Source organism: Streptomyces sp. NBC_00440 (genome assembly GCF_036014215.1).
GTDB lineage: Bacteria > Actinomycetota > Actinomycetes > Streptomycetales > Streptomycetaceae > Streptomyces.
Genome location: NZ_CP107921.1, coordinates 6,197,501 through 6,255,171, shown reverse-complemented (window position 1 = coordinate 6,255,171; position 57,671 = coordinate 6,197,501). Strand labels below are relative to the sequence as shown.

Sequence of the window (57,671 nt, the reverse complement as noted above, 5' to 3'; positions counted from 1 at the left end):
GGCGAGGGCCGCCAGCTCGGCGAGGGAGTTCTCCGCGTCCTGCGCGGTGCCCGAGGTCCAGACCCCGACCAGCACCACACGCTCCAGACGCAGCTGCCGGTACTCGACCTCTGTGACGTCTTCGAGTTCGGTGGAGAGACCGGCCACCCGCCGGAGCGCCGCGCGCTCCGAGCGGTCGTACTGGTCACCGTCCCGCTCACCGTCGATCGAGTGGCTCCAGGCGACGTCCTCTTCCATCAGGGCATCGGCCCGAAGGCTCTCGTTGAAGCTCTGCGCTTCCGGCTCGTGCGCTTCCTGCTGGTGCGCGTCCTGGGAAGGGGAAGAAGAGGAGGGCATTGGATCCTTACGTCGAGCGGATAGAAAGATTCGTTCGTCAGTCACAACGCGTGACGGTCGCCGATGATTCCCGGAGGATCCCCGGATGATTCCGAGAGGCCGCCCTGGTCCGGCAGCGCCGCCGACGCGTCGATAGTGACACGGTGCGCTCAGGCTCGTCACCCGGGTTTCAGCCCTTGTGCGCCTGCGGGGGCTTGGCGCTCCGCCAGTCGGGGTGGCCGGGCATGGGCGGGGTCTTCTTCCCGTACAGCCAGCCCTGGAAGAATCCGGAGAGATCGCGCCCGGCGATCTGCGAAGCCAGCGCGGCGAAGTCGGCGCTGGTGGCCGACCTGTCGCGGTAACGGCTCACCCAGCTGTGTTCGAGCACCGAGAAGGCCACCGCCCCGATCTCCTGGCGCAGCGCGTAGAGCACGAGCGCACTGCCGTCGTAGACCACCGGCCGGAAGATGCTGATCTTCTGCCCGTGCACCGGGGGTTTGGGTGCCGCCGGGGGGCCGCCCGCCGCCCGCCAGCCGTCGGACTGGCGGTAGGCGTCGCGCATCCGGGTGGCCAGCGGATTCCCGTGGTGCTCGTCCGCGTAGAGCGCCTCGTACCAGGTGGCGTGGCCCTCGTTGAGCCAGAGGTCGGACCAGCTGTGCGGTGAGACGCTGTCGCCGAACCACTGGTGGGCGAGCTCGTGGACCATGACCGAGTCGACGTACCACTCGGGAAAGGAGCCCCCGGTGAACAGCCGCCGCTCGAAGAGGGACAGGGTCTGGGTCTCCAGCTCGAAGCCGGTGTCCGTGTCGGCGATGAGGACCCCGTACGTCTCGAAGGGGTAGCGCCCGGCCTTCGACTCCATCCAGGCCAGCTGGGCGGGTGTCTTCCGCAGCCAGGGCTCCAGCTCCTTCCGCTCGGCCGCCGGTACGACGTCGCGGACCGGCAGTCCGTGCGGTCCGGTCCGGTGGATCACGGCCGAGTCCCCGATCGACACCTGGGCCAGTTCGGTGGCCATGGGGTGGCGGGTCCGATAGGTCCAGGTGGTGCGGCCGGCGCGGGTCGTCCGGGGGCCGGGCAGGCCGTTGGCGACGACGGTCAGCTTCTGCGGGGCGGTGATCCGGAAGGTGAAGAAGGCCTTGTCGGAGGGGTGGTCGTTGCAGGGGAAGACCCGGTGGGCGGCGTCCGCCTGGTTGGCCATGGCCAGGCCGTCGGGGGTCCTGATCCAGCCGCCGTCGGCGGCGCCCCGCGGGTCGCTGGTGTGCCGCACAGTGATCCGGAGCGGGCTTCCGGCGCGTACGGCGCGGTGCGGGGTCACGACCAGGTCCTCGTCGGCGGTGGCGAACCGGGCGGGCTCGCCGTTCACCTCCACCGAGTGCACGGTGCCGCGCGCGAAGTCGAGGTTGATGCGCCGCAGTGACGCGGTGGCCCTGGCGTCGATGCTGGTCACGGCCTCCAGCGGGGTGGTGTTGCTGCCGGGATAGGTGAGGCCGATGTTGTACGAGAGGACGTCGTACCCAGGGTTGCCCAGGTGTGGGAAGAGCGGATCGCCGATGCCGAGAGGGACGGGGGCGGGCAGCGTGGCGGCGACGAGGGCCGCCGATGCGGTCGCGAGCAGGACGCCTCGCGAGCGCCGGGAGATGAACAGCATGGACTACGGCTACCAGCCCGTGCCGCGCGCGCCCCGGCGCAGCGCGCCGGGCCACCCGAACGTGTGGTCAGCCGGTCGTGCGGTCAGGCAGTGGCCGGATGCTGGGCGCGGCTCACGTCGTAGACACCCGGCACGTCCCGCATGGTGCGCATCAGGGCGGGAAGCCCGGCGGCGTCCGGGAGTTGCAGGGTGTAGGTGTGGCGTACGCGTTGCTCGGACGGCGGTTCCACAGTGGCCGAGACGACCGCGACACCTGCCGTGGCGATGGCCTCGGTGAGGTCGGCGAAGAGCTGCGGCCGTCCGAACGCCTCGGCGACCAGTGTGACCCTGCAGTCGCCTGTGGCACCCCAGTTGACCTCGACGGGGGGCCGTCCCAGGGACAGCATCCGGGTCACCGAAGGGCATCCCTCGCGGTGGACGGTGACGGCGCCGCCGCGCACGGCGAATCCGGTGACGGCGTCGGGCGGCACCGGTGTGCAGCAGCCCGCCAGCCGTACCGTCGCGTTCGGCACGCCCACGACGGCTCCGGCGGCCGCCCTGCGCATCGCCCCGCCGGTCACCGAGGCGCTGGGCCGGGGGGCCGCCGCCGGTACCGCCGCCCCCTCCGGATGGGCGTCGAGCCAGCCGGTGATCGCGATCCGCGCGCCGGCGGTGCGCACATGGCCGAGCCAGTCGGGCGAGGGTCCGGACGCGGTGTCCCCGGCGAGCAGCAGCTGGACGGTGTCGCCGTCGCTGAGCACCGTACTGAGGGTCGTCAGACGTCCATTGACGCGTGCGCCGATGCAGGAGTGCGCCTTCTCGCCGTGCTGCGCGTAGGCCGCGTCCACACAGCTCGCTCCCGCGGGCAGGCCGAGGGTGCCGCCGTCGGCCCGGAAGACGGTGATCTCCCGGTCCTGGGCGAGGTCGGCGCGGAGTGTGGACCAGAACGTGTCCGGGTCGGGCGCCGATTCCTGCCATTCGAGGAGCCTGGAGAGCCAGCCGGGGCGACTGGGGTCGGCGCGTCCGCCGTCCGCGGTGCCGGCGGCGGCGTTCGCGATGGTGGCGGCGGAGTGCGGGCCGTCGAGCGGTACGTACGGATTGCCGAGCGCGACCACGCCCGCCTCGGCGACCTTGTGCATCAGGTGGGTGCGGATGAGGACTTCGGCGACGTCCCCGCCCGCACTGGCGACGGCCGTGTGCAGCGACTGGTAGAGGTTGAACTTGGGCGAGGCGATGAAGTCCTTGAACTCGGAGATCACCGGCGTGAAACAGGTGTGCAGCTCGCCCAGTACGCCGTAGCAGTCCGCGTCTTCACCGACGAGCACCAGGAGCCGGCCGAAGTCGGTGGGACACAGCTCGCCGCGTTTCATCCTGACCCGGTGGACGGAGACGAAGTGGCGTGGCCTGATGAGGACTTCGGCGGCGATCCCCGCCTCCCTCAGCACCCTTCTGACGTCCTCGGCGATGGTGACGAGCGGGTCGGCGGTGGCGTCCTGCGCGGCGATGAGGGCACGCGTGATCTCGTACTCCTCCGGGTTCAGGATCGCGAAGACCAGGTCCTCCAGCTCGGTCTTGAGCGCCTGCACACCGAGTCGTTCGGCCAGCGGGATCAGCACATCGCGGGTGACCTTGGCGATCCTCGCCTGCTTCTCGGGGCGCATCACGCCGAGCGTGCGCATGTTGTGCAGCCGGTCGGCGAGTTTGATCGACATGACCCGGACGTCGTCGCCGGTGGCCACGAGCATCTTGCGGAAGGTCTCCGGCTCGGCGGCCGCCCCGTAGTCGACCTTCTCCAGTTTGGTCACGCCATCGACCAGATAGCAGACCTCGTCGCCGAACCCCTCCCGTACCTGATCGAGCGTCACCTCGGTGTCCTCGACCGTGTCGTGGAGGAGCGAAGCGGTCAACGTCGTGGTCTCGGCGCCCAGTTCGGCGAGGATCAGGGTCACCGCGAGCGGGTGTGTGATGTAGGGCTCGCCGCTCTTGCGCATCTGGCCGCGGTGGGACGTTTCAGCAAGGACGTACGCCCGCCGCAGCACGGCGAGATCGGCATCCGGGAAGTGCGCCCGGTGGGCCTCGGCGACATGGCCGATGGCATCGGGCAGACCACCGCGCGACGCGGGCCCGAACAGTGCGGCACGGCCCAGTCTGCGCAGATCGATTCTGGCGCGACCGCGTCTGCGGCCCGGGTTGTCCACCGGACGGATCTCCGGGGACGCACCGTTGGGGCTGGCGGCCTCTGCACTCATGGCACCTCCGGCAGTGTCGACCGGCGGTGGACTGGCTGCGACTGGGCGCTCCGGGCCGGTGCTTGATGCTACCGAGCCCACCACGCGGTACCCGCCCGCTCCCGCCCAGCGTGAAACGGATCACCCATTCGAGCGAAGTCTAGGAGAGGGCCGTTTCCCGGAACGAGGCGTCGATCGTGCCCTCGGCGACGATCACCGCGGCGCCCGTCATCTCGATCTCGCCGTCCGGCAGCTCGGTGATCACCAGCCGTCCGCCGGGGAGGTCCACGGTGTATGTCACGGGCTCGCCGGTGAGCGCCGGGTCGGTGCCGTCCCTGCGGGCCGCCGCGACGGCCACGGCGCAAGCGCCGGTACCGCAGGACCGGGTCTCGCCGGAGCCGCGCTCGTGCACCCGCATGGCTACGTGGCGTTCACCGCGGTCCACGACGAACTCGACGTTGACACCGTCCGGATAGACGGACGCGGGGGCGAACTGCGGTACGGAGAGCAGGGCTCCGGCTTCCGCCAGATCGTCGACGAAGGCGACCGCGTGCGGATTGCCCATGTTCACGTTCAGCGCGGGCCAGGCCCGGTCGCCGACCGTGACGGTCACCCCGTCCGCGGGAAGCACGGCCCGGCCCATCGAGACGGTGATGTCGCCGTTCTTGGCCAGGTGGGCCCGCTTCACTCCGCCACGCGTCGCGATGGCCAGGTCTCCGGCGCCCACCAGGCCGGCGCGCTGGAGGTGGCGGGCGAAGACGCGAACGCCGTTCCCGCACATCTCGGCGGTGGAGCCGTCGCCGTTGCGGTAGTCCATGAACCACTCGGCCTCGCCGGCCATCGCCCGCGCCTCCGGGTGCGCCGCGGACCGCACGACGTGCAGCAGACCGTCGCCGCCGATGCCCGCCCGGCGGTCGCACAGCACGGCGACCGCGGATGCGGGCAGGTCGATGACGTTGTCCGGGTCGGGGATGATCACGAAGTCGTTCTCGGTCCCGTGGCCCTTGAGGAAGGCGATCTGCGAGGTGGTCACCCTGCCATCGTACGAGGCGGCCGCCGGTTCGGGCGGATGGGTGCGGCTCAGCGCAGCCGGGCCACGCGCCCCACGGCGAGCGCCACGATCACGCAGAACGCCAGGACGTACAGGCCGGCGATCCGCCAGTCCGGGCGCGCCCCCGAGCCTCTGGCGGGCAGCCCCGGCCAGGTGTAGCCGACGCGGCGGGCGGCCATCATGCCCCAGCCGGCGGCGCAGCAGCTGATCAGCAGACCGAGCATGGCGACCACCGGGCCGCCGTCACCGAACTCGAAGGCGAGCGGGAAGGCGAACATCAGCGATCCGACAGCGGCCAGCACCACGATCGGGGCGAGCTGCCAGATGCGGAGCCTGCGCTGCGGCCGCAGTTCGACCTCGACCTCGGGGGCCACCTCGGGGATGTCCAGCGCATCGGGTCCGTCGGGGCTGAGCCGCGGGGCGTCGGGGTGTTCCGGGGCGCCGCCGCGATCTCCGTCGCGTTCGCTGTCGCGAGGGCCGGCCTCCATCGCCACACGCCCTCCCCACTCGGACTCCACTGTCGATCGCAGATTGATGATGGCACGGCCCCCGGCCGCGAACTGACGGGCTGAGCGTCCCGATGCCATCACGTGATCAGGCTGTGACCGCCCGTTCGACCAAGGCCAGCGCCTGCCCTGGAAGTTCCTTCCGGTCGGCGGCCGCACCGCTGAGCCAGTGCACCCGCGGGTCACGTCGGAACCATGAATCCTGGCGGCGCGCGAAGCGTTTCGTGGCGCGTACGGTCTCGGTGCGCGCCTCGTCGTCGGTGCACTCCCCCGCGAGCGCCGCGAGCACCTGCTGGTACCCGAGGGCGCGCGATGCGGTGCGCCCCTCACGGAGCCCCCGGGCCTCAAGAGTGCGGACCTCGTCCACCAGGCCGGCGTCCCACATCCGGTCGACGCGCACGGCGATGCGCTCGTCCAGCTCCGGGCGGGCGACGTCGACGCCGATCTGCACGGTGTCGTAGACCGGGTCGGGGCCCGGCAGATTGGCGGTGAAGGGCTTTCCGGTGATCTCGATGACCTCCAGGGCCCGGACGATCCTGCGGCCGTTGCTGGGCAGGATCGCCACGGCGGCCTCCGGGTCGGCGGCGGCCAGCCGTTCGTGGAGTGCTCCGGGGCCGTACTGCTCCAGCTCGTCCTCGAACCGCGCCCGTACGCCGGGGTCGGTGCCGGGGAACTCCAGCGCGTCGATGGCTCCGCGGACGTAGAGCCCGGAGCCCCCCACCAGGACCGGTGTGCGGCCGGCGGCGAGGAGCCGGTCGATCTCGGCGCGGGCGAGCCGCTGGTACTCGGCGACGCTGGCCGCCTCGGTCACGCTCCAGATGTCGAGGAGGTGGTGCGGAACGCCGCCGCGCTCTTCGAGCGTCAGCTTGGCGGTTCCGATATCCATCCCTTCATAGAGCTGCATGGAGTCGGCGTTGACGACTTCGCCGCCGAAATGCCGGGCGATGGTGACGCCCAGATCGGACTTTCCGGCCGCGGTGGGACCGACGACGGCGATGACCCGCGCTGCGGGAGCTGCACTTCTCACCGCCTCAGTCTCGCAAACCCGGGGGCTTGTCCCCGAATGAGTTACGTGACGGCCGGGTGCCCGGATTCGTTTCCTCTTCCGAGGTTCCGGCCGACGGCTTTCGACCGGTGGCCCCGGTCGGCGCAATCAGGCGCTCCGGGGGGCGAGGAATTTCGCCCGCACGAGTACGTTATGGAGTGAATATGGGTATTTTTACAATGTTCCGTCGGAAGGCGAAGGACACCGCCGAGGGGGCGGCCGTGGGCGCCCCGACCGAAGCTCCGGCGCAGAAGCCGGCTGAGGAGTCCGCCGAGGGGGCGGTCGAGGGCTCGGCCCCGGAGCCGGCGTCGGATGACCGGGCCGGGGAGTCCGTGGCGGACGCGCCCGCGGAGGGCGCCGCGAGCGGCACCGCAGAGGGCGTGGAGATCCCGCGTCAGCAGTCCGCGGCTGCGGCGGCCGACAACGAAGCCGGTGAGGGCGTTCGCAAGTAGAACGTCCTCCGGAGGGAAGTAGGTAGCCATGGGATTCCTGGACAACGTGAAAGCCAAGCTCGGACCGGCCAAGGACAAGGTCGCCGACCTCGCGCAGCAGCACGGGGACAAGATCGGAGAGGGGCTCGACAAGGCCGCTCACACGGTCGACACCCGGACCAACGGCAAGTACAGCGAGAAGATCGAGTCGGGCACCGGCAAGGCCAAGGAAGCCCTGGAGCGCCTCTCGCACAAGGACGGCGGCGACGGTACGACCAAGCCGCCCACCGCTTCCTGATCCGGCACAAAAGGTCCGGCACAGCAGGCCGGCACGACGGATCCGGCACAGCACGGCGGGCGGTCGCGGAGCACCTCGCTCCGCGGCCGCCCGCCGTGTTTCCGGGATTGCCGTGCCTCCGGGACCGCTCTGTGTCTCCGGGACCGCTCTGTGTCCGGGACCGCTGCGCCTCCGGGAGCGACGCTCAGGACCAGGTGGCGACGTAGTACCCGACGCCGTACGGAGCGTCGTCGTAGAGCAGCTGCCCACCCGGCTCCATGCCGTCGGCCGCGCCCGCCAGGATCTGCCAGGGCGCTCGGCCCGAGGCCTTCAGTTCGTACGCCGGCCGGGCATCCAGCGCCTTCAGCGCGGCCACGTCGGCCGTGCCCAGGGCCCGTGCGGCAGCGGCGTCGAACCCGGCGGCACGCTCGTCCAGGTATCCGGGGGCCTTCAGAGTGCGGCAGGCGCTGCCGTCGCCCATGACCAGCAGGGCCACGCGTTCGGCGCGGCCGGCCAGCTCCCGTCCGGCCGCCAGACAGCGTTCCGGCTCCAGCAGTTCACCGACGCCCAGCCCCTCGACCGGTGCACCGGCCCACTCCGCGCGGTCCAGCAGCCAGGCGGCGACCGAGAGGGACGGCGGCAGCCGGCGTCCGGATCCGGCGTCGGACGTCCCCAGCCGCACCCGGAGGTCCACACCGAAGCCGCTGAACGATCCGGTGGCGCCCTCGGCGTGCACACCCTGGTCCGCGGCACCGGCGGGCCCCACGGCGATCAGCAGATCGGGCCGGGCCGCAGCGAGCACCCCGACGGCGTCGAGGCAGGCGGCCCTGGCAGAGTCGAGTTCGGACGCCGCACCCGCGGCCACCTCGGGCACGAGCAAGGGCGGACAGGGGCAGACGGCGGCGGCTACGAGCATGATCCGCAGCCTACCCAGTGCCACGGCAGGCGGGTTTTGCCCCGTCGCAGAGCCCGAGCGGCGACCAGCCGGAAACCCCGTCCTTGACCGGACAGGAACCCGACAGGAGCCGGAACAGGAGCCGGACAGCCGTCCGAGCCCGGCCTGATCCGAACGAAAGTCCCCGAACGACAGGACCTCAACGACAGGACCTGACCGAAGGGCCCTAGTCGCAGCCACAGCCTCCGGCCGCGGCCGGCTCCGGCGCCGGTGCGCCGATGCCGGGGAGCCCGAGCATGACACCCGCCGGCTTCGCCGCAGCAGCGGTGTTGCGCTTCTCCCAGGCGTCCCCGGACCGCGTGCGCCGTACGGCCACGGCCGACCCCTCGGCGAGCAGATGGTGCGGCGCCGCATAAGTGATCTCCACCGTCACCACGTCACCGGGGCGCACCTCGGTGTCCGGCTTGGTGAAGTGCACCAGCCGGCTGTCGGGCGCGCGCCCGGAGAGCCGGTGTGTCGCGCCGTCCTTGCGGCCCTCGCCCTCAGCCACCATGACGTCCACGGTGCGCCCGACCTGGGTCTTGTTCTCCGCCCAGGAGATCTCCTCCTGGAGCGCCGAGAGCCGCATGTAGCGCTCCTGGACGACCTCCTTGGGGACCTGGCCCTCCATGGTCGCGGCCGGGGTTCCCGGCCGCTTGGAGTACTGGAAGGTGAAGGCCTGGGCGAAGCGGGCCTCGCGGACCGCGTGCATCGTCTGCTGGAAGTCCTCCTCGGTCTCGCCGGGGAAGCCCACGATGATGTCCGTGGAGATCGCGGCGTGCGGGATCGCGGCCCGCACCTTGTCGATGATCCCGAGGAAACGCTCCTGCCGGTAGGAACGGCGCATCGCCTTGAGGACGGTGTCCGAACCCGACTGCATCGGCATGTGGAGCTGCGGCATCACGTTCGGCGTCTCGGCCATCGCCGCGATCACGTCGTCCGTGAAGTCCCGCGGATGCGGCGAGGTGAAGCGGACCCGCTCAAGACCCTCGATCTTCCCGCAGGCGCGCAGCAGTTTGGAGAAGGCCTCGCGGTCGCCGATGTCCGAGCCGTACGCGTTGACGTTCTGGCCGAGCAGCGTGATCTCCGAGACGCCCTCGTCCACCAGCGCCTCGATCTCGGCGAGGATGTCGCCGGGCCTGCGGTCCTTCTCCTTGCCGCGCAGCGCGGGGACGATACAGAAGGTGCAGGTGTTGTTGCAGCCGACGGAGATCGAGACCCACGCGGCGTACGCGCTCTCGCGCCGGGTCGGCAGCGTCGAGGGGAACGCCTCCAGCGACTCGGCGATCTCGACCTGGGCCTCGCCCTCGATACGGGAGCGCTCCAGCAGCACCGGGAGCTTGCCGATGTTGTGGGTGCCGAAGACGACGTCGACCCACGGCGCCCGCCGGACGATGGTGTCCCGGTCCTTCTGGGCCAGGCAGCCGCCGACCGCGATCTGCATACCGGGGCGCCTGGTCTTCATCGGGGCGAGCCTGCCGAGGTTGCCGTACAGCTTGTTGTCGGCGTTCTCGCGCACCGCGCAGGTGTTGAAGACGACGACATCGGCGTCCCCGTCGGCGCCCTCCGGCGCACGGACGTATCCGGCGTCCTCCAGGAGTCCCGACAGCCGTTCGCTGTCGTGGACGTTCATCTGGCAGCCGTAGGTGCGGATCTCGTAACTTCGGTTCAGGGCGTCCTGCGCGGTCATGTCACCAGGGTAGGCGGTACCGGGCGGAGCTCCCGCCCCGGCCGTGGAGGCGGTCGGGCCAGGCCTCGTTGCGGAAGGCCCTAACTCCCGCCGGTGCTGTCGTCCACGTCGTACTGCAGGCGCTGGGAGACCTCGACCACTCCGTCCACCCCACGGCACAGCCGCACCGCCGCCGGGATCACGCTCCTGCGCTCGACCAGGCCGCTGAGCATCACATGGCCGTCGCTGACATCCACCGTGATCGCGGAGGGCGAGAGACCCAGGGTCCGGGTCAGGACGCCTTCCAGCACTTCCTCCTGGATGGCGCGGTCCCGGCGGAGGAAGACCTGGAGAAGATCACTGCGGCTGATCACCCCGGCCAGCCTGCCGCTGTCATCCACGACCGGCAGCCGTTTGACGCTGCGCGCCTGCATCAGCCAGCCCGCCTCGACGATCGTCCAGTCCGGGTACGCGACCACCGCCGGACTGGTCATCAGCCCTTCCGCCGTGGTCGCTTCGGTCTTGGAGCGGTGGTCGGACTCCTGCCGGACGGCCGGGAGCAGCGCGGTCAGGCCCAGCTGCTTGCGGAGCAGATCGGCCTCGGAGACCACCCCCACCGGCCGGTCGTCGTCATCCACGACGGGAACGGCCGAAATACGGTGTTCGGTGAGGAGCCGGGCGATCTCCTTGAGGAACGTCCCCCGCTGCACCCGCACGACATTCGTCGACATCATCTGTCCGACGGTTCGGCTCGACGTCACTGCGGTCCTCCGGGGTGCGGTCCAGCGGCAATCGGCTGCCGTCCGGTGATCAAGGATCAATAGTGACAGCCATGAACAAGACCGAATAATTCCGGATCCCGGAACAAGCGCACGGCGACCGCGCCCACGGACCGGGGCCGCACCCCGCCGCCGTCCGCCGTGTCCGCTGCTCCGCTCCCCTGTTCGCCAGGGGCGTGAACTGGCAGGATCGCGCGCATGCCCAAGGCACTGCCCCGCCTCAGCCGCCGTCGCGCCCTCCAGGGGACGGCGGCCTTACTGGTGGTCTCCGGACTGCTGATGTGGTGGCTGCTGCCCATCGGCCCGCCCTCCCCGCACGGGACCGTGACCTTCAGTACCGGGGTGCGGACCGGCGTCTACCAGCTGTACGGGAAGCTGCTCAGCCCCACACTCGCCCACGACATGCCCGGGGTGGACATACATCTCCAGCCGAGCGAGGGCTCCCAGCAGAATCTCGCCAGAGTGGCGACCGGCAAGTCCGACTTCACCATCGCGACGGCCGACGCCATCGCGAAGTACATCGAGGACGGCAAGCCGGGCGCGGACCGGCTGCGCGGCTGCGCACGGCTGTACGACGACTATGTGCAGCTCGCCGTCGACGACAGCTCCACGGTCAAGCGCGCCGCCGATCTGCGTCACAAACGGGTCGCCGTGGGCCAGCCCGGATCCGGCGTACGGCTGATAGCGGACCGGGTGCTGCGGGCCGCCGGCCTCGACCCGGTCAAGGACATCACGGCCGTACCTGCGGGGATCGACACCAGTCCGGGTCTCCTCAAGGCGGGCAGGATCGACGCCTTCTTCTGGTCGGGCGGCCTGCCGACCGACGCGGTACGCGATCTGGCCGCGCGCCGGCCGATCCGGCTGGTTCCCCTCGACGACCTGGTGACCCGTCTGCACGCGGCAGGCGGCACCACCCGCTACTACCGCTCGGCCGTCATGCCGGCCGACGCCTACCGGCAGGCCCGTAACGGCGCACCGGTGCCGACCATCGCGGTTGCGAACGTCCTGGTCACCACCGACCGCGAGGACCCGAAGCTGACCGAGGGGTTCACCCGCAGCGTGATCCGCAGCCGCGACCGCATCGGGCGGCAGGTGCACGCGGCGCAGCTGGTCGACGTACGGACCGCGATCTACACGGACCCGTTGAAGCTGGACGAGGGCGCACGGCGCTACTACCGGTCGGTCAAGCCCTGATCCGGGCGGCGCCGCACGCGAACGGCCGTGGCCGCGCCAGGAGTTCTACGCGTCCGGGGACGTCCGCGGCACCGTCACGGTCACCCGGAGCCCGTGTGGTTCGTTCTGCTCGTACGAGATCGTGCCGCGGCCCGCTGTGAGCAGGGCACGCGAGATGGAGAGGCCGAGGCCCGAGCCCTTGATGTTCTGGTGCCGGCCGCTGCGCCAGAACCGGTCGCCGATCCGGGCGAGTTCTTCCTGGCTGAGGCCCGGTCCGCCGTCGGCGACCGTGATCCGCGAGCAGGAGCCGCAGGAGGCGGCCTCGACGCGCACCTCCTCCCCGACAGGGGTGAACTTCAGCGCGTTGTCGATCACCGCGTCCAGGGCGCTGGAGAGGGCTACGGGGTCGGCCCAGGCGGTGACGGCCACGGCGCCTCCCCCGGTGAGCCGGACGCCCTTTCCCTCCGCGACCGGCCGCCAGGCCGAGACCCGCTCGGCCGCCAGCTCGGCGATGTCGGTGAGCCGCAGCTCAGCGGCGGTGTGCTCGGCCAGCGCGAGGTCGAGGAGGTCGTCGAGGACCTGACCGAGACGCTTGCCCTCGGTGCGCACGGAGGCGATCTCCTCGTTGCCCTCCGGGAGTTCGAAGGCGAGCAGTTCGATCCGCAGCAGCAGCGCGGCGAGCGGGTTGCGCAACTGGTGCGATGCGTCGGCGACGAAGGCGCGCTGCTGTTCGAGCACGTCCTCGACGTTGTCGGCCATCTCGTTGAACGACCGGGCCAGGCGGCGCAGTTCCGGCGGACCGCTGCCCGAGGCGACCCGTGACTTCATCAGCCCGGTGGCGATGCCGTGGGTGGCGGCGTCCAGGGTGCGCACCGGAAGCAGCACCCAGCCGGTGAGCCGGAAAGCGGCGCCCACCGCGAGCAGCATCGCCCCCGCCTCGCCCGCGGCGATGAGCAGCCAGCCGCGTAGGGTCCTGGAACGCATCTGGTCGGTGGGCGAGTCGGTCACCACCACCGCGATCACGTCGCCGTTCCTGACGACGGGCGACGCGACGATCAGCCGCCCGTGCTGCCAGGGCCAGATCTGCGCGGGGTCCCGGCTGCGCCGTCCCGCGAGCGCGTCCTCGAAGGCGATCCGGCCCTCACCGCCGGCCGGTACCGGCCAGGACTGCGGGGCCGCGGCCATCGCGACGCGGTCACGGGAGAAGACACCGGCCCGGATGCCGTACACCGTCTCGTAGCGGGCGAGTTCCTCCTGGAGCGTGTCGTGCCGCTCCTGCTCGCTCGCCGGTATCTCGGTGACGAACTGCGCCTCCTCGGCCATCCGCGCGGTGTCGTCGATCCGGTCGACCACCACGTTCTGCTGCGCGGCGGCGGCCACGCTCAGCGCGAGCGGGAAGCCGAGCGCGAGCAGCACCCCGGCCATGAGGACGATGAGCAGCGGAAGCAGTCGGGCGCGCACGGGCCGGAACGCGCCTCAGGCCGGGACGACGAGGCGGTAGCCGACGCCGCGCACCGTCTCGATCAGGGCGGGCAGGTGCAGTTTGGAGCGCAGTGACGCGACGTGCACCTCAAGGGTGCGGCCGGTCCCTTCCCAACTGGTCTGCCAGACCTCGCTGATGATCTGTTCCCGGCGGAAGACGACGCCGGGGCGCTGGGCGAGCAGCGCCAGCAGATCGAACTCCTTGCGGGTCAGCTGGATCTCGCTGCCCTCCACGCTGACCCGCCGGGTGGGCAGCTGGATCTCGACGGAACCGACCCTGAGTGCGGCCGCCGGGACCGGCCCGGTGTCCTCGCCGGCGCTCTTGCGCCGGCTGACGGCGTGGATCCGGGCGAGCAACTCGCCCGTGTCATAGGGCTTGACCACGTAGTCGTCGGCGCCGAGGTTCAGCCCGTGGATACGGGACCGCACATCGGCCCGGGCCGTCACCATGATCACCGGGGTCGCCGTGCGCTTGCGGATCTTGCCGCAGACCTCGTAACCGTCCAGATCGGGCAGCCCGAGGTCGAGCAGTATGACCCCGAAGGGCTCCTGCTCGTCCGGCAGGAGGGACCGGAGCGCCTCCTCGCCGTTACGGGCGTGCACGACTTTGAAGCCGTGCCTTGCCAGTACGGCGGACAGGGCGGCGGCCACGTGGTTGTCGTCCTCGACGAGCAGCAGTCTCATGGGCTCCTTCCGTGGTGCGCGCTTCTGTCATCCGTGTGTCTCATCCGTACGTCTCGTCATCCATGCCGATGGCTGCCGTACCAGTCAAGAGGGTTCCTGATTCTGCGGGGTTTCCGTTACGCACCCGGTACTCCGGTCATGATCTCGTTCACCAGGAGTGTCCAGCCCATGTCCGCATGCAACCAGATCGTGATGCTCAATTTCCGCTCAGATGTAATGACGCTGGTAGGAGCGCCTCATTACTGTCCTTCCAACCACGACCGCACTTGCGGTTGAGGAGGACGGAGCGAACAGCCGATGAGCGGAGTGCCAGTGACCAAGTCCGCCGAATCCACCGAAAATCCCTTGCCGGTGTCGGACGACCTGGTCGTACTGAGCAACGTCAACAAGCACTTCGGCGCGTTGCATGTGCTCCAGGACATCGACCTGACCATCGCCCGTGGCGAGGTCGTGGTCGTCATCGGACCCTCGGGGTCCGGCAAGTCCACACTGTGCCGCACCATCAACCGTCTGGAGACTGTCGACTCCGGCGCGATAACGATCGACGGAAAGCCCCTGCCCGCCGAGGGCCGGGAACTGGCCAGGCTGCGCGCCGACGTCGGCATGGTCTTCCAGTCGTTCAACCTCTTCGCGCACAAGACGGTTCTGCAGAACGTGATGCTCGGCCAGATCAAGGTGCGCAAGACCGATAAGACAGCCGCCGAGGAGAAGGCGCGTGCGCTGCTGGACCGGGTGGGCGTCGGCGCTCAGGCCGACAAGTTCCCCGCGCAGCTCTCCGGCGGCCAGCAGCAGCGCGTCGCGATCGCGCGGGCGCTGGCGATGGACCCCAAGGTCATGCTCTTCGACGAGCCGACCTCGGCGCTCGACCCCGAGATGATCAACGAGGTTCTTGAGGTCATGCAGCAGCTGGCTCGTGACGGTATGACGATGATCGTCGTCACCCACGAGATGGGCTTCGCACGCTCCGCGGCCAACCGGGTCGTCTTCATGGCCGACGGGAAGATCGTCGAAGAGGCCGCCCCGGACCAGTTCTTCAGCAACCCCCGCAGCGACCGCGCCAAGGACTTCCTGTCGAAGATCCTTCATCACTGACGAGACAGCAATGCGACAGCTGATGAGACAGACGTCCAACGTGCGCCGAAATAGAGGATGTTCAGCATGAAGTTCCGTAAGTCCGCCGCCTTCGCGACGATCGCCGTGCTCGCTCTCACCGGGACCGCCTGCGGCGGCAAGTCGGGTTCGGCCGGCGACAACGGCAAGGCGGAGCCCGGCGCCGCCAACGCCCCCAAGCTCCCCACGTACACGGTCGCCAAGAACGTCTCCCTCGACTCCCCCACGTTCAAGGCTGCCAAGAAGCGCGGCAAGCTGGTCATCGGCGCGAAGGCCGACCAGCCGTACCTCGGCTTCGAGGACCAGTCGACCAAGGAGCGTTCCGGCTTCGACGTCGAGGTCGCCCGGATGATCGCCGCGGACCTGGGCTTCTCGAAGGACCAGATCGAGTGGAAGACCGTGGACTCCGGCATCCGTGAGACCGCCATCTCCAAGGGCCAGGTCGACTACTTCGTCGGTACGTACTCGATCAACGACGAGCGCAAGAAGCTCGTCGGATTCGCCGGCCCCTACTACAAGGCGGGCGCCTCGCTGCTCGTCCGCAAGGACGAGAAGGCCATCACGGGTCCGGAGACCCTGAAGGGCAAGAAGGTCTGCTCGATCAAGGGCTCCACCCCGCTCGCGGAGATCGAGAAGCCGAAGTACGGCGCGAAGACCACCGAGCTCGCCAAGTACTCCGACTGCGTACAGGAGCTGCTGACGAAGCAGGTCGACGCGGTCACCACCGACGACGCGATCCTCAAGGGATACGCGGCCCAGAACCCGAAGAAGCTCCAGGTGGTCGGCAAGCCGTTCACCGTGGAGCCGTACGGCATCGGTATGAGCAAGAGCGACAAGGCGCTGCGCGACTTCATGGACTCGGCCCTGGAGAAGCACGTCAAGGACGGCACGTACAAGAAGATCTACGACGCCACCCTTGGCCTGTCCGGCTCCTCGTACGTCGCACCGCCTGCCGTCGAGCGCTACTGATCCACCCGGCACCGCGGGCCCGGCCGCCCCAACGGCCGGCCCGTACCGCCTGCCCGTAAGCGCTGAAGCGCCCCGTACCCGGGTACGGGGCGCCACGCCCCCTGTCTTCCAGCTGCTGCCCGCCGACGCGGAGACCTCATGAACGTACTTTTCGACCACTTTTCGGCGTTCCGCGACGGCTTCATAGGGACCCTGGAGATCACCGTCATCAGCACGGTCATCGCCTGCGTCCTCGGCATCGTCATCGCCGGCTTCCGGGTCTCACCCGTGCCTCCGCTCCGGTTCTTCGGGACGGCCTGGGTCACGATCCTGCGGAACACCCCACTGACCCTGCTCTTCCTCGTCGCCACCTTCGTGGTCCCCGAGATCTTCTTCCCGGGCATGAGCCCCTTCCTCCTGGCATCGCTCGCGCTCGGTTTCTACACCTCGTCGTTCATCTGTGAAGCCATCAGGTCCGGTATTGGCACGGTCCCGCTGGGCCAGGCCGAGGCGGCCCGCTCGCTCGGTCTGAGCTTCTCGCAGACCCTGCGGATGGTCGTGCTGCCGCAGGCCACCCGTACCGTCATCGCCCCGCTGAGCAGCATCATCATCGCGCTCACCAAGAATTCCGCCATCGCGGGTGCCTTCAGCGTCACCGAACTCTTCGGCTGGCAGAAGGCCATGAGCGATCTGGGGTACGGGATCGTCCCCATCTTCATCTGGGTCGCCATCGGCTACCTGATCATCACCTTCGCGATCAGCGGCATCTTCCGCCTCGTCGAGAGCCGTATGGAGGTCGCCCGATGAGTGCCAGCGTGCTCTACGACGCACCCGGCCCCAAGGCCGTCGTACGCAACCGGATCTACTCGGTCCTCGGCAGTGCGGCCATCGTCGCGCTGATCGTCGTCGCCGTCGTACGTCTCTCCAGCAAGGGGGACCTCGACGGTGGCATGTGGGACATCTTCAACTACAGCGGCATCCGCACGAACATCGCCGACGCCGTGGTCGCCACGCTGAAGGCGTTCGCGCTGGGTGCGGCGGGTTCACTGGTCCTGGGTGTGGTGCTGGTCGTCGGCCGGCTCTCCGACCACCGCCCGGTGCGGTGGCTGGCGACCGCGTTCATCGAGCTGTTCCGTTCCCTCCCGCTGCTGATCACCATCTACGCGATCTGGGTCGGGTTCCTCACCGACTACTCGATGTGGGCGCTCGCGCTGGGTCTGGCGGTCTACAACGGCTGTGTGCAGGCCGAGGTGCTCAGGGCCGGCATCAACTCCGTACCGAAGGGGCAGCGCGAGGCCGCGTACGCCCTGGGTATGCGGAAGTCGCAGGTCGTGGCGGCAGTGCTGATGCCGCAGGCTGTCCGCGCGATGCTGCCGACCATCATCAGCCAGCTGGTCGTCACGCTGAAGGACACCTCGCTCGGCTACATCATTCTCTATCCGGAACTGCTCGCGACCGCACGGCTGATCGCCAGCAACACACCGGTCGACGGGCAGTACCCGTACGTCTCGACGATCGTCGTCATCGGCACCATCTATCTGGCGATGTGCCTGCTCCTCTCGGCCCTCGCCACCTGGATCGAGAAGCGCGGCCGCCGGGCGAAGACGGGGATCGCCGTGGGGCCCTCGGCCGTACCCCCGGAGGTCAACGGCTCGACCGACGCGGTCGAGGACGGCAAGGTCGGGGTCTGACCTCTGGCCCGTACTCCGCTGCCCCCGGTTCCGCTGCCCTATGCACAGGCGGCGCCGGACAGCAGGGCAGGAGCGGCGCGGTCGAGATGAGGCTGCGTCAGGACGCTCTGGACGCCTACGCGTTCGAGGCAGAGGCATTCCAGCCACGGATTCGTTCCGGGCACGGGCGGCTGTGGCTGCCCGCCGTCCGCCTGTCCCGCTGCTTTCCGCAGCTCGGGTACCAGCTCAGGGGCCGGTTCGGGGATCGGTTCGGGGGCCGGGGAGCGGCTCCGCCACATCCGGCCGTCACTTGACGCAAGCACGCGCAGTGGGTTGCATACGTTCTGTGATCGCGCACCGGGCTCTATCTGCCATCAGCCACCTCTCCGCACGGGTTCGAGGAGCCGCACCGTGGACCCGGTGATCATCGTCGGCGCGGGCCCGGTCGGGCTCGCGCTGGCCCTGGCGCTCGCCGCGCAGGATGTCCCCTCCGTCGTGCTCGACGAGGGAACGGGCGAGGACGGACCGCGCCCCGCCCGCACCGTCGTACTGCGCCCGGAGACCGCCGACTTCCTGGGCCGGCTCGGCTGCACGACAGCCCCGGGTGAGACCGGGCGCTGGGCCGCCTGGCGGTCCGTCAGGCGGAGTCAGCTGATGCAGCGGGTCGTTTTCGACGAGCCCGGCCGGGGCCCCGCCGGTTCGGTGGCGTACGACGGCCGGAGGATCGGCGGCGGAATCGGCGGTCAGGGAATCGGCGGCCCCGGCACGACCGGTAGGCGGGGCGAGCCGGTCGACATTCCGGACACTTCAGACCCATCCGGCTCATTCGGTCCGCACGAGTTTCGCGGGTCCGACGAGACCGGTGGGACGGGTGTGGTCCACGGCACCGGTGTGGTCAATGGCTCCGAGGGGCCGAACGGGCCTGACCCGGCCGAGGGGTTCGGCGGACCCGGTCCGGGTGGGCCCTCCCCGTTCCATCTGCCGCAGCACGCCCTGACCCGTGGGCTGCGGGCCGCGGTGGCGAACCGGGAACAGGTGAGGCTGGTCACCGGCAGCCGGGTGGACACCATCGAACAGGACCGCGGCGGCGTCACCGTGCACACGGCAGGCCCGCAGGGCACCTGGTGGCGCGGCAGCCATCTGGTCGGCTGCGACGGAGCCCGGTCCACCGTCCGCAAACTGCTCGGCATCCGGTTTCCCGGCCGTACGGCGGTGGAGCGGCACGCGGTGGCCGCGCTGCGCGCCGAACTGCCCTGGCCCGGCGAGGCGTTGCTGCACCGGCTGCCGCCCTGGCGGACCGGCGGGGAAGAGGTGACGGCCCGTCCACTGCCGGACGACGTCTGGCGGATCGACTGGCTGCTGCCGCCGCGCGCCGAACTGGTCACCCCCGAGGCGCTGGTGGCGCGGGTCCGGGCCGCCCTGGCGGGCTGGTGCGGCGGCGAGACACCTCCGTACGAACTGATCGACACCGGCGTCTACACCCTGCACCACCGGCTGGCCAGGCGCTGGCGGGTGGGCCGGGCGTTCCTGGCCGGGGACGCCGCGCATCTGCTGGGCGCACTCGGTACCCAGGAGCTGGACGAGGGGCTGCGGGACGCCGGCAACCTCGCCTGGAAGCTGGCACAGACCTGGCACCACGGCGCCTCCGAGCTGCTGCTCGACAGCTACCAGGCGGAGCGCCGCACCGCTGTCGCCGCCCGGCTGCGCGCCGCTGACCAGTCGCTGCCGATACTGCGCGGCGGTGGTGGGCTGCGCGCGTATCTGCCCGGCAGGGCGCGCGGGCACGACGCCCTCCTCGCGGACGGCCATCTGGGCAGCGGCGCGCTGGGCGCGCCCCCGGTGTACGCCCACTCGCCCCTTGCGCCCCCGCGCACCCCCTCACAGACCGCGGTGGGGACCGCCGCCGGCGCTCCGGTCGCCGATGTACGGGTCACGGCGCCGGACGGTACGGCCGTAAGGCTGCGCGAACGCCTGGGACGCGGGCAGTTGATGGTGGTGCTGATCGCACCGGGTACGGGGGTGTGGGACCGGCGGCACTGGGTGAAGGCGGGTGTGATGCCGAGGCTGGCCGCCGCGGTGAGCGCGCTTCCGGTCGAGGCCGAACTCCTGGTCGCCGAGACCTATCCGGGCGCTTCGGCGCACACGGTGCTGCTGGTGCGTCCCGACGGACATCTGGTGGCGGCCTTCAACGGGGTACGTCCCGCCGAACTGTACGAAGCGGCCGACGCCGCACGGGGCGGGGCGGCGACGGCGGTCCGGGAGGAGAGCACCGCGGACGTCAATTGACCGTCCTGGGCGCACATGGTGTACTGCGGAGCGTGACCGACACCGATGTGCGCCTGTGGCGGAGGGTCCATATGGACCTCGTCCGCTATGCGGGCTGCGTGTGTCGCCCGTCCCGCTGATTCGCACTTTCCCCTTCGTGCCTGCGCCGCCCCGTGCAGTTCCGGGCTGTCCTGTGTTGTTCCGGACCGCCCGTGCTGTTCCGGACCGCGCTCGTGCTGTTCGGACCGCCCTCGTGCTGTTCCGGGCTGCCGCGCCGCACGTCCCCGCGAACCATTCCGGACGGTCATCATGTCTCTCTCCGCACCCCTCCCTGCCCCGGCGCCCGCGCGCTCCGCTGCGCCCACCGCGAGCCGGCTCCTCGACTTCGTACGCCGTACCGCCGCCGACTCCGAACTCATCCGCTCACTCCCGCTCGACCCCGAGGGCCGCACCTGGATCCGGCTGGACGGTCCGGGCGGGAGCGAGGCCTGGCTGATCGGCTGGCCCCCCGGCACCGGCACCGGCTGGCACGACCACGGCGGCTCCCAGGGCGCGTTCGCCACAGCGGCAGGCGTACTCACGGAGGACTCGCTGGCCGCACGGCTGCCCACCGAAGGATGGAAGACCCTCGAACTGGCCGACGGAGTCGACCGCACCCGGCAGCTGACGCAGGGCGACGGACGGGCCTTCGGCGCCCACCACGTCCACCAGGTGCTCAATCAGTCGGCCGCCGAGCATGCGGTCTCGGTGCATGCCTACTATCCGCCGCTGCCACTGATGCGCCGCTACAGCCGCAGCGGCCCCCTGCTGCGCCTGGAGCAGGTCGAGCACCCCGGGGAGTGGGAGTGAGCGAGCCGCGCCCCGTGCCAGGACAAGTCCCCGCGCCCGGACCAGTCCCCGTGCCGGAACCAGTCCCCGTGGCCGAACCAGTCACCGTCCCCGAACCGGTCTCGGTGTCAGATCCGGACCCCCTACCCGAACCGGTGTCCGTACCCGAACCGCTCTCCGTGGACGAGCTGTTGGAGAGGGTACGGGCGGAGCTCGACCGGATCGGGCCCCGGGAGGCTTTCGACGCCGCGGCGCACGGGGCGCTGCTGGTGGACATCCGGTACGCGGAACTGCGGGAGCGCGACGGGCTGATCCCCGGGGCGCTGGTCGTCGAACGCAACGAGCTGGAGTGGCGGCTCGATCCGCAGGGCAGCCACCGTGCGCCGGAGGCCACCGGCCACGGTCTGCGGACCGTGGTGATCTGCAATGAGGGCTATGCGTCGTCCCTCGCCGCGGCGTCCTTGCAACAGCTGGGCCTGTACCGGGCGACGGACCTCATCGGCGGCTTCCAGGCCTGGCGTGCGGCAGGCCTCCCGGTCGTCGCACCCTGAACGCCCGGGCGGCGGCGTGAGCCGTCGCCCGGCGCCCACAGCCCGGCGCCCACAGCCCGACCACGCACAGCCCGGCGCCCGCAGTCCGGCTACCCGTCGCCCTGAAACCCCCCGTGTTCCAGGTCTGCCAGGTCCTCGCCTTCCGCCTCCAGTGCCTGCCGCACCACCCGCAGGGCCATGCCCTCCGGGTATCCCTTGCGGGCGAGCATGCCCGCAAGGCGGCGCAGCCGTTTGTCGCGGTCCAGCCCCCGTGTGGAGCGGAGCCGGCGGGTGACCAGTTCCCGGGCGGTCTCCTCCTCCTGCTCGGAGTCCAGCTGCCCGACGGCCTCCTCGATGAGCCCGGAGTCCACGCCTTTCGTACGGAGCTCCCGCGCGAGCGCCCGTTTGGCGAGCCCTCGCCCACGGTGGCGGGACTCCACCCAGGCATCCGCGAAAGCCGCGTCGTCGATGAGCCCGACCTCTTCGAAGCGGGACAGCACTTCCTCGGAGACCTCGTCGGGGATATCCCGCTTTTGCAGTGCTTCGGCCAGTTGCTTACGGGTGCGCGCGGTCCCGGTGAGCAGGCGCAGGCAGATGGCCCGAGCCTGCTCCGCCGGATCCTGCGGCTTCTGCGAGCCCTGGTCCTGGGCCCGCTTCTGCTGCGACCGCTGCCGCCCCGGTCCCGCTCCTCCGTCCCCCTGGCCGGCTACGTCACCGGCTCCGGAACCCCCGGGCCCCCCGGAGCCGGTGGCCTCCGGCCATTCGGTTCTCCGGACCACGGGTCAGCTCTTGGCCGCGGCGGTCTTGGCCGTCTTGGCCTTGCCGCCGGCCGGAGCGGGAACCGTCTTCGCTGCCTCGTCGGCCACACCGGCGCCTGCGGCGTCCGAGGCCGGCTCGACTCCGAGCTCGGCCTCCCGCCTGACACCGATGCCCAGCTTCTCCAGGATCTTCTTCTCGATCTCATTGGCGAGATCGGGGTTGTCCTTCAGGAAGTTCCGGGCGTTCTCCTTGCCCTGCCCGAGCTGGTCGCCCTCGTACGTGTACCAGGCGCCCGCCTTGCGTACGAAGCCGTTCTCCACGCCCATGTCGATCAGGCCGCCCTCGCGGCTGATGCCCTGGCCGTAGAGGATGTCGAACTCGGCCTGCTTGAAGGGCGGCGCGACCTTGTTCTTGACGACCTTCACCCGGGTGCGGTTGCCGACCGCGTCGGTACCGTCCTTCAGCGTCTCGATCCGGCGGATGTCGAGCCGTACCGACGCGTAGAACTTCAGCGCCCGGCCACCCGTGGTGGTCTCCGGGGAGCCGAACATGACGCCGATCTTCTCGCGGAGCTGGTTGATGAAGATCGCGGTGGTCTTGGACTGGTTCATCGCGCCGGTGATCTTGCGGAGCGCCTGGCTCATCAGCCGGGCCTGCAGACCCACGTGCGAGTCGCCCATCTCGCCCTCGATCTCCGCACGCGGCACCAGAGCCGCGACGGAGTCGATGACGACCAGGTCGAGCGCGCCGGAACGGATCAGCATGTCGACGATTTCCAGCGCCTGCTCGCCGTTGTCCGGCTGGGACAGGATGAGGTTGTCGATGTCGACGCCGAGCTTCCTCGCGTACTCGGGGTCGAGTGCGTGCTCGGCGTCGATGAAGGCCACCTGGCCGCCGAGCCGCTGCGCGTTCGCCACCGCGTGCAGCGTCAGCGTCGTCTTGCCGGAGGACTCCGGCCCGTACACCTCGACCACCCGGCCGCGCGGCAGACCGCCGACACCGAGCGCGACGTCGAGGGCGGTCGACCCGGTGGGGATGACCTCGATGGGCTCGTTGGGCCGCTCGCCCAGGCGCATCACCGCGCCCTTGCCGAATTGCCGTTCAATCTGGGCGAGAGCGGCGTCCAGCGCCTTCTCGCGGTCGTTGCCTGCTGCCATGGGTTCCACCCGATTTGCTTGAGTCGATCGCTTCACGTCAATGACGCTAACCCCTGCCACTGACAATGGGCTCCGAAGCCCGTCCCGCCTGTGGATAACTCGGCGGACAACTCGGTGGACACCGCAGTCGACGACTCGTCCGAGTACCCGGCCAGAACCCCATAAGAACGGCTGTTCGATTTTACTGTCAAGCGCACCACGCGGATGTTCAGCCGTCGGCGTCCTCGGCGCCGTTCCCCGGTCGCGGGACCCGCCCCTGGAACACCGCAGCCGCGTCCCGGAGCCCCCGTACGTCACGGAGTCCGCGCCTGCCGTGCACGCGCGGATCGTCCGTCACGTCGTACCGCTTCACATAGGCGCCCAGGAACGCCTGGAGGGTCGCCACCGCCGGAATGGCGATCAGCGCACCGACCGCCCCCAGCAGCGCGGTACCCGCGATGACCGAGCCGAAGGCCACCGCGGGGTGGATGTCGACGGCCTTCGCCGTGAGCTTCGGCTGGAGCCCGTAGTTCTCGAACTGCTGGTAGATCACCACGAAGACCAGCACCCACAACGCGTACCAGGGGTTCACCGTGAAGGCGAGCAGCATGGGCAGCGCACCCGCCAGGTAGGTGCCGATGGTCGGGATGAACTGGGAGACGAGGCCGACCCACACCGCGAGCGCGGGGGCGTACGGCACACCCAGCGCGACCAGCAGGATGTAGTGCGCGATGCCGGAGATCAGCGCCATCACACCGCGCGAGTAGAGGTAACCGCCGGTCTTGTCGACCGCGATCTCCCAGGCCCGCAGCACCTCGGGCTGCTTCGACGGCGGCAGTACGGAGCACAGCGCGCGCCGCAGCCGTGGGCCGTCGGCCGCGAAGTAGAAGGCGAACAGGAAGATCGTCAGAAGCCGGAAGAGGCCGCCCAGCACGGTGGTCGACACGTCGAGCACACCGCTCGCACTGTTCTGGACGTACTTCTGCAGCCAGTCCGAGTGCAACAGGCTGTCCTGGACCTGCACCCGCGACAGCTCGCTGTGGAAGGTGTGGTTGGTCCAGTTGATCACCAGGTCCAGGTACTTGGGGAACTCCTCGACCATGTCCACGATCTGTCCGGCCAGCATCGAGCCGAGCAGGAAGACGAAACCGGCCGCCGCGAGCGCCACCCCGAAGAAGACCAGGAAGGTGGCGAGACCGCGGCGCATGCCGCGCGCCGCCATGCGTCCCACCGCCGGCTCGATCGCGAGAGCCAGGAAGAACGCGATGAGGATGTTGGTCAGCAACCCGATGAGCTGGTAGAACGCCCAGCTGCCCAGCTGGAAGCAGGCGACGAGGGCGAGGGCGAGCACCATCGCCCTGGGCAGCCAGCGGGGCATCGCCGCCCGGCCCGTCGCACCACGCCCGGCGGCGGGAGGGGGCGGCACGGAGCCAGGGGCCCGGTCCGTAGTAGTCGTCGTCCCGCCCGCGGGCGTCCCGCCCGCGGGCGTCCCGCCCGCGGGCGTCCCGTCCGCGGGCGTCCGGTCGGCGTTCGTCCGGTCCGCGGCGGTCTCGTCCGGGGTCATCTGGTCCTCGGCAGTCTCATCGGTCATCGGTCGGTGGCACAGACGGTCGGTGGCACAGGCCCAGTCTCGCGTACCCGTGTGACAACCGGCCGCACGCCCCCGGACCCGCGGGCGCTCAGCGCCGGTCCTCGGGGATGTCCGCCGCCGCGCAGACACCCCGCCAGACGTCCCTCGTCTCCCAGCCGGCGGCCAGCGCCTCGTGCACCGTACGGCCGCCCAGCTCCGCCATCACATGGTCGCGGGCGAACGAATCGGCGTACCCCTCGCCGAAGTGCTCCGCCATCCGCTCCCAGAAAATCGTCAACCGCATGACTTCAGTATCCAGCCCCTGAGAGTGCAGCCTTGCCCGGCGCCCTTGCCCTGGGCTCATTCCGCTCTACCTTCGGAGCATGGCTGGAACCGGACTATCTCCTCTCGCACGCGCCGAGCACTTCATCTGGCTGACGGCCCGGGTGCTGGAACAGCGGCGGTTCGCGTACCACTTCCTCGACGGACGTGCCGACGCGGTGGAAGCCGCGCTCGCCGCCCACCTCAACGAGGACGGCGGGTACGGACACGCACTCGAACCCGATCTGCGCGGCCCGCTGAGCCAGCCGCTGCACACGGCGCACGCGCTGCACGTCCTCGACTCCGTGGGGCGCTGTGGCGGTATGCGGGTGGAGCGGGTGTGCCGGTATCTCACCGAGGTGTCCACCAGGGACGGCGCGCTGCCCGCGGTCCACCCCTCGCAGCGCGGCTACCCGTGCGCGCCGTTCATCCCGGTCGTCGACGACCCGCCGAGCGAGCTGCTGGCCACCGGGCCCGTGGTGGGCGTGCTGCACCGCAACGAGGTCTGGCACGCCTGGCTCTTCCGGGCGACCGACTTCTGCTGGAACGCGGTCGACGCGCTGGAGCACTCCCACCCGTACGAGATCCAGGCGGCGGTCGCCTTCCTGGACGGCGTCCCCGACCGGTCGCGGGCCGAGGCGGCTGCCGACCGGCTGGGCCGGCAGGTGCGGGAGCAGCGGCTGGCCGTGCTGGACCCGGAGGACCGCGCGTCGTATCCGGTCGCGCCGGGGTACGCGCCGGGGGAACAACACTTTCCGTACGACTACGCACGCGTGCCCGGCTCCCTGGCGCGCGGCTGGTTCACCGACGAGGAGATGGCCCGTTCGCTGGACTTCCTGGCGGGCGAGCAGCGCGAGGACGGCGGCTGGCCGGTCAACTGGCGTTCCTGGGCACCGGCTCCACAGATCGAGGCGCGGCCCATGGTGACGGTCCAGGCGCTGCTGACGCTGCGGGCCCACGGCCGCGACGTCGCCTGACCGCCCGCCCCCGCGCGCAGCGGTGCGGGGGGGCGAGCGGATGTCCGGTGCACCGGGTTCAGCCCAGTGCGCGCACCCCGGCGGTGACTGCCACGGCGACTCCGACGACCACCAGGAAGGGGGCGCGCAACACCAGTGCGAGCGCCGCCGCCGCGACCCCCGCGCCTCGCGCGTCCAGTACGAGGTGGTGGCCGTCCGCGAAGGTCTGCTGAGCGGTGAGGGCCGCCAGCAGCGCGACCGGGAGCAGCGAGGACAGCCGCTTGACGACCGGCCGCTCAAGCGTCCCCGCGGGGACCAGCAGACCGAGCAGTTTGACGAGGTAGCAGCCGACGGCCGTCGCCCCGATCGCGATCCAGACGCTCAACGCTCCTGCCCCTTCTTCTCTGTCTCTTCGAGGTCCTTCTGGTCCTTCAGGCCCGTCCGGTCTGCCCGGCCGCCCCGGACCCGCATCGCCACCCCGCTCGTACGGCTGACGCCGCGCCCCTTGAGGAACAGCACAGCCGGTGCCGCGAGCGCGGCGATCAGTACCGGCACCCCGCCGGGCACCAGCGGCAGCAGCCCGAGGCCCAGCACGACGGCCAGCCCGGCGACCGCCCGCTCCGTCGTCGTCCGCAGCATGGGGGCGAGGAGGGCGAGGAAGACCGCGGGCCCGGCCGCGTCGAGGCCCCAGGCCCCGGTGTCGCCCAGCGCTTCCGCGCCCAGCGCGCCGAGCAGTGTGGTGAGGTTCCACAGCACATACAGGGTCAGCCCCGTGGCGGTGAATCCGATCCGGGCCGCACGCCGGGTCGGCTGGGCCAGGGTGACGGCGGTCGTCTCGTCGATCACCCAGTGGGCGGCGAAGGGGCGTACGGCGCGCGGCAGGGCCAGCAGCTGGGACAGCCGCAGCCCGTAGAAGGTGTTGCGGACGCCGAGGAAGAAGGCTCCCGCAGCGGCGGCGAACGGGCTGCCTCCCGCCGCCAGCGCCCCGACCAGCGCGAACTGTGAGGCGCCGGTGAAGACCAGCAGGCTGAGGAGACAGGTCTGCAACAGGCTGAGACCGGAGCCCGCCGAGGTCACACCGAAGGCGAACCCGGAGAGCCCGACCGCGACGCCGACACCGAGCGCGTCCCTGATGACGGCCGAGTCCGCTCTCTGTTCCGGATCTGCGCCGGAGTCCGTAGGTACTGTCCGTTCCACTGCCACCGGGCAGACGTTACGAGGAGGATTCCGGTCCGGTCTTGTACGTTCTTGCGCGGCCCCGCTGGTACGCGCCCGGCGGCACCCCCACGATCCGGCTGAAATGCCGGTTCAGATGCGGCTGATCGGTGAATCCGACGGCGGCCGCCGCCTCCGCGGGTGTCGTGCCCGCCTCCAGGAGGTGCCTGGCCCGCCGCACCCGCGCATCGGTGAGCCAGGTGTGCGGCGGCATCCCGTACGCCGCCCGGAAGGCGCGCAGCAGGGCGAACGGGCTGGTGCCGAGGTCGGCGGCGAGCCGGTCGAGGGACGGCGGCCGCACCATCCGCTCCTCCAGCACGGCACGCGCGCGGGCCGCGTTCTCGGCGCCCGCGCTGCGCGGCGAACGCTCGGGGAGCCCGCCCCCGTGGGTGCGCAGCAGCCGGGCGACGGCGAGCCGCAGCAGGCTGTCGGCGGCCAGCGCGTTGCCCTGCTCGGCCGCCCGGTGCACACCGACGACGAGGCGCGCGGCCTCCGGGTCGTCGACGACCGGTGAGGTGAAACCGACAGAGCCGCGCAGGGTGCTGATGTCGGCGGCGACCTCGGCGATCAGTTCGGCGGACGGGTAGAGCGTGCGGTAGATCCAGCCCTCGGGCACGCCCGCGAACCCGGTGTGCGCAGTGTCGGGGTTCACCAGAGCGAGCTGGCCCGGCCCCGCCCTGACCAGCTCGGTGCGGTTGTGGAACGCCTCCACGCCGTAGGTGATCGCGGCCATGACGAACGACTCGTGCGTGTGCCGGGGGAAGGATTTGCGGATGTAGCGGGCGTGCAGCAGGTCGACCCCGGGCAGCTCGTCGAGCCGCCAGTGCCGTGCACGCTCCTCGCCACCCGGCGCCGGTGTTCCCCATGGCTCCATGACTTCATTGTTTCCCCAGGTCCGGGCGGTTGTCAGTGGTGGGGTGCACGATGGGGGACATGGTGAGGTCAGCGCTCGACTCCTTCTCCCCCGCGACCCGCGGCTGGTTCACGGGGGCCTTTAGCGCGCCCACTCCGGCCCAGGACGGCGCGTGGCGGGCGATCGGTGCCGGGTCCGACGTGCTGGTCGTGGCCCCGACCGGCTCCGGCAAGACGCTCGCCGCGTTCCTGGCCGCCCTCGACCAGCTGGCGTCGGCGCCACCGCCCGCCGATGCCAGGAAGCGCTGCCGGGTCCTGTATGTCTCGCCGCTCAAGGCGCTCGCCGTCGACGTCGAGCGCAATCTCCGCAGCCCGCTCACCGGCATCCGCCAGGAGTCGGTGCGGCTCGGGCTGCCCGAGCCCGATGTACGGGTCGGTATCCGCTCCGGCGACACCCCGGCCGCCGAGCGGCGGTCCATGGCGCTCCGGCCGCCGGACATTCTGATCACCACCCCCGAGTCGCTGTTCCTGATGCTCACCTCGTCCGCGCGTGACGCGCTGGCGGGCGTCGAGACGGTGATTCTCGACGAGGTCCACGCGGTGGCCGGCACGAAGCGGGGTGCCCATCTCGCCGTCTCGCTGGAGCGCCTGGACGAGCTGCTGCCGCGCCCGGCCCGCCGGATCGGGCTGTCCGCGACGGTCAGGCCGGTGGACGAGATCGCCCGTTACCTCTCGCCGCAGCGCAAGGCCGAGATCGTGCAGCCGCCCTCCGGCAAGGAGTTCGACCTCTCGGTGGTCGTCCCCGTCGAGGACCTCGGAGAGCTGGGCGGCTCCCCCGCATCCGACACGGACCCGGACAAGGCCGAGAAGCCCTCCATCTGGCCGCATGTCGAGGAGCGCATCGCGGATCTGGTCCAGGCGCACCGCTCGACGATCGTCTTCGCCAACTCCCGCCGTCTGGCGGAGCGCCTGTGCAACAGGCTGAACGAGATCGCGTACGAGCGGGCCACCGGGGAGATCATGCCGGAGGCCCACTCCCCCGCCGAGGTGATGGCCGAGTCGGGCGCCGCCAAGGGCGCGCCCGCGCTGCTCGCCCGCGCCCACCACGGCTCGGTGTCCAAGGAGCAGCGCGCCCAGGTCGAGGAGGATCTCAAGGCGGGCCGGCTGCCCGCTGTCGTGGCCACCTCCAGTCTTGAGCTGGGGATCGACATGGGGGCGGTGGATCTGGTCATCCAGGTCGAGTCGCCACCATCGGTGGCCTCCGGCCTCCAGCGGGTGGGGCGCGCGGGGCACCAGGTGGGCGCCGTCTCCACCGGTGTCGTCTTCCCCAAGTACCGGGGGGACCTGGTGCAGGCCGCCGTGGTGACCGAGCGGATGCGCACCGGCTCGATCGAGGCGCTGCGGATCCCGTCGAACCCGCTGGACGTACTGGCCCAGCAGCTGGTCGCGATGGTGGCTCTCGACAGCTGGCAGGCCGACGACCTGCTGGCGGTGGTGCGCCGCGCGGCGCCGTTCGCCGCGCTTCCCGAGTCCGCTTTCACAGCGGTCCTGGACATGCTCGCCGGACGCTATCCGTCGGACGCCTTCGCGGAGTTGCGTCCGCGCGTGGTGTGGGACCGGATCGCCGGTACGGTCACGGGCCGTCCCGGGGCGCAGCGCCTCGCTGTCACCTCCGGCGGCACCATCCCCGACCGCGGTCTCTTCGGAGTCTTCCTCGCCGGGGCCGACCCCAAGAAGGGCGGGGGGCGGGTCGGTGAGCTGGACGAGGAGATGGTCTACGAGTCCCGGGTGGGCGACGTCTTCACCCTCGGCACCACGTCCTGGCGTATCGAGGACATCACCCGCGACCGGGTGCTGGTCACCCCGGCCCCCGGGGTGCCGGGCCGGCTGCCGTTCTGGAAGGGCGACCAGCTGGGCCGCCCGCTCGAACTGGGCCGCGCCGTGGGCGCGTTCCTCCGCGAGGTGGGCGGCCTCGCTCCGGACGACGCCCGGCTGCGGCTGCTCGCTGCCGGGCTCGACGCCTGGGCCGCTGACAACGTCCTGTCCTACCTGGACGAGCAGCGCCGCGCCTGCGGCCATGTGCCGGACGACCGGACCATCGTCGTGGAGCGGTTCCGTGACGAACTGGGCGACTGGCGGGTGGTCGTCCACTCCCCGTTCGGCGCGCAGGTGCACGCACCCTGGGCGCTCGCACTCGGCGCCAAGCTCTCCGAGCGGTACGGGATGGACGCGCAGGTCATGCATGCCGACGACGGGATCGTGCTGCGGCTCCCCGACGCGGATCTGATGGGCCTCGACCTGCTGGACGGCGACCCGGCCGCGCCGGGCGTCGAGTACGACACCGAGCAGGCCCCGCTCGGAGCGGCCGATGTGGCTTTCGACAAGGGCGAGATCAATCAGATCGTCACGGACCAGGTCGGCAGCTCGGCCCTCTTCGCCTCCCGTTTCCGCGAGTGCGCCGCCCGCGCCCTCCTCCTGCCGCGCCGCAGCCCCGGCAAGCGGACACCCCTGTGGCAGCAGCGTCAGCGGGCCTCCCAGCTCCTCCAGGTCGCCAGCGAGTTCGGCTCGTTCCCGATCGTCCTCGAAGCCGTCCGCGAATGCCTTCAGGACGTGTTCGACGTACCGGGCCTCACCGAGCTGATGGGTGACATCGAGTCGCGCCGCGTCCGCCTCGTCGAAGTCACCACGGCCGAGCCCTCACCGTTCGCGCGCTCGCTGCTCTTCGGCTATGTCGCCCAGTTCCTGTACGAGGGCGACTCCCCGCTCGCCGAGCGCCGGGCGGCGGCCCTCTCGCTGGACTCCCGGCTCCTTGCCGAGCTGCTGGGCCGGGCCGAACTGCGCGAGCTGCTGGACGCCGACGTGCTGGACGAGCTGGAGCGCGAGCTCCAGTGGCTGACGGAGGACCGTCGGATCAAGGACGCCGAGGGGGTGGCGGACCGGCTGCGGCTGCTCGGCCCGCTGACCGACGCCGAACTGGCCGAGCGCGGAGCCGAACCGCAGTGGGCGCCGGACCTCGCGGCCGCCCGCCGGGCCATCCGGGTCCGTATCGCGGGCACCGACCACTGGGCGGCTATCGAGGACGCGGGCAGACTGCGGGACGCGCTCGGCACAGCCCTCCCGGTGGGCGTGCCCGAGGCCTTCACCGAGCCGGTCAAGGACCCGCTGGGCGATCTGCTCTCCCGCTTCGCACGGACGCACGGCCCGTTCACCTCGTCGACGGCGGCGGCACGCTTCGGCCTGGGCAGCGCGGTCACGGACGGCGCGCTGCAGCGGCTCGCCGCCGCGGGCCGGGTCGTCCAGGGCGAGTTCCATCCGTCCGGCATCGGCCAGGAGTGGTGCGACGCCACGGTGCTGCGCAGACTCCGCCGCCGCTCCCTCGCGGCCCTGCGCGAGGAGCTCGAACCGGTACCGCCCGAGGCGCTCGCCTCGTTCCTGCCACAGTGGCAGCACCTCGGGGCCGGGAGCCTGCGGGGCATCGACGGCCTGGCGCGCGCCGTCGAGCAGCTCCAGGGGGCGCCCGTCCCCGCCTCCGCCCTGGAGAGACTGATCCTGCCGTCGCGGGTGTCCGGTTACACACCGGCGCTCCTCGACGAACTCACCACCACCGGTGAGGTCGTCTGGGCCGGAGCGGGCGCGCTGCCGGGCAAGGACGGCTGGATCTCCCTCTTCCTCGCGGACAGCGCACCGCTGCTCGTCCCACCGCCCCACCCACTGGAACTGAGCGCGCTGCACGAGTCCGTGCTCCAGGCGCTCGCCCCGGGCTACGGACTCTTCTTCCGTCAGCTCAAGGACCACGTCCGCGCCACCACCCACCCGGACTGCACCGATCCCCAACTGGCCGACGCCATCTGGGACCTGGCCTGGTCGGGGAGGCTGACCAACGACACCCTGGCCCCGCTCCGCTCCCTGCTCGGCTCGGGCCGGACGGCGGGCTCCACCGCCCACCGCGCCCGCCGGACGGTCCCGCGGGGGCGGTACGGCACCCTCACCGGCGCGGCGCGCCCCGCTTCTCGTACCGGCCCACCGACCGTGGCGGGCCGCTGGTCCCTGCTCCCCGCCGCCGAGCCGGAGGCGACCCACCGCGCTCATGCCCTGGCCCGCACGCTCCTGGACCGGCACGGCGTCGTCACCCGTGGCGCGGTATCGGCCGAGGGGGTCGAGGGCGGCTTCTCCGCGGTCTACCGCATCCTCTCCGCGTTCGAGGACAGCGGGCAGGCGCGGCGGGGCTATGTCGTGGAGGGCCTGGGCGCGGCCCAGTTCGCGATGGACGGTGCGGTCGACCGGCTGCGCGCGGCGGCCACCGCCCGCGACCGTACGGATTCGGGGGCACCGGGCCGGGCGCTGGTGCTCGCCGCGGCGGATCCGGCGAACGCCTATGGAGCGGCGCTGCCCTGGCCGGAGTCCCCGGGCGGGGTGGGCCACAAGCCCGGCCGCAAGGCGGGCGCTCTGGTCGTCCTCGTGGACGGAGAGCTGATCCTCTACATGGAGCGCGGCGGCAAGAGCCTGCTGGCCTGGCCCACCGAGCCCGACCACCCCGGACTGCTGGCCGCCGGCCAGGCGCTCGCCACGGCGGCGGCTTCGGGGGCGCTGGGCACTGTGACCGTGGAGCGCACCAACGGCGCGGCCGCTCTCACCTCCGACCTGGGCCGGACCCTGGAGGCAGCCGGTTTCGTCGCCACCCCCAGGGGGCTGCGGCTGAGAGCCTGACTGCGGCGGCCCCGCATCGGCAAGGGCCCAAGCCCCCCATTGCCGGGCAGTCTAAATTCCTGCGGCCTCCTGGGCCGACGCGGTGATGAGTTCGTCGGCGACCCACCGTGCGACATCGGCGGGGTAGGGCGCCGACAGCGCCAGGACGATGTGCTGGAAACCGGCCGCGGTTGCTCTGCCGATCGCGTCCCGGGTGGTGCCGGGATCGTCGTAGGAGACCGACAGCACGAGCGAGCGGGTGATCGCGGCGGGATCGCGCCCGATTTCGGTGCAGTAGCGGTCCAGCAGTGCGCTGCGGCCGATGGCGTCATCGATGTCGCCGCCGGGGTAGTTCCACAGGTCGGCGTGGTCGGCCACCACGCGCAGCGTCGAGGACGCGCGTCCGCCGATGAGGATGGGCGGGTGCGGGCGCTGAACCGGTTTTGGGTTGCCGAACGCACCGGTGAGCTGGATATGGGCGCCGTGGAAGTCGAACGGTTCCGGCTCGGTCCACAGCCGCCGGATCACCGTGCACGCTTCGGCGAGACCGGCGACGGCATGAGCGGCGTCGTGGAAGGGCAGGCCATGTGCTTCGTACTCGCGCCGGGCCACCGGGTGACCGGGCCGTGAGCCGGCACCGATGCCGAAGTCGAGCCGTCCGCCGGAGATGACGTCGACGGTCGCGGCGATCTTGGCCAGCATCGCCGGAGGACGGAAGCGGTTACTGGTCACGAGCACCCCCAGACGCAGTCTCCGGGTCTGCGCGGCGAGGGCCGAGAGCAGCGTCCACCCTTCGTAGGCCACCCCGTTCGGGTCGCCCCAGATCGGCATGAGGTGGTCGAAGAGCCATGCGTGCTCGATCTCCGGGATGGCGTCGGCCTCTCGCCAGACCCGCAGGATGTCTTCGTAACCGACCTGCGAGGGGGCGGTCATGATCCCGAAACTGGGCTGAGGTGATTGCGGCATGGGGCCACTGGTCCTTTCAATGTCGGCGGCGCCGGGCAGGAGCGCCACGGGATCCACGACCGGAACAACCAAACGGAACACCGTTCCGCCAACAATACGGAACGAGGTTCCACTTGGCAATCACGCGCAGCCCAACGGCGCGGGCCCAGAACAGCCCCACCCCACCCCACCCCGCCCCCGCACCGCCGCACCGAGGACTCACATCGAGGACTCACAGGACTCGCACGGAAGAACCCGCATCATGGAGACATGCCCGAGGGAGACAGCGTCCACCAGGCCGCCCGGCGACTGCACACGGCGCTCGCGGGCCGCACCCTCACCCGGTTCGACCTGCGCGTCCCCCGGTTCGCCACCGCCGACCTCACCGGGCGCACCGTCCTCGACGTCACCCCGCGCGGCAAACATCTGCTGATGCGCGTCGAGGGCGGCCTCAGCCTGCACAGCCATCTGCGGATGGACGGCACCTGGAAGGTCTACGTACCGGGCGAACGCTGGCGCGGCGGCCCCTCGCACGAGATCCGCGCCGTCGTCGGAACCGCCGGACACACCGCCGTCGGGTACCGCCTCCCCGTACTGGAACTGCTGCGGACCACCGAGGAGAGCACGGTCGTGGGACACCTCGGCCCGGACCTCCTGGGCCCCGACTGGGAACCGGACAGGGCACTCGCCAACCTGCTGGCAGACCCGGGCCGGCCGCTCGTCGAAGCCCTGCTCGACCAGCGCAACCTCGCCGGTATCGGCAATGTCTTCGCAGCCGAGATCTGCTTCGTACTGCGCGCCACACCCTGGCTGCCGGTCGGTGAACTCGCCCGGCCGGAAAGGGTGGTGACCGTCGCGAAGAAGCTCCTGGAGGCCAACCGCAACCGCCCCGTCCGCACCACGACGGGCCGCCCGAACCAGCGTCTGTACGTCTACGGACGCGCGCCCCGCCCCTGTCTGCGCTGCGGCACCTCCGTGCGCCGCGCCAACCGGACCGACAGCGGCAACGGCAACGGCAGCCATGAGCGCCCGACGTACTGGTGCCCCACCTGCCAGACAGGCCCCGCCAACCCCACCACCCCCGGCAACCACGCCGCCCCCAACCAGCCCCAGCCTCCACCCACCGCCTAGTTGACGCCCCGTCAGATTCAGTCGTACGGTCCCGTCATGCCCGTCATGGCTTACGACCTCACCGACCGCATCGCGTTCGTCACCGGCGCCGCGAGCGGCATCGGCCGCGCCAGCGCGGTACTTCTGGCGGAAGCAGGCGCAACCGTCCACTGCGCGGACCGCGACGAAGCGGGGCTGCGCGAGACCGTGTCCGCAATCGCCCGAGCGGGCGGCGCCGCGCATCCGCATCCACTGGACGTCTCCGACCGCGGCAGCGTGGAGGCAGCCGTCGAGGCGGCCGCCTCAGCCTCGGGCCGGCTGGACATCCTGGCGGCCGTCGCGGGGATCATGCACAGCAGTCCGGTCCTGGAGACACGGGACGAGGATCTGGACCGCGTCCTCGCCGTCAACTTCAAGGGCGTGCTGTACGCCTGCCAGGCCGTAGCCCGCAGCATGATCGCGACGGGTACGGCGGGAAGCATCGTCACGATGGCGTCGGGCGCCGTGGACACCGGCGGACCGGGGCTGCTCTGCTACGGCGTGACGAAAGCGGCCGTCTTCCAGCTGACGAAGACGCTCGCGACCGAGGTGGGCCCGCACGGGATCCGCGTCAACGCGGTCGCCCCCGGCTGGATCCGTACGCCCATGACGGAGCGGCACAACAACAGCGAGGCCCAGGCACACACCGCGGCCCTGATGTCCCGGATGTCGCCGCTCGGCCGGGTGGGCGCCCCCGAGGAGATCGCACACGCCGTACTGCACCTGGCCTCCGACGCCGCCGCCTTCACGACGGGTCAGATCCTCCGCCCGAACGGCGGCGTCGCCATGCCCTGGTAGACCGGCGCTCAGCAGACCGGCACCGCCACACCCCGACGGAACGCACAGACCGCACAGACCGCACAGACCGCGAGGAACGCAGAGAACGCGTGGACGGCACCCGCCGCCGGACCGGCGAGCGGCCGCCCGGAAACGCGACCACATGCACCGGCAGCAGGCTCAGCCCCCATCCCCCGACGGCGACAGCGCCCTCCAGCGGCCCGGACTCACCGGGCGCCAGCACCAGTCGCAGGACGGCCCACCACCACAGACCGCCCACTATTAAAGCCGGCATCACCGCCGGCACCCACCGCCGCACCATGGCCGCCTCCTCCGGCTGACGCCGGTACCGCACCCGGAACGGCTCACCGGGACACAGCACCCGGGAGCCCCTTCGGACCGCGGCACCGGCCCGGGCCCATCACCCGGCGGGAGAACGCATGAGGCGCCCGCCCGGCGCGTATCCGCACGGTTACGCGTTCTCCGCCTGGTACATCCAGGCGTGCTTCTCCAGGGCAGCGGTGACTGCGATGAGCAGATCCTGAGTCACCGGGTCCGGGACATCGGTGGCCGCGATCCGCTCCCGCATCCGTGTGATGACGGCCTCAAGCGCGGCCACCAGCGTCCGCACGGCGTCGGTGTCGCTGATCCGCCCGTCGGGGACCTCGCGGATCGCGCTCGTCCTGGAAACCGTCGCAGCCCGGCCGTCCGGCGTCACACCGATCGCGGAGGCCCGCTCGGCCACCGTGTCCGTGTACTGCCGCGCGGTGTCGACCACCTCGTCGAGCTGGAGATGGACCGACCGGAAGCGCGGTCCGACCACGTTCCAGTGCACCTGCTTGGCGACCAGCGACAGATCCACCAGGTCCGCGAGCGCGCCCTGCAGCGCATCTCCGACCACTTTCAGATCGGCTTCGGGCAGAGAGCTCTTCACGCCGGCCATGCGAGGTCCTCCCATATGTTCGTACGTTTCCATCACCATGGCACAAATATCCGCAAAGCGGACACCCAGGGCAGAAAAGTAGCTCCGGCCGGCCCCTGAGGACCGGCCGGAGCCAGAAAGCACGTACTAGGCCGCTACTACATTCACGGCCTCGGCGGGCGCCTTGATCGTTACCCGCTCGGTAGGAACACCCGTGACCGACGTCACGGAAACGGAATTGAGCATCGAGCGTACCGGCACAGGTACGGGCTCAGTCGACGCTGCCGACTCGGCCAGCTCCGCGAGCGACAGCTCGTCGCTCACTTCCCGCATGAGCTCGGACATCCGTACGTCAAGCGCGTCGCAGATCGCGGAGAGCAGCTCGGAGGATGCCTCCTTCTGCCCCCGCTCCACCTCGGACAGATAACCGAGAGAGACTCGGGCGGACGAGGAGACTTCGCGCAGAGTACGGCCCTGGCGCTGGCGCTGCCGACGCAGCACGTCACCCAACAGGCGACGGAGCAGAATCATCGGTGGCTCCCTCCTCGGACCGCGTAGCCGCATCCTTCACGCCCCACCGTACCGCCTTGCGCCGCGGCCGTGCGGGGAGCGATGTCGTGTTCACTCAGGGCTGCAAACATCAATTCCCCCCGTTCTCTTCCGTATCCTGTGCCCGCGCATTCGCGCGAAGTTCATCGCAGAGCAGTCCGAGAACACCCAGCACGCTCTCTCTACGGATTTCCTCCCGGTCCCCGTTCAACCGCAGCGAGGCCATATTCTCTGCCCCGCCCGGCCCGGAAACCGCGACGTACACCGTCCCGACGGGCTGCCCGTCCTGCATGTCGGGGCCGGCGACTCCGGTGGTGGCCATCCCCCAGTCCGCGCCCAGCACCCGCCGCACCCCGGCCGCCATCTGCCGGGCGACCCCCGGAGCCACCGCACCACGCTCGGCCAGCAGAGCCCCGTCGACGCCGAGGACTTCCTGCTTGAGGGCCGTTGCGTACGCCGTGACGGACCCGCGGAAGACCCGGGAGGCACCAGAGACGGACGTGAGCTCGGCGGCCAGCAGACCGCCGGTCAGCGACTCGGCGACGGCGAGGGTCTCCCCCCGGTCCGCCAGGAGCTCCAGCACCCGGGCCGCCGAGGTCACCGGGCGGCCCGCTCGGCCGCGAGCCCCTTGCGGCGCGCGGTCACGGCCTGCTGCACGTAGTCGAGCCCGGTCACGACCGTCAGCACAACGGCGACCGCCATCACCCAGAACCGCATGGTCGCCAGCGGACCGGTCAGAGCCAGGACGTACATCCCGACCGCCGTGCCCTGCGCAAGCGTCTTGATCTTGCCGCCGCGGCTGGCCGGAATGACCGCGTGCCTGATCACCCAGAACCGCATCAGGGTGATCCCGAGCTCCCGGAACAGGATCACGCCGGTCACCCACCAGGGCAGATCGCCGAGGTACGAGAGACAGATCAGCGCCGCCCCCATGATCGCCTTGTCGGCGATGGGGTCGGCGATCTTCCCGAAGTCGGTGACCAGGTTGTACGTCCGTGCCAGATGGCCGTCGAAGACATCGGTGATCATCGCGACGGCGAAGGCCGCCCAGGCCCAGGCCCGCCAGACCGGGTCGTACCCGCCGTCATGGAGCAGCAGCAGCACGAACCCCGGCACGAGCACCAGCCGCACCATGGTCAGCAGATTCGCGACGTTCCACAGGCTGACCTGATTGACCACCGCAGCGCCCAGCTTTCCGGCGGGCGCCGGCTTGGCACCGGTACCGCCCGTAGCGGATGCCGGGACTCCGGTCATCTGGCTGCCTCCTCGCCAAGACATTCGGCCACCAGGTCGACACCTTCGGTACCGACCACCTTTGCCACGACCATACGGCCGGGGACCAGGCCCTCGCTTGCCGTGAACACGACCTGCCCGTCGGTCTCGGGCGCCTGGTGGGCGGCCCGGCCCACGGCGCCGTCCTCGCCGTCCACGGACTCGACGAGCACCGAGAGGGTTTCTCCCAGCCGTTCCTCGGCCCGCTGCGCGGTCAGCTCCTCGGCGAGCCGCGAGATGTGTTCGAGCCGTTCGGCGATGACCTCGGCGTCCAGCTTGTTCTCGTAGCCGACCGCCTCGGTGCCGTCCTCGTCGGAGTAACCGAAGACGCCGATGGCGTCGAGCCGCGCGCCGGTGAGGAAGCGCTCCAGCTCGGCCAGATCACTCTCGGTCTCGCCGGGGAAGCCCACGATGAAGTTGGAGCGCGCTCCGGCCTGCGGCGCCTTGCCGCGGATCGTGCCGAGCAGTTCCAGGAAGCGGTCGGTGTCCCCGAAGCGGCGCATCGCGCGGAGCACACCGGGCGCCGAGTGCTGGAAGGAGAGGTCGAAGTACGGGGCGACCTTCGGCGTCGACGTCAGGACGTCGATGAGGCCGGGCCGCATCTCGGCGGGCTGCAGGTAGCTGACCCGGATCCGCTCGATGCCCTCGACCTCGGCGAGCTCGGGCAGCAGCGTCTCCAGGAGCCGGATGTCGCCGAGGTCCTTGCCGTACGAGGTGTTGTTCTCGGAGACCAGCATGACCTCCTTGACACCCTGCTCCGCCAGCCAGCGCGTCTCCCCGAGCACATCGGACGGGCGCCGCGAGATGAAGGAGCCGCGGAAGGACGGGATGGCGCAGAAGGAGCACCGCCGGTCGCAGCCGGAGGCCAGCTTCACGGAGGCCACGGGGCTGTTGCCGAGTCTGCGACGCAGCGGTGCCCGCGGTCCGGAGACCGGGGCGACTCCCTCCGGCAGGTCCTCGGGCGGAGTGTCCTGCGCATGGCCGGGAAGCGCCACACCGGCCGTCTCCTGGCGCTCGGCCGGGCTGATCGGCAGCAGCTTGCGGCGGTCGCGCGGGGTGTGCGAGGCGTGGATCCCGCCGTTCAGGATGGTCTGGAGGCGGTCGGAGATATCGGCGTAGTCGTCGAATCCGAGGATCCCGTCGGCCTCGGGCAGCGCTTCGGCAAGATCCTTGCCGTACCGCTCGGCCATGCAGCCGACCGCGACGACGGCCTGCGTCCTGCCGTGATCCTTGAGATCGTTGGCTTCGAGCAGGGCGTCGACGGAGTCCTTCTTGGCGGCTTCGACGAATCCACAGGTGTTGACGACGGCCACGTCCGCGGCGGCGGCGTCCTCGACGAGGTCCCAGCCGTCCGCTGCCAAGCGGCCTGCGAGCTCCTCCGAGTCCACCTCGTTACGGGCGCAGCCAAGAGTGACAAGGGCGACGGTACGGCGTTCGGGCATGGGCTCAAGACTACTTTGTCCCGGCCCACGCCCGTTCCGCGAGGGTGATCAGCCCGCCTCGGGGTCGCCCTTGGTGTACGAGAGCCGCTCGACCTGGCCGGTCTGGAAGTCGTTGTGGACGTCCTTGCCGTTGACGAACAGCTGGATCGCGCCGGCGTTGCCGAGGATCAGATCGACCTGCTGGGCGTCCGTGAAGGTCTTGGACTCGCCCTTGGCCAGCACGCCGTCGAAGAGCAGCTTGCCGTTGTGCGCCTTCGCGGAGATCCAGCTCTTGTCGTCGACGGCGGACAGCTTCACCGTCACCTTGTCCTTCGGCACGGCCGCGATGGCGCTGTCCGACGCGGTGGGAGAGCTGGGCTTGGGATCGGCCGGCTTGCCGGGCTTGTGACTGGGCTTAGACGTGGCGGTCGTGGGCCCTTCGGCGACCTGATTGCCGCCCTTGCCGCCGCTGCCGCCGCTGAACGCGGTGAACCCGACGAAGCCGACCACGACGACGATCGCCGCGACCATGGCCGCCGTCCAGTTCGGACGGCGGCGCTCCGGCTTGATCCGTTCCGCTTCGAAGAGCGGCGCGACCGGGGTGGGTTCGGGACGGCCGCCGTGCTCCGCGTCGTACTGGGCGACCAGAGCCGCCGGGTCGACGGCGACGGCGCGCGCCAGCGTACGGATGTGGCCGCGGGCGTACACATCGCCGCCGCAGCGGGAGAAGTCGTCCTGCTCGATCGCGTGCACGATGGGGATGCGCACCCGTGTCGCCGAGCTGACTTCCTCAACCGTCAGACCTGCGGTGATCCGGGCCTGGTGGAGGGTGTGACCGATGGAAGGGCGGTCGTCTTCGGGGGAGTTGCCGATGGACACGGGGGCGCCTTTCGAGCGTGAGCCACCTGCTGGATGTTCAGTCTAGGGGGGTGGTGAAAGGGTGGGGCAACCTGAGCGCGCACTTTGTACGCCATCAGGTCGGCGAATCACTGGACGACTCGCCGGGCGGGCCGGGAAACAACCCGAGTGCGGGACATCTCCGGCCCTTTTCTCTCCGGTTCCTGCCCAACTTGACGTACGACCGGGGGAAACGGTTGCCCTCCGATGGCCTACGGCTCGGTCTCTCCGCGGATGACCGCGAGCACGCCGTCCACTTCGTCCGGTTTCACCAGCACGTCGCGGGCCTTCGAGCCCTCGCTGGGCCCGACGATGTTCCGCGACTCCATCAGGTCCATCAGCCGGCCCGCCTTCGCGAACCCGACGCGCAGCTTGCGCTGGAGCATCGACGTCGAGCCGAACTGAGTGGAGACGACCAGCTCGGCCGCCTGGCACAGCAGGTCGAGATCGTCGCCGATGTCTCCGTCGATCTCCTTCTTCTTGGCCGTCCCGACCACCACGTCGTCACGGAAGACCGGTGCCATCTGGTCCTTGCAGTGCTGGACGATCTCACCGACCTCCTCCTCGGTGACGAAGGCGCCCTGCATACGGGTCGGTTTGTTCGCCCCCATCGGGAGGAAGAGCCCGTCGCCCTTGCCGATCAGCTTCTCGGCGCCCGGCTGGTCGAGGATGACCCGGCTGTCGGCGAGCGAGGAGGTGGCGAAGGCGAGGCGCGAGGGCACGTTCGCCTTGATCAGACCGGTGACGACGTCGACCGACGGCCGCTGTGTGGCCAGCACCAGGTGGATGCCGGCGGCGCGCGCCAGCTGGGTGATCCGGACGATGGAGTCCTCGACGTCACGCGGCGCGACCATCATCAGGTCGGCCAGCTCGTCGACGATGACCAGCAGATACGGATACGGGGAGAGCTCCCGCTCGCTGCCCTCGGGCGCCTTGGCCTTGCCGCTGCGCACGGCCTGGTTGAAGTCGTCGATGTGCCGGTACCCGTACGCCGCGAGGTCGTCGTACCGCAGGTCCATCTCGCGTACGACCCACTGGAGCGCCTCGGCGGCGCGTTTGGGATTGGTGATGATCGGGGTGATCAGGTGCGGGATGCCCTCGTACGCGGTCAGCTCGACGCGCTTGGGGTCGACCAGCACCATCCGTACGTCCTCGGGCGTCGCCCGCACCATCACCGAGGTGATCAGGCAGTTGATGCAGGAGGACTTTCCGGAGCCGGTCGCGCCCGCGACCAGGACGTGCGGCATCTTCGCCAGGTTGGCCATCACATAGCCGCCCTCGACGTCCTTGCCGAGCGCCACCAGCATCGGGTGGTCGTCCTCGGCCGCGTCCGCGAGGCGCAGCACATCACCGAGGTTGACCATCTCGCGGTCGGTGTTCGGAATCTCGATACCGACGGCGGACTTCCCCGGGATCGGGGAGATGATCCGCACGTCGGGGCTGGCCACCGCGTAGGCGATGTTCTTGGTGAGCGCGGTGATCCGCTCGACCTTCACGGCCGGGCCCAGCTCCACCTCGTAGCGGGTGACGGTCGGGCCGCGGGTGAAGCCGGTGACGGCCGCGTCGACCTTGAATTCCATGAAGACGTTCGACAGCGAGGCGACGACCGCGTCGTTGGCGGCGCTGCGGGTCTTGCCCGGGCCGCCGCGCACCAGCAGGTCCAGTGAGGGCAGCGAGTAGGTGATGTCGCCGGAGAGCTGGAGCTGTTCGGCGCGGGACGGCAGCGGCTGGGACTCGGGCGGCTTCGGGGACTTCTTGGTCAAGTCGGGTACGGGGCCCGCCCCTCCGGACTTCGCGGCCCCCGCCGACTCACGGGCGGACGGCACGGGCGCCGCGGCCGAGGCGCCGGACGGGGTGGCCTCGGGGCGTTCGACGGAGACGCCCTGGGTCAGATCCGCGACGAGCGGGGAGGGCGGCAGCCCGTTCAGCACGGCCCCGTCCAGCGCGGCGGCCGCGGCGGCCGCGACGTCCACCGCGTCCATCGGCCGGCCGGGCGGAGGCTGCACGGAGGGCCTGCGCGGCTTGCTGCGGCGCTTGGTGAGCGCCTGCTCCTCGGCCGCTTCGGCGTCGTAGAGCTCGGGGGTGCGGCCGCGCGGTGCGGCCTGACGGCGGCCGGCCGGCAGCGACTCGCGCCACTGGTCCTCGTACCGCTCGTCGTCCTGCTCGTCCACCCCGTCGGTGGCGGGCTCGGGGTCGACGATGCCCAGCCGGGCCCCCAGCGTCCTGAGCCGGTGCGGAATGGCGGTGACGGGGGTGGCTGTGACCACCAGCAGCCCGAAGACGGTCAGCAGCAGGAGCAGCGGTACGGCGAGGACATCGCCCATCAGGAAGATCAGCGGCTTGGACGCGGCCCAGCCGATCAGGCCACCGGCGTCCTGCATGGCCGATGTGCCGTCCCCGCGCCCGGGAGCACCGCAGGCGATGTGGACCTGCCCGAGCACCCCCAGGACCAGTGCGGAGAGCCCGATGACGATCCGGCCGTTCGCCTCCGGCTTCTCCGGGTGGAGGATCAGCCGTACGGCGATGGCGCCCAGCAGTATCGGGACCAGCAGGTCGAGCCGGCCGAAGGCACCGGTGATCAGCATCTCGACGAGATCGCCGACCGGGCCGTGCAGATTCGACCAGGTGCCGGCCGCGATGACGAGCGCCAGGCCGAGGAGCAGCAACGCCACCCCGTCCTTGCGGTGGGCCGGGTCGAGGCCCTTCGCGCCCCGGCCTATGCCGCGGAACATCGCCCCGACGCCGTGGGCGGCCCCGAGCCAGACGGCCCGTACGAGCCGGTACACGCCCCCGGTGGGGGACGGCGCGGGTTTCGGTGCGGGCTTCGCCGCCGCCTTCTTGGCGGGCGCCCGCTTCGCGGGGGCGGTCTTCTTCGCAGCGGTCTTCTTCGCAGCGGTCTTCTTCGCCGGAGCTGCCTTCTTGGCTGGGCCGGTACGGCCGGCACGCGGCTTGGCGGTGCCCGCCGCGCCTGGGGAACCCTTGCCGGACGTACGTGAGGCCATGGAGCCGAGGTTACCTGTGTCCGCGGCGACGGACACGTGTGCTGACCGCTTCACCCGTTCGTGTCGCCGGGGTGAACACGCCTTCTTGACGTGCCGTGACGTGTGGTGACACGCCCTCAGCAGGGGCGGTCACCGGACAGACCGTCAATTCTGCGAGGGGAGCGCGGCAGTCGGGCCGCCCGTGCCCGGTTCCAGCGCGTCCAGAGCCCTGCGGAGACCGGTGAGTTTGCGCTCCAGATGGGCGGCGGTGGCGACCGCGGCCGCGTCCGCCGACTCCTCGTCGAGCTGCTTCGAGAGCGCCTCGGCCTGCTCCTCAACTGCCGCGAGACGTGCGGACAGTTCGGCCAGCAGCCCCGCGGGCTCCTTGGTGTCGCCGACGGCCGGAGCGCTGCCGTCGAGCTGGAGGCGCAGCAGCGCCGCCTGCTCGCGCAGTTGGCAGTTCTTCATGTAGAGCTCGACGAAGACCGACACCTTCGCGCGCAGCACCCACGGGTCGAAGGGCTTCGAGATGTAGTCGACAGCCCCCGCGGCGTACCCCCGGAAGGTGTGGTGCGGCCCGTGGTTGATCGCGGTGAGGAAGATGATCGGGATGTCCCGGGTCCGCTCCCGCCGCTTGATGTGCGCGGCGGTCTCGAAACCGTCCATGCCCGGCATCTGGACATCCAGCAGAATCACTGCGAAGTCATCCGTCAGCAGCGCTTTGAGCGCTTCCTCCCCGGACGATGCCCGCACCAGTGTCTGATCGAGCGCGGAGAGAATGGCCTCCAGCGCCAGCAGATTCTCCGGCCGGTCATCGACCAGGAGGATCTTGGCCTTCTGCACCATGGCCCGTCCTCCTCGTCCCGGCAGTGCACCGGGCGCCGCCCCAGGGGACAGCTCCGTAACGCCGTCCGTCCTTGTGCCGGTCATGGTAACCGCACCCCGCCTGTCGCCACACCCTGTCACCGCTATGTCACCGCGATGTCACGGCACATGTAGCAGAAACGCGCCGGGAGACCAGAAGGTTCCCCGAATACGCCCGCCTCACACGCCTTCGGCCACAGTCAGTCAGCAACTCATGGAGATTCACTCATCAATCGATCACTCACCGCGCATCCACTGCTCCATTACTGTGAGCAAATGATCAGGATCCACAGGCTTGGTGACATAGTCGGAAGCACCGGATTCGATGGCCTTCTCCCGGTCGCCCTTCATCGCCTTCGCGGTGAGCGCGATGATCGGCAGCCCGGCGAACTGCGGCATCCTGCGGATGGCCGTCGTCGTCGCATAACCGTCCATCTCCGGCATCATGATGTCCATCAGAACGAGCGTCACGTCGTCGTGCTGCTCCAGGACTTCGATGCCCTCACGCCCGTTCTCCGCGTACAGCACCGAGAGACCGTGCTGTTCGAGGACGCTGGTGAGCGCGAAGACGTTGCGGATGTCGTCGTCGACGATCAGTACCTTCTCGCTGTTGAACTGGAAGACCCGGCGCGGCTTCGCCGTCTCCTCGGTCTCCTCCACCCACGTCTCCGGCTCCGAGGTCGCTGCCTGCACACCTGAACTGGCGGGCAGCGCGGGCCGTCCGCCGGACGACCCCAGCGACTTGCGGCGCCGCCGGCGGAACAGCTCCGCCGGACCGCCCTGGCCGTCCGTGGGCGCCATCCCGGGCGCCTGGCCCGCCTCGGCCCGCACCCCTTCGTCCGTCCCGCCGGGCGCCCGCTCCAGGCCGCCCGGGGTCAGCTGCGGGTACCCCTGGGGAGGCAGCTCGCTGGCGTGCAGCGGCAGATAGAGCGTGAACGTCGACCCGCGCCCCGGCTCGCTCGCCGCGTGGATCTCACCGCCGAGCAGCCGCGCGATCTCCCGGCTGATGGACAGACCGAGCCCCGTACCGCCGTACTTGCGGCTGGTGGTCCCGTCCGCCTGCTTGAAGGCCTCGAAGATCACCCGCATCTTGCTCGCCGCGATTCCGATCCCGGTGTCGGTGACCGAGAAGGCGATCAGATCCGCGTCGGCGTCGCGCAGCGAGCCCGCTTCGAGCAGCTGCTCACGGATGGCGTTCGGCACATTGGCGTTGGCGGGCCTGATGACCAGCTCCACCGCCCCGGTGTCGGTGAACTTCACCGCGTTGGAGAGGAGGTTCCGCAGCACCTGCAGCAGCCGCTGCTCGTCCGTGTGCAGCGTCGCGGGCAGTTCGGGCGAGACCCGTACGGAGAAGTCCAGGCCCTTCTCGGCCGTGAGCGGCCGGAAGGTGGCCTCGACGTAGTCGACGAGCTGCACCAGCGCGATACGGGTCGGGCTGACATCCATCTTGCCCGCCTCGACCTTGGACAGATCCAGAATGTCGTTGATCAGCTGGAGCAGATCCGAACCCGCACCGTGAATCGTCTCCGCGAACTCCACCTGCTTCGGGGAGAGATTCCCCTCGGCGTTGTCGGCGAGCAGCTTCGCGAGAATCAGCAGTGAATTGAGCGGTGTACGCAGCTCGTGCGACATGTTCGCCAGGAACTCGGACTTGTAGCGCATCGAGACCGCGAGCTGCTCCGCACGCTCCTCCAGGACCTGCCTGGCCTCCTCGATCTCGGTGTTCTTCACCTCGATATCGCGGTTCTGCTGGGCCAGCAGCTCGGCCTTTTCCTCCAGTTCGGCATTCGAGGCCTGAAGTGCCTTCTGCCGGTTCTCCAGTTCGGCCGAACGCTCCCGGAGCTGCTCGGTCAGCTCCTGCGACTGCTTGAGCAGCACCTCGGTCTTCGAATTGACGCTGATGGTGTTGACGCTCGTCGCGATCATTTCGGCGATCTGGTTGAGGAAGTCCTTCTGGATATGTGTGAAGGGCTGGAAGGAGGCCAGCTCGATCACCCCGAGGACATTCCCGTCGAAGAGCACCGGCAGCACGATCACATGCGCGGGCGGCGCCTCACCGAGACCGGACGAGATCTTCAGGTACCCCGGCGGCACGTTCTCCACCAGGATCGTGCGCTTCTCCTCGGCAGCCGTGCCGATGAGCGTCTCCCCCGGCCGGAACGTCGTCGGCATGGAGCCCGCGGAGTAGCCGTAACTGCCGTGCATTCGCAGCTCGTACGCGTTCTCGGCGTCCGCGCCGCTCTCCGCGGCGGACCCGGTCGGCACCGCCAGGAAGAACGCGCCGTGCTGGGCCGAGACCACCGGCGTGAGCTCGCTCATGATGAGCGACGCCACATCCACCAGTTCCCGGCGCCCCTGCATCAGACCGGAGATACGGGCGAGGTTGCCCTTCAGCCAGTCCTGCTCCTTGTTGGCGACCGTGGTGTCACGCAGGTTGGCGATCATCGTGTTGATGTTGTCCTGGAGCGCCTGGATCTCGCCGGCGGCGTCCACATCGATCTTGAGATTGAGATCGCCGCGGGTCACCGCGGTGGCCACGGCCGCGATGGCGCGCACCTGACGGGTCAGGTTCCCGGCCATCTCGTTCACCGACTCGGTCAGGTCGCGCCAGGTGCCGTCCACATCACGCACCCGCGCCTGCCCGCCCAGCTGGCCCTCGGTGCCCACCTCGCGGGCCACCCTGGTCACCTGCTCGGCGAAGCTCGACAGCTGGTCGACCATGGTGTTGATGGTGGTCTTCAGCTCCAGGATCTCGCCCTGGGCATCGATGTCGATCTTCTTCGTCAGATCGCCCTTGGCGATGGCCGTGGTGACCGTGGCGATCTGGCGCACCTGCCCGGTCAGATTGGACGCCATCGAGTTCACCGACTCGGTGAGGTCCTTCCACGTACCGGCGACTCCCGGCACCCGGGCCTGCCCGCCGAGCGAGCCGTCCGTACCCACCTCACGTGCCACCCGCGTCACTTCGTCCGCGAACGAGGACAGCGTCGTCACCATCGTGTTGACCGTGTCCGCGAGCTGCGCGACCTCGCCGCGCGCCTCCACGGTCACCTTCTTGGTCAGATCGCCGTTGGCGACCGCCGTGGCGACCTGGGAGATGTTCCGCACCTGGCTGGTCAGGTTGTTGGCCATCAGGTTCACGTTGTCGCTGAGGTCTTCCCAGATGCCGGTGACCCCGCGCACCCGTGCCTGGCCGCCGAGGATGCCCTCGGTACCCACCTCACGTGCCACCCGCGTCACCTGCTCGGCGAACGACGACAGCTGGTCGACCATCGTGTTGACGGTCGTGACCAGTTCGAGGATCTCACCCTTGGCGTCGACAGTGATCTTCTTCGACAGATCACCCTTGGCGACCGCCGTGGTCACCTCGGCGATGTTCCGCACCTGCGAGGTCAGGTTGTTCGCCATGAAGTTGACGGACTGGGTGAGATCCTTCCAGGTACCGGAGACGCCCTGGACCTCCGCCTGGCCACCCAGGATCCCCTCGGTGCCCACCTCGCGCGCGACCCGCGTCACCTGCTCCGCGAACGACGACAGCTGGTCGACCATCGTGTTCAGGGTGTTCTTGAGCTCCAGGATCTCGCCGCGCGCGTCCACGTCGATCTTCTGCGACAGGTCACCCCGGGCCACCGCGGTCGCGACCTGCGCGATGTTGCGGACCTGAGCGGTGAGGTTGCCCGCCATCCCGTTCACCGAGTCGGTCAGATCGCGCCACACCCCGGCCACACCGGGCACCTGCGCCTGACCGCCGAGCCGGCCGTCCGTACCGACCTCGCGGGCGACCCTGGTCACCTGCTCGGCGAAGGCGGACAGCTGGTCGACCATCGTGTTGATGGTGTTCTTCAGTTCAAGGATCTCTCCACGGGCGTCCACGTCGATCTTCTGCGACAGATCACCCCGGGCCACCGCGGTGGTCACCTGCGCGATCTGGCGCACCTGCGACGTGAGGTTCCCCGCCATGAAGTTGACGGAGTCGGTGAGTTCCTTCCACGTACCGCTGACGCCGTCCACCCGGGCCTGCCCGCCGAGCCGGCCCTCCGTGCCCACGTCGCGCGCCATCCGCGTCACCTGATCGGCGAACGAGGACAGCTGCGCCACCATCGTGTTGACGGTGTTCTTCAGCTCCAGCATCTCCCCGGCCACGTCCACCGTGACCTTCTGCGACAGATCACCATTCGCGACCGCGGTCGTGACCTGCGCGATGTCCCGCACCTGGCCGGTGAGGTTACGGAAGGCCGTGTTCACCGAGTCGGTGAGGTCCTTCCACGTACCCGCCGCGCCCGGTACCTCGGCCTGCCCGCCGAGGCGCCCCTCGACCCCGACCTCACGGGCCACCCGCGTCACTTCGGAACCGAAGGACTGCAACTGGTCCACCATCGTGTTGACGGTGTTCTTCAGCTCCAGCATCTCCCCGGCCACGTTCACCGTGACCTTCTGCGTCATGTCGCCGTTGGCGACCGCCGTGGTCACCTGGGCGATGTCCCGCACCTGCGTCGTGAGGTTGCGGAAGACGGTGTTGACGGAGTCGGTGAGGTCCTTCCAGGTGCCCGCGGCGCCCGGCACCTGCGCCTGGCCACCGAGCAGCCCCTCGGCGCCGACCTCGCTGGCCACCCGGGTCACTTCGTCCGCGAAGGTACGCAGCGTCTCGGTCATCTGGTTGATGGTCTCGGCGAGCTGGGCGACCTCGCCGCGCGCGCTCACCGTGACCTTCTGTGAGAGATCGCCGTTGGCGACCGCGGTGGTGACCTCCGCGATACCGCGCACCTGCGACGTCAGGTTCCCGGCCATCGTGTTCACCGAGTCGGTGAGGTCCTTCCACACGCCGGCCACACCGGGCACAGCCGCCTGACCGCCGAGCTCACCCTCCGTACCGACCTCACGCGCGACCCGTGTCACCTCGGACGAGAACGAGGACAGCTGATCGACCATCGTGTTGACGGTGTTCTTCAGCTGGAGCATCTCTCCGGCCACATGGACAGTGACCTTGCGTGACAGATCCCCCCGGGCCACAGCGGTCGTGACGAGAGCAATGTCACGCACCTGCGCGGTCAGCCGGTACGCCATGGTGTTCACCGAATCCGTGAGGCCCTTCCACGAACCGGACATACCGCGCACCTGGGCCTGACCGCCGAGCTTGCCCTCGGTACCGACCTCCAGTGCGACGCGCGTCACCTCGTCGGTGAAAGCCGACAGCTGGTCGACCAGGTTGTTGACGGTACGGGCGACCTTCAGGAACTCACCGCGCAGCGGCCGCTCCACGCCGTCCATGGCCTGCGAGCGCAGGTCCATCCGCTGTTCGAGGTCGCCCTCGGCCACGGCCGACAGCACCCTGCCGACCTCGGAGACCGGCCGTGCGAGATCGTCCACCAGCTCGTTCGACGCATCGATCGCGACGGCCCAGGAACCCTCCAGGGCCCCCGTCTCCAGCCTTTCGGTGAGCTTCCCCTCGCGGCCCACCATCCTGCGCACCCGCGCGATCTCACCCGTCAGATGGAGATTGCGGTCGGCGACCTCGTTGAAGACAGCCGCGATCTCGGCCATCGTGCCGTCGCCGGACACCGTCAGACGCCGCCGGAAGTTCCCGTCGCGCATCGCGGCCAGAGCGGTCAGCAGTCTGTCCAGGGCGGCGGTATCCACTTCAGTTGTCCCGTGGTGTCGCTTTTTTGGCGACTGTCCGCTTTTTGCGCGCGTGTTCTTGTCACGCGCCGCCGTGCCAGACTCCACCGTGTCCCTCCCGCAGGGGTTGGCCGTACTGCCCGGGCTGTAATCGAGAAGCTAGCCCAGTGTTTCACCATGGCAGGACCAGGCCATAACAGTTCGGCAGCTTTGCATACCGTCCCCGCAGACTCGGTGCGGAAACCCAGTAACCGGCATCCAAACGGACAGCGAAGGTAAGTAACCTGGCATCCGGCTGTCCAACCGTCCCGGTCCGCCCGGCGGGGGCGGAGGCACCAGCACTACCAACCGGGCAGCGAGGGGCGGGCCGACAGACATGGCAGAGCCGGGCGTCGAGACGCGTACGAGGAGTTCTGTGATCACCGCGCGGGCGGCTGCCAGTTTCGAACCGGTCGGACGGTCGGTAGCGACCGCCCGTACTTTTGTACGTGACACCCTCCAGGGGTGGGGATATTCCGACGTCGTCGACGACGCGGTCGTCCTCACCAGCGAACTGGTCACCAACGCGGTGGTCCACGCGGGCACCACCGCCGACGTGCTGTGCCTGCGGACCGCGGACGGGATCCGCGTGGAGGTCGCCGACCACTACCCGGAGCGTGAGGTCCCGCTCCAGGGCAGCGGCCAGTCCTTCGGGAGCCCGGACCGGGAGGGCGGCCGCGGACTGCTGCTCTGCGCGGCGCTCGCCTCCCGCTGGGGCGTCGACTACACGCCCACCCAGAAGCAGGTGTGGTTCCAACTCGACCTGCCGCAGCGCCCGGTGGGCGCCCGCTCGGCGGGCCCGCTGCTCCCTGTGGATCTTCTCCCCGTGGCCGACGGACGTGTCCGCGTGGCCGTGATCCAGATCGACCGGACCGGCGCCGTCTCCTCCTGGAACGAGGACGCGACGGAGCTCTTCGGCCACCCCGCCGAGCAGGTCGTCGGCAAGCAGCTCACCGATTTCGCCGCCTGGCCGCACACCCCGGGCACCAACACCGGTATCGCCGACGCCCTCCAGCTGTCCCGCTGGGAGGGCAGCTACGGCATCCGCGCCGCCGACGGCAAGGTCGCCCCCGTCTATGCCGCGCATCTGCGGGTGCGGGACGCACAGGGCGAACCGAGCACTGTCTGCCTCCTGGTCAACGACTACGAGCGCGCGGTCCTCCAGACACCGGCCCGCACCCCGCAGAACGACTCGAACTCCTTCTCCGACCACCGCACCACCGACCCGTTCGAAGTCTTCATCGGCTCCCCCGCCCCCGACGACCTCGACGGCCTCCTCCAGCGCACCGTCGAGCGCGCCCGGGACATGCTCGACGCCGACGCCGCGTTCCTGCTGCTCGCGACGGACGACGAGACGGAGCTCGAAGTACGGGCCACGACAGGGCTGCCATCCGCCCGCCAGCGCTTCGCCCGGGTCCCCGTCGAAGCGGGCACCGGACGGTACGGATCGGCGCGGATGCCGGCCGTCCATGAGGACCTGGCGGCGGTGCCCGGCGCCGTACCGCTGCTGAACGGCACGGGCATGCGCTCGGTCGTCACCGTCCCGCTCAAGGTCGAGGGCCGCCTCACCGGCTCCCTCGGCGTCTCGACGGAGGCCCCGGGCCGGTACTCCAACGAGCAGGCGCTGCGCCTCCAGTTCGCCGCCGACCGCATCGCACTCGCCGTCGAGTCGGCCCGGCTCGGCGAGCTGGAGAAGCTGCGCCGCGGCTCGCTCTCGTTCCTCGTCGAAGCGTCCGACCTGCTGGCGGGCACACTGGACCGCGACCAGACCCTGGCACTGATGGCACAGATGACCGTGCCGACGCTGGCTGCCTGGTGCGCCGTCTACACGATCGCCGACCAGTCGTCGGAGCCGTACCTCTCCTACGTCCTGCACGAGGACGAGGAGCGCATCGACGGCCTCAAGGCCCTGCTCTCCCGGATCAGCCCGCCCGAACCCGTCCCGACCCCGGGCGCCCGCAGCTGGGCCGCCCCGGGTGAGGCGGCGCACCAGGCGGCACTGACGTCATCCATGCGCAGCCTCGGCCTCGGGTCGAGCCCGGCGCTCGGTTCGGGCATCGGCACCACGCTCGCCACAGCTGCCGCGGTCGGCGGCGAGACGGTCGTCCTGCCGCTGGTCGCCCGGAACCGCGTCATCGGCATGCTCACGCTCGGCAAACCGTCCGACGACCACTTCCGCCAGGAGATCCTGGAGCTCGCCGAAGACCTCTCGCGCCGGGCGGCGCTCGCGCTCGACAACGCCCGCCTGTACTCGGAGCGCACCGCCATCAGCCAGGCCCTGCAACGCAGTCTGCTCCCGCCGGGCCTGCCGGACGTGCCCAATGTCGAGGTGGAGGTCATCTACCGGGCAGCGGGCGAGGGCAACGAGGTCGGCGGCGACTTCTACGACCTCTTCCCCATCCGGGACGGTGCCTACGGCTTCGCCATCGGCGACGTCTGCGGTACGGGCCCCGAGGCGGCCGCCGTCACCGGCCTGGCCCGCCACGCGCTGCGGCTGCTCGCCAGGGAGGGCTTCGGCGGCCCCGCTGTCCTGGAGCGGCTCAACGCCGCGATCCTCGACGAGGGCGCCCGCAGCCGCTTCCTCACGCTCCTGTACGGCGAGCTGTGGCCCCAGGAGGACGGCAGCGCCCTCCTCAAGGTCGTCTGCGCCGGGCATCCGCTCCCCCTGCGGCTGCGGCAGGACGGCACGGTGGAGCCCGCGGCGGAACCGCAGCCGCTGCTCGGCGTGATGGAGGACCTGGAACTCTACGAGCAGAGCGTGACCCTCGAACCGGGCGACGTACTGCTCTGCGTCACGGACGGCGTCACGGAGCGCCGCGAGGGCACCCGGATGCTCGGCGACGACGGCCTGGCCGACGTGCTGAGCACCTGCACCGGTCTGACGGCGGGCGCGGTGGCCGGCCGCATCCTGCGCGCGGTCGAGCGGTTCGCCGCCGAACCGGCGTCGGACGACATGGCGATCCTGGCCATGCGCGTGCCCGAGCCGCCCAAGTAGCGCGGACAGGCAGGCAGATACGCGAAAGGCCCCCGCCAACCGGCGGGGGCCTTTCGGTGTGAGAGCCCCAATACGGAATCGAACCGTAGACCTTCTCCTTACCATGGAGACGCTCTACCGACTGAGCTATTGGGGCGCAGCAACGAGATAGATCATACCCGAAACCGACGGTGCTTCCCGCCACCACGCCCTCTCCGCTCCGCCGTCCTGCGCCCGGTCCAAGCCGCCTGCTCAGAAAGCCGGTTGGAGCAGGCCACCGAGCGCGTTGCAGGAGGAGACCATGCGCTGGAGCTCACGCCGGCGCAGCGAACCGTGCAGGGGAAGCGCGAGGGTCTCGTCGGCAGCCCGCTCGGTCTCGGGCAGCCGCACATCACGGCGGAAGGCCGGCATACGGTGGACGGGCGTCGTGACCGGCACCTCGCACCCCACACCCCTGCGCCGCAAGGCCTGGGCGAACGCGTCACGGTCGGGGCGCCCGTTGCCCGGCACACGCACGACGTAACGCTGGTACGTGTGCGCCGCGTTCGGCGCCGGTGTCCGCACCCCGGTCAGCCGGTCACCCAAGTACGCCGCGTAGGAACGGCGCTGCTCGACTTCGTCCGCGGCGAAGGTCTCCCCGACGGCCTCCCCGGGCCCGACGACCAGGAGCCCGTGAATACGCCCGAGTTCACTGATCCGCGCCAGGTCCGGCGGGTGCCCGAAGGCAGAGACAGCAACCACTGCGGTGGTACGTGAGGTGAGTACGGCTGCGACCGCGTCCGGGTCGAGGCAGTAGCTCTCGGGATCTATGTCGGCGAAGACAGGCCTGGCCCCGGCCATCACCACGGCCGCGGCCGCTTCGGCGTCACCGAACGCCGGCACGACGACCTCGTCGCCGACCCGGACGCCTGCGGACTTCAGGAACCTCGCGGTACTCATGACTGCATGCTGCTTGCCGCACGTGAACACCAAGTAACAGGGCATAAAAAAACGTCGGCCCCTGAACCGAAGTTCAGGGGCCGACGTTGAAAGATTGTTCGGCGGCGTCCTACTCTCCCACAGGGTCCCCCCTGCAGTACCATCGGCGCTGAAAGGCTTAGCTTCCGGGTTCGGAATGTAACCGGGCGTTTCCCTAACGCAATGACCACCGAAACACTATGAAATTAACCAACACCGGATACAACACGGTCGTTCGTTATTTCAGAACTAACACAGTGGACGCGAGCAACTGAGGACAAGCCCTCGGCCTATTAGTACCAGTCAGCTCCACCCGTTACCGGGCTTCCACATCTGGCCTATCAACCCAGTCGTCTACTGGGAGCCTTAACCCCTCAAAGGGGGTGGGAATACTCATCTCGAAGCAGGCTTCCCGCTTAGATGCTTTCAGCGGTTATCCTTTCCGAACGTAGCCAACCAGCCATGCCCTTGGCAGGACAACTGGCACACCAGAGGTTCGTCCGTCCCGGTCCTCTCGTACTAGGGACAGCCCTTCTCAATATTCCTACGCGCGCAGAGGATAGGGACCGAACTGTCTCACGACGTTCTAAACCCAGCTCGCGTACCGCTTTAATGGGCGAACAGCCCAACCCTTGGGACCGACTCCAGCCCCAGGATGCGACGAGCCGACATCGAGGTGCCAAACCATCCCGTCGATATGGACTCTTGGGGAAGATCAGCCTGTTATCCCCGGGGTACCTTTTATCCGTTGAGCGACAGCGCTTCCACAAGCCACTGCCGGATCACTAGTCCCGACTTTCGTCCCTGCTCGACCCGTCGGTCTCACAGTCAAGCTCCCTTGTGCACTTACACTCAACACCTGATTGCCAACCAGGCTGAGGGAACCTTTGGGCGCCTCCGTTACTCTTTAGGAGGCAACCGCCCCAGTTAAACTACCCATCAGACACTGTCCCTGATCCGGATCACGGACCGAGGTTAGACATCCAGCACGACCAGAGTGGTATTTCAACGACGACTCCACAACCACTGGCGTGGCCGCTTCAAAGTCTCCCACCTATCCTACACAAGCCGAACCGAACACCAATATCAAACTGTAGTAAAGGTCCCGGGGTCTTTCCGTCCTTCTGCGCGAAACGAGCATCTTTACTCGTAGTGCAATTTCACCGGGCCTATGGTTGAGACAGTCGAGAAGTCGTTACGCCATTCGTGCAGGTCGGAACTTACCCGACAAGGAATTTCGCTACCTTAGGATGGTTATAGTTACCACCGCCGTTTACTGGCGCTTAAGTTCTCAGCTTCGCAACCCCGAAAGGTCACTAACCGGTCCCCTTAACGTTCCAGCACCGGGCAGGCGTCAGTCCGTATACATCGCCTTACGGCTTCGCACGGACCTGTGTTTTTAGTAAACAGTCGCTTCTCGCTGGTCTCTGCGGCCACCCCCAGCTCATGGAGTAAATCCAATCACCAGGAATGGCCCCCTTCTCCCGAAGTTACGGGGGCATTTTGCCGAGTTCCTTAACCATAGTTCACCCGAACGCCTCGGTATTCTCTACCTGACCACCTGAGTCGGTTTAGGGTACGGGCCGCCATGAAACTCGCTAGAGGCTTTTCTCGACAGCATAGGATCATCCACTTCACCACAATCGGCTCGGCATCAGGTCTCACCCACATGTCATCCGGATTTACCTGGATAACGGGCTACACCCTTACCCCGGGACAACCACCGCCCGGGCTGGACTACCTTCCTGCGTCACCCCATCGCTTACCTACTACCACCTTGGTTCAGCGGCTCCACCACTCCCCTTTCCCCGAAGGGTCCAGGACGGCTTCACGGCCTTAGCATTAATGGGCTCAGTATTGGGCGTTTCAAAGCGGGTACCGGAATATCAACCGGTTGTCCATCGACTACGCCTGTCGGCCTCGCCTTAGGTCCCGACTTACCCTGGGCAGATCAGCTTGACCCAGGAACCCTTAGTCAATCGGCGCACACGTTTCTCACGTGTGTATCGCTACTCATGCCTGCATTCTCACTCGTGAACCGTCCACAACTCGCTTCCGCGGCTGCTTCACCCGGCACACGACGCTCCCCTACCCATCCCAGCCCCCGTTGGGGGTATGTGCTGGAATGACACGACTTCGGCGGTACGCTTGAGCCCCGCTACATTGTCGGCGCGGAATCACTTGACCAGTGAGCTATTACGCACTCTTTCAAGGATGGCTGCTTCTAAGCCAACCTCCTGGTTGTCTCTGCGACTCCACATCCTTTTCCACTTAGCGTACGCTTAGGGGCCTTAGTCGATGCTCTGGGCTGTTTCCCTCTCGACCATGGAGCTTATCCCCCACAGTCTCACTGCCGCGCTCTCACTTACCGGCATTCGGAGTTTGGCTAAGGTCAGTAACCCGGTAGGGCCCATCGCCTATCCAGTGCTCTACCTCCGGCAAGAAACACACGACGCTGCACCTAAATGCATTTCGGGGAGAACCAGCTATCACGGAGTTTGATTGGCCTTTCACCCCTAACCACAGGTCATCCCCCAGGTTTTCAACCCTGGTGGGTTCGGTCCTCCACGACCTCTTACAGCCGCTTCAACCTGCCCATGGCTAGATCACTCCGCTTCGGGTCTAGAGCGTGCAACTCAAACGCCCTATTAGGACTCGCTTTCGCTACGGCTTCCCCACACGGGTTAACCTCGCTACACACCGCTAACTCGCAGGCTCATTCTTCAAAAGGCACGCAGTCACGACTGACAGTACAAGTACTGCCAGCGACGCTCCCACGGCTTGTAGGCACACGGTTTCAGGTACTATTTCACTCCGCTCCCGCGGTACTTTTCACCATTCCCTCACGGTACTATCCGCTATCGGTCACCAGGGAATATTTAGGCTTAGCGGGTGGTCCCGCCAGATTCACACGGGATTTCTCGGGCCCCGTGCTACTTGGGAGTCACACAAGCAAGCCGTTGATGTTTCAGCTACGGGGGTCTTACCCTCTACGCCGGACCTTTCGCATGTCCTTCGCCTACACCAACGGTTTCTGACTTGCCCAACAGCCGGCAGACTATTGAAGTGCAATCCCACAACCCCGCATGCGCAACCCCTGCCGGGTATCACACACATACGGTTTGGCCTCATCCGGTTTCGCTCGCCACTACTCCCGGAATCACGGTTGTTTTCTCTTCCTGAGGGTACTGAGATGTTTCACTTCCCCTCGTTCCCTCCACATGCCCTATGTGTTCAGGCATGGGTGACAGCCCATGACGA

Annotated in this window: 45 protein-coding genes, 1 tRNA gene and 2 rRNA genes (2 of these 48 running past the window's edge); 16 read left to right on the top strand and 32 right to left on the bottom strand. The window is 69.6% G+C overall.

The genetic code is table 11. The annotated features are described in order from the left end of the window. The 6 genes from hflX to miaA form a co-directional block, all read right to left on the bottom strand. On the bottom strand, window positions 1-336 hold the start of the coding sequence (gene hflX / locus OHB13_RS28130; RefSeq protein ID WP_328378891.1) for a GTPase HflX. It extends 1,182 nt beyond the left edge of the window; only the first 336 of its 1,518 coding nucleotides appear in the window; its start codon is at window positions 334-336; its stop codon lies off the left edge, out of view. 169 nt (window positions 337-505) lie between these two features. Further along, the gene (locus OHB13_RS28125; RefSeq protein ID WP_328378890.1) at window positions 506-1,963 is read right to left on the bottom strand and encodes a M1 family metallopeptidase; all 1,458 of its coding nucleotides are present in this window, start codon (window positions 1,961-1,963) and stop codon (window positions 506-508) included. Window positions 1,964-2,046: 83 nt separating this feature from the next. Continuing rightward, window positions 2,047-4,191, bottom strand: coding sequence for a RelA/SpoT family protein (locus tag OHB13_RS28120; protein ID WP_328378889.1), 2,145 nt, complete (start codon window positions 4,189-4,191; stop codon window positions 2,047-2,049). Between the two features lie 139 nt (window positions 4,192-4,330). After that, complete coding sequence (gene dapF / locus OHB13_RS28115; protein ID WP_266852352.1) at window positions 4,331-5,203, bottom strand: diaminopimelate epimerase; 873 nt, start codon at window positions 5,201-5,203, stop codon at window positions 4,331-4,333. 47 nt (window positions 5,204-5,250) lie between these two features. Then, window positions 5,251-5,709, bottom strand: coding sequence for a hypothetical protein (locus tag OHB13_RS28110; RefSeq protein ID WP_266852354.1), 459 nt, complete (start codon window positions 5,707-5,709; stop codon window positions 5,251-5,253). Between the two features lie 106 nt (window positions 5,710-5,815). Continuing rightward, complete coding sequence (gene miaA / locus OHB13_RS28105; protein ID WP_328378888.1) at window positions 5,816-6,754, bottom strand: tRNA (adenosine(37)-N6)-dimethylallyltransferase MiaA; 939 nt, start codon at window positions 6,752-6,754, stop codon at window positions 5,816-5,818. A gap of 182 nt (window positions 6,755-6,936) precedes the next feature. Here miaA and OHB13_RS28100 point away from each other — a divergent pair, with 182 nt between their 5' ends. Both OHB13_RS28100 and OHB13_RS28095 read left to right on the top strand, forming a co-directional pair. Then, window positions 6,937-7,224: a hypothetical protein gene (locus OHB13_RS28100; RefSeq protein WP_328378887.1), complete on the top strand. Its 288-nt coding sequence runs from the start codon at window positions 6,937-6,939 to the stop codon at window positions 7,222-7,224. Between the two features lie 28 nt (window positions 7,225-7,252). Next, a complete protein-coding gene (locus OHB13_RS28095; RefSeq protein ID WP_266852360.1) occupies window positions 7,253-7,501 on the top strand; it encodes an antitoxin in 249 nt (82 codons plus the stop codon). A gap of 184 nt (window positions 7,502-7,685) precedes the next feature. Here OHB13_RS28095 and OHB13_RS28090 read toward each other — a convergent pair whose 3' ends face one another. From OHB13_RS28090 to OHB13_RS28080, 3 genes are all read right to left on the bottom strand, one after another. Further along, window positions 7,686-8,396 carry a class III extradiol dioxygenase subunit B-like domain-containing protein gene (locus OHB13_RS28090; RefSeq protein WP_328378886.1) on the bottom strand — a complete coding sequence of 237 codons (711 nt, stop codon included), beginning with the start codon at window positions 8,394-8,396 and terminating at the stop codon, window positions 7,686-7,688. A gap of 205 nt (window positions 8,397-8,601) precedes the next feature. Then, window positions 8,602-10,104, bottom strand: a complete 1,503-nt coding sequence (gene miaB / locus OHB13_RS28085; RefSeq protein ID WP_328378885.1) for a tRNA (N6-isopentenyl adenosine(37)-C2)-methylthiotransferase MiaB — start codon at window positions 10,102-10,104, stop codon at window positions 8,602-8,604. Between the two features lie 80 nt (window positions 10,105-10,184). After that, window positions 10,185-10,817, bottom strand: a complete 633-nt coding sequence (locus OHB13_RS28080; protein WP_328378884.1) for a CBS domain-containing protein — start codon at window positions 10,815-10,817, stop codon at window positions 10,185-10,187. 243 nt (window positions 10,818-11,060) lie between these two features. On the opposite strand from OHB13_RS28080, the gene OHB13_RS28075 reads away from it, so the two are divergent. Beyond that, window positions 11,061-12,056, top strand: a complete 996-nt coding sequence (locus OHB13_RS28075) for a TAXI family TRAP transporter solute-binding subunit (RefSeq protein WP_328378883.1) — start codon at window positions 11,061-11,063, stop codon at window positions 12,054-12,056. 45 nt (window positions 12,057-12,101) lie between these two features. Here OHB13_RS28075 and OHB13_RS28070 read toward each other — a convergent pair whose 3' ends face one another. Together OHB13_RS28070 and OHB13_RS28065 are read right to left on the bottom strand one after the other, a co-directional pair. Continuing rightward, complete coding sequence (locus OHB13_RS28070; protein ID WP_328378882.1) at window positions 12,102-13,496, bottom strand: sensor histidine kinase; 1,395 nt, start codon at window positions 13,494-13,496, stop codon at window positions 12,102-12,104. Window positions 13,497-13,511: 15 nt separating this feature from the next. Next, on the bottom strand, window positions 13,512-14,201 hold the full coding sequence (locus OHB13_RS28065; protein ID WP_266852371.1) for a response regulator transcription factor: 690 nt from the start codon (window positions 14,199-14,201) through the stop codon (window positions 13,512-13,514). A 297-nt stretch (window positions 14,202-14,498) separates the two neighbouring features. Between OHB13_RS28065 and OHB13_RS28060 the strand changes: the two genes are divergently transcribed. The 8 genes from OHB13_RS28060 (at window position 14,499) to OHB13_RS28030 (ending at window position 21,573) form a co-directional block, all read left to right on the top strand. Continuing rightward, window positions 14,499-15,293, top strand: coding sequence for an amino acid ABC transporter ATP-binding protein (locus OHB13_RS28060; RefSeq protein ID WP_323183634.1), 795 nt, complete (start codon window positions 14,499-14,501; stop codon window positions 15,291-15,293). Between the two features lie 66 nt (window positions 15,294-15,359). Further along, on the top strand, window positions 15,360-16,280 hold the full coding sequence (locus OHB13_RS28055; protein ID WP_266852372.1) for a glutamate ABC transporter substrate-binding protein: 921 nt from the start codon (window positions 15,360-15,362) through the stop codon (window positions 16,278-16,280). A gap of 138 nt (window positions 16,281-16,418) precedes the next feature. Beyond that, window positions 16,419-17,066 carry an amino acid ABC transporter permease gene (locus tag OHB13_RS28050; protein ID WP_266852373.1) on the top strand — a complete coding sequence of 216 codons (648 nt, stop codon included), beginning with the start codon at window positions 16,419-16,421 and terminating at the stop codon, window positions 17,064-17,066. Beyond that, window positions 17,063-17,950, top strand: a complete 888-nt coding sequence (locus tag OHB13_RS28045; protein ID WP_328378881.1) for an amino acid ABC transporter permease — start codon at window positions 17,063-17,065, stop codon at window positions 17,948-17,950. The genes OHB13_RS28050 and OHB13_RS28045 overlap by 4 nt, the downstream gene beginning before the upstream one ends. Window positions 17,951-18,340: 390 nt before the next feature. Next, window positions 18,341-20,215, top strand: a complete 1,875-nt coding sequence (locus OHB13_RS28040; RefSeq protein ID WP_328378880.1) for an FAD-dependent monooxygenase — start codon at window positions 18,341-18,343, stop codon at window positions 20,213-20,215. 32 nt (window positions 20,216-20,247) lie between these two features. Further along, a complete protein-coding gene (locus OHB13_RS38805; RefSeq protein ID WP_341874680.1) occupies window positions 20,248-20,334 on the top strand; it encodes a putative leader peptide in 87 nt (28 codons plus the stop codon). 169 nt (window positions 20,335-20,503) lie between these two features. Then, window positions 20,504-21,043 (top strand): cysteine dioxygenase, encoded by a 540-nt coding sequence (locus OHB13_RS28035; protein WP_266852376.1) that lies wholly within the window; start codon window positions 20,504-20,506, stop codon window positions 21,041-21,043. Between the two features lie 104 nt (window positions 21,044-21,147). Then, the gene (locus tag OHB13_RS28030; RefSeq protein WP_405945301.1) at window positions 21,148-21,573 is read left to right on the top strand and encodes a rhodanese-like domain-containing protein; all 426 of its coding nucleotides are present in this window, start codon (window positions 21,148-21,150) and stop codon (window positions 21,571-21,573) included. A gap of 89 nt (window positions 21,574-21,662) precedes the next feature. Here OHB13_RS28030 and recX read toward each other — a convergent pair whose 3' ends face one another. The 4 genes from recX to OHB13_RS28010 all read right to left on the bottom strand — a co-directional run bounded on the left by recX (window position 21,663) and on the right by OHB13_RS28010 (window position 25,321). Then, a complete protein-coding gene (gene recX / locus OHB13_RS28025) occupies window positions 21,663-22,331 on the bottom strand; it encodes a recombination regulator RecX (RefSeq protein WP_328378879.1) in 669 nt (222 codons plus the stop codon). 3 nt (window positions 22,332-22,334) lie between these two features. Then, window positions 22,335-23,468, bottom strand: coding sequence for a recombinase RecA (gene recA / locus OHB13_RS28020; protein WP_328378878.1), 1,134 nt, complete (start codon window positions 23,466-23,468; stop codon window positions 22,335-22,337). Between the two features lie 208 nt (window positions 23,469-23,676). Continuing rightward, entirely contained in the window at window positions 23,677-24,825 is a 1,149-nt protein-coding gene (locus tag OHB13_RS28015) for an AI-2E family transporter (protein ID WP_328380410.1), read from the bottom strand. Window positions 24,826-25,126: 301 nt separating this feature from the next. Further along, window positions 25,127-25,321, bottom strand: coding sequence for a DUF3046 domain-containing protein (locus tag OHB13_RS28010; RefSeq protein WP_266852379.1), 195 nt, complete (start codon window positions 25,319-25,321; stop codon window positions 25,127-25,129). A 79-nt stretch (window positions 25,322-25,400) separates the two neighbouring features. Between OHB13_RS28010 and OHB13_RS28005 the strand changes: the two genes are divergently transcribed. Further along, window positions 25,401-26,315: a hypothetical protein gene (locus tag OHB13_RS28005; RefSeq protein WP_328378877.1), complete on the top strand. Its 915-nt coding sequence runs from the start codon at window positions 25,401-25,403 to the stop codon at window positions 26,313-26,315. A 58-nt stretch (window positions 26,316-26,373) separates the two neighbouring features. On the opposite strand, the gene OHB13_RS28000 is transcribed toward OHB13_RS28005, so the two are convergent. Genes OHB13_RS28000 through OHB13_RS27990 form a run of 3 tightly spaced genes read right to left on the bottom strand, consistent with a single transcriptional unit; the run spans window position 26,374 to window position 28,383 of the window. Then, window positions 26,374-26,679, bottom strand: coding sequence for an AzlD domain-containing protein (locus OHB13_RS28000; protein ID WP_266852381.1), 306 nt, complete (start codon window positions 26,677-26,679; stop codon window positions 26,374-26,376). Continuing rightward, on the bottom strand, window positions 26,676-27,497 hold the full coding sequence (locus tag OHB13_RS27995) for an AzlC family ABC transporter permease (RefSeq protein WP_443062974.1): 822 nt from the start codon (window positions 27,495-27,497) through the stop codon (window positions 26,676-26,678). The genes OHB13_RS28000 and OHB13_RS27995 overlap by 4 nt, the downstream gene beginning before the upstream one ends. 10 nt (window positions 27,498-27,507) lie before the next feature. Then, entirely contained in the window at window positions 27,508-28,383 is an 876-nt protein-coding gene (locus OHB13_RS27990; RefSeq protein ID WP_328378876.1) for an AraC family transcriptional regulator, read from the bottom strand. Between the two features lie 59 nt (window positions 28,384-28,442). On the opposite strand from OHB13_RS27990, the gene OHB13_RS27985 reads away from it, so the two are divergent. Further along, window positions 28,443-33,068, top strand: a complete 4,626-nt coding sequence (locus OHB13_RS27985; RefSeq protein ID WP_328378875.1) for an ATP-dependent helicase — start codon at window positions 28,443-28,445, stop codon at window positions 33,066-33,068. A gap of 51 nt (window positions 33,069-33,119) precedes the next feature. On the opposite strand, the gene OHB13_RS27980 is transcribed toward OHB13_RS27985, so the two are convergent. Continuing rightward, window positions 33,120-34,013 (bottom strand): LLM class flavin-dependent oxidoreductase, encoded by an 894-nt coding sequence (locus OHB13_RS27980; protein ID WP_328378874.1) that lies wholly within the window; start codon window positions 34,011-34,013, stop codon window positions 33,120-33,122. 249 nt (window positions 34,014-34,262) lie between these two features. On the opposite strand from OHB13_RS27980, the gene OHB13_RS27975 reads away from it, so the two are divergent. Together OHB13_RS27975 and OHB13_RS27970 are read left to right on the top strand one after the other, a co-directional pair. Next, on the top strand, window positions 34,263-35,123 hold the full coding sequence (locus OHB13_RS27975) for a DNA-formamidopyrimidine glycosylase family protein (RefSeq protein ID WP_328378873.1): 861 nt from the start codon (window positions 34,263-34,265) through the stop codon (window positions 35,121-35,123). Window positions 35,124-35,159: 36 nt separating this feature from the next. Beyond that, window positions 35,160-35,939, top strand: a complete 780-nt coding sequence (locus tag OHB13_RS27970) for an SDR family NAD(P)-dependent oxidoreductase (protein WP_328378872.1) — start codon at window positions 35,160-35,162, stop codon at window positions 35,937-35,939. A 451-nt stretch (window positions 35,940-36,390) separates the two neighbouring features. Here OHB13_RS27970 and OHB13_RS27960 read toward each other — a convergent pair whose 3' ends face one another. The 9 genes from OHB13_RS27960 to OHB13_RS27920 all read right to left on the bottom strand — a co-directional run bounded on the left by OHB13_RS27960 (window position 36,391) and on the right by OHB13_RS27920 (window position 50,548). Next, entirely contained in the window at window positions 36,391-36,861 is a 471-nt protein-coding gene (locus OHB13_RS27960; protein ID WP_266852387.1) for a Dps family protein, read from the bottom strand. 126 nt (window positions 36,862-36,987) lie between these two features. Continuing rightward, window positions 36,988-37,371 carry a helix-turn-helix domain-containing protein gene (locus OHB13_RS27955; RefSeq protein WP_164266895.1) on the bottom strand — a complete coding sequence of 128 codons (384 nt, stop codon included), beginning with the start codon at window positions 37,369-37,371 and terminating at the stop codon, window positions 36,988-36,990. A gap of 109 nt (window positions 37,372-37,480) precedes the next feature. Beyond that, window positions 37,481-37,990: a CinA family protein gene (locus OHB13_RS27950; protein WP_328378870.1), complete on the bottom strand. Its 510-nt coding sequence runs from the start codon at window positions 37,988-37,990 to the stop codon at window positions 37,481-37,483. Further along, the gene (pgsA, locus tag OHB13_RS27945) at window positions 37,987-38,643 is read right to left on the bottom strand and encodes a CDP-diacylglycerol--glycerol-3-phosphate 3-phosphatidyltransferase (protein ID WP_266852389.1); all 657 of its coding nucleotides are present in this window, start codon (window positions 38,641-38,643) and stop codon (window positions 37,987-37,989) included. The genes OHB13_RS27950 and pgsA overlap by 4 nt, the downstream gene beginning before the upstream one ends. Further along, complete coding sequence (rimO, locus tag OHB13_RS27940) at window positions 38,640-40,103, bottom strand: 30S ribosomal protein S12 methylthiotransferase RimO (protein WP_266852390.1); 1,464 nt, start codon at window positions 40,101-40,103, stop codon at window positions 38,640-38,642. The genes pgsA and rimO overlap by 4 nt, the downstream gene beginning before the upstream one ends. A gap of 48 nt (window positions 40,104-40,151) precedes the next feature. Beyond that, window positions 40,152-40,961, bottom strand: coding sequence for a helix-turn-helix domain-containing protein (locus tag OHB13_RS27935; RefSeq protein ID WP_328378869.1), 810 nt, complete (start codon window positions 40,959-40,961; stop codon window positions 40,152-40,154). A 230-nt stretch (window positions 40,962-41,191) separates the two neighbouring features. Further along, on the bottom strand, window positions 41,192-43,981 hold the full coding sequence (locus tag OHB13_RS27930) for a DNA translocase FtsK (protein WP_328378868.1): 2,790 nt from the start codon (window positions 43,979-43,981) through the stop codon (window positions 41,192-41,194). A gap of 144 nt (window positions 43,982-44,125) precedes the next feature. Further along, window positions 44,126-44,806 (bottom strand): response regulator, encoded by a 681-nt coding sequence (locus tag OHB13_RS27925; RefSeq protein ID WP_266852393.1) that lies wholly within the window; start codon window positions 44,804-44,806, stop codon window positions 44,126-44,128. A gap of 255 nt (window positions 44,807-45,061) precedes the next feature. Further along, complete coding sequence (locus OHB13_RS27920; protein WP_266852394.1) at window positions 45,062-50,548, bottom strand: HAMP domain-containing protein; 5,487 nt, start codon at window positions 50,546-50,548, stop codon at window positions 45,062-45,064. A gap of 268 nt (window positions 50,549-50,816) precedes the next feature. Between OHB13_RS27920 and OHB13_RS27915 the strand changes: the two genes are divergently transcribed. Then, window positions 50,817-53,474, top strand: a complete 2,658-nt coding sequence (locus tag OHB13_RS27915; RefSeq protein WP_328378867.1) for a SpoIIE family protein phosphatase — start codon at window positions 50,817-50,819, stop codon at window positions 53,472-53,474. 63 nt (window positions 53,475-53,537) lie between these two features. Here OHB13_RS27915 and OHB13_RS27910 read toward each other — a convergent pair. The 4 genes from OHB13_RS27910 to OHB13_RS27895 form a co-directional block, all read right to left on the bottom strand. Then, window positions 53,538-53,610: transfer RNA gene (locus tag OHB13_RS27910), tRNA-Thr, on the bottom strand. 95 nt (window positions 53,611-53,705) lie between these two features. Next, window positions 53,706-54,392 carry a DegT/DnrJ/EryC1/StrS family aminotransferase gene (locus OHB13_RS27905; protein WP_328378866.1) on the bottom strand — a complete coding sequence of 229 codons (687 nt, stop codon included), beginning with the start codon at window positions 54,390-54,392 and terminating at the stop codon, window positions 53,706-53,708. A 96-nt stretch (window positions 54,393-54,488) separates the two neighbouring features. Continuing rightward, window positions 54,489-54,605, bottom strand: a 5S ribosomal RNA gene (rrf, locus tag OHB13_RS27900). Window positions 54,606-54,683: 78 nt separating this feature from the next. Next, window positions 54,684-57,671: ribosomal RNA gene (locus tag OHB13_RS27895) — 23S ribosomal RNA — on the bottom strand (it continues 135 nt past the right edge of the window).

Coding starts and splice junctions, on each gene's coding strand:
- OHB13_RS28050 (WP_266852373.1), top strand. CDS start 16,419: ATGAACGTACTTTTCGACCACTTTTCGGCGTTCCGCGACGGCTTCATA.
- OHB13_RS28075 (WP_328378883.1), top strand. CDS start 11,061: ATGCCCAAGGCACTGCCCCGCCTCAGCCGCCGTCGCGCCCTCCAGGGG.
- OHB13_RS28065 (WP_266852371.1), bottom strand. CDS start 14,201: ATGAGACTGCTGCTCGTCGAGGACGACAACCACGTGGCCGCCGCCCTG.
- OHB13_RS27990 (WP_328378876.1), bottom strand. CDS start 28,383: ATGGAGCCATGGGGAACACCGGCGCCGGGTGGCGAGGAGCGTGCACGG.
- OHB13_RS28120 (WP_328378889.1), bottom strand. CDS start 4,191: ATGAGTGCAGAGGCCGCCAGCCCCAACGGTGCGTCCCCGGAGATCCGT.
- OHB13_RS27970 (WP_328378872.1), top strand. CDS start 35,160: ATGCCCGTCATGGCTTACGACCTCACCGACCGCATCGCGTTCGTCACC.
- OHB13_RS28060 (WP_323183634.1), top strand. CDS start 14,499: ATGAGCGGAGTGCCAGTGACCAAGTCCGCCGAATCCACCGAAAATCCC.
- OHB13_RS28010 (WP_266852379.1), bottom strand. CDS start 25,321: ATGCGGTTGACGATTTTCTGGGAGCGGATGGCGGAGCACTTCGGCGAG.
- OHB13_RS28125 (WP_328378890.1), bottom strand. CDS start 1,963: ATGCTGTTCATCTCCCGGCGCTCGCGAGGCGTCCTGCTCGCGACCGCA.
- OHB13_RS28110 (WP_266852354.1), bottom strand. CDS start 5,709: ATGGAGGCCGGCCCTCGCGACAGCGAACGCGACGGAGATCGCGGCGGC.
- OHB13_RS28100 (WP_328378887.1), top strand. CDS start 6,937: ATGGGTATTTTTACAATGTTCCGTCGGAAGGCGAAGGACACCGCCGAG.
- OHB13_RS28095 (WP_266852360.1), top strand. CDS start 7,253: ATGGGATTCCTGGACAACGTGAAAGCCAAGCTCGGACCGGCCAAGGAC.
- OHB13_RS27980 (WP_328378874.1), bottom strand. CDS start 34,013: ATGCCGCAATCACCTCAGCCCAGTTTCGGGATCATGACCGCCCCCTCG.
- miaB (WP_328378885.1), bottom strand. CDS start 10,104: ATGACCGCGCAGGACGCCCTGAACCGAAGTTACGAGATCCGCACCTAC.
- OHB13_RS28035 (WP_266852376.1), top strand. CDS start 20,504: ATGTCTCTCTCCGCACCCCTCCCTGCCCCGGCGCCCGCGCGCTCCGCT.
- OHB13_RS28080 (WP_328378884.1), bottom strand. CDS start 10,817: ATGATGTCGACGAATGTCGTGCGGGTGCAGCGGGGGACGTTCCTCAAG.
- OHB13_RS27915 (WP_328378867.1), top strand. CDS start 50,817: ATGGCAGAGCCGGGCGTCGAGACGCGTACGAGGAGTTCTGTGATCACC.
- OHB13_RS27955 (WP_164266895.1), bottom strand. CDS start 37,371: ATGATTCTGCTCCGTCGCCTGTTGGGTGACGTGCTGCGTCGGCAGCGC.
- OHB13_RS28005 (WP_328378877.1), top strand. CDS start 25,401: ATGGCTGGAACCGGACTATCTCCTCTCGCACGCGCCGAGCACTTCATC.
- recA (WP_328378878.1), bottom strand. CDS start 23,468: ATGGCAGCAGGCAACGACCGCGAGAAGGCGCTGGACGCCGCTCTCGCC.
- OHB13_RS27960 (WP_266852387.1), bottom strand. CDS start 36,861: ATGGCCGGCGTGAAGAGCTCTCTGCCCGAAGCCGATCTGAAAGTGGTC.
- rimO (WP_266852390.1), bottom strand. CDS start 40,103: ATGCCCGAACGCCGTACCGTCGCCCTTGTCACTCTTGGCTGCGCCCGT.
- pgsA (WP_266852389.1), bottom strand. CDS start 38,643: ATGACCGGAGTCCCGGCATCCGCTACGGGCGGTACCGGTGCCAAGCCG.
- OHB13_RS28090 (WP_328378886.1), bottom strand. CDS start 8,396: ATGCTCGTAGCCGCCGCCGTCTGCCCCTGTCCGCCCTTGCTCGTGCCC.
- OHB13_RS28015 (WP_328380410.1), bottom strand. CDS start 24,825: ATGCCCCGCTGGCTGCCCAGGGCGATGGTGCTCGCCCTCGCCCTCGTC.
- OHB13_RS27930 (WP_328378868.1), bottom strand. CDS start 43,981: ATGGCCTCACGTACGTCCGGCAAGGGTTCCCCAGGCGCGGCGGGCACC.
- OHB13_RS27985 (WP_328378875.1), top strand. CDS start 28,443: ATGGTGAGGTCAGCGCTCGACTCCTTCTCCCCCGCGACCCGCGGCTGG.
- OHB13_RS27905 (WP_328378866.1), bottom strand. CDS start 54,392: ATGAGTACCGCGAGGTTCCTGAAGTCCGCAGGCGTCCGGGTCGGCGAC.
- OHB13_RS28045 (WP_328378881.1), top strand. CDS start 17,063: ATGAGTGCCAGCGTGCTCTACGACGCACCCGGCCCCAAGGCCGTCGTA.
- OHB13_RS27975 (WP_328378873.1), top strand. CDS start 34,263: ATGCCCGAGGGAGACAGCGTCCACCAGGCCGCCCGGCGACTGCACACG.
- OHB13_RS28055 (WP_266852372.1), top strand. CDS start 15,360: ATGAAGTTCCGTAAGTCCGCCGCCTTCGCGACGATCGCCGTGCTCGCT.
- OHB13_RS27925 (WP_266852393.1), bottom strand. CDS start 44,806: ATGGTGCAGAAGGCCAAGATCCTCCTGGTCGATGACCGGCCGGAGAAT.